Genomic DNA, 42,877 nt, shown 5'->3' on the forward strand with positions numbered 1-42,877 from the left:
GGGCGCGCTGTCATCCCTGACCTTGGTCCCGATCGTCAAAATTCTCGTGGTGTGCCGTCCTGATCGGGCGGCGCTCCGTCGTGTCTGAAATCCAACAATAACAACGAGGGGTCGATGAGCAACAGCAACAATAAGGCGCGCCGCGCGAGCGGAGCCAGTGCCTTCTCGCGTCGTCTGCTTTGCGGCGCCTCGCTGGCGGCGCTGATCGCCCTCGGCGCACCGTCGATCGCCCGAGCGCAGGACCAGGATCGTTACTGGGACGCCAACGGGACCAATCCCGGCAGCGGCGGCAACGGCACCTGGGACACCAGCTCGCCGGTCTGGAGCCAGGCAAATAGCGATGTGCTCGGTCCCTATCAAACGTGGGACAATGCCGCGCTGGACAATGCCATTTTCGGCATCACCGCGACCGGCACAACGACGACAGCAGGCTCGGTCACCCTCACCGCGCCGATCACCGTCCACAACATGACGTTTCAGACCGTCAACGGCTGGGTGCTGGGCGGCAGCACGCTGACACTTGCCGGCACTGCCCCCACGCTGACGATCAACGGCGACACCACCATCAATTCGATTCTTGCCGGAACGGCGGGCCTGACCAAGCTTGGATCGCGGACCTTGACGCTGACCGGCGCCAACACATTCAGCGGCGGGATCACTCTCGGCGGCGGCGCGCTGCGGGCCTCGACCGACGCCTCACTCGGTGCGCTCAGCAATAACATCGCGGTGACGGCCAGTTCAACCTTGCAGATCAATTCCGACGCGACGGCACGCACCGTTAACATCGGCACCGGGGCGACGCTGACGCTGATGGGAAGCGGTGTCGGGTCGGCTCTGCTCACTGGCGCTGGCGGCATTTCCGTTGGAACGACGGGTCCCGTCCGTCTGACCAACGACGCCAGCACTTATACCGGATCGACGCGATTCAACGGCTGTAACGGGGTGTGCTCCACCTATTTCTCGTCGATCGGCAATCTCGGCGAGGCAAGTTCGCTGGGCGCGCCGACGGACGCGATTTCGGGTACCATCCTGTTCGCCCAAACCAGCCAATATTCCGACAGTGTCATCTATACCGGCGACGGCGACAGTTCCAACCGCAACTGGACCCTTCAGGGGAGCACGGCGATCATCCGCAACCAGGGTTCGGGAACCCTGACGATCACCGGCAACGTCACCACCAATGGTGGCGCCAACTACAGCGCCGAAAGCGCGGACTTCCAGTTGCTGGGGACGCTGAGCGGCGCCAACTACAGCTTCGGCGGCCTGGCTGGCCGGACGATCACGCTGGGCGGCGCCAACGACTATACCGGCAGCAGCTCGATCGGTGCGATCACGGTCAAGGCGCCGGTGCTGGCGGATGCCGGGGTCGTCAGTTCGCTGGGCGCGGGCACCAGCGCTATCGCGCTCTCCAGCAACGGCGCGCTGAGCTATACCGGCGCCGGCGCGAGCAGCAACCGTTCCTGGGTCATTGCCAACACTTCGGGCACCATTTCCAACGATGGCACCGGCGCCCTGAACCTGAGCGGTGCTGTCGCGCTGGGCACCGCCGCCACCGACAACTTCACGCTGGGCGGCAGCTTTGCCGGCACGAACACCCTGTCGGGCGTCATTTCGGGCACCGGCAATATTGTCAGCAGCGGCAGTGGCACCTGGATATTGGGCGGCGCCAACAGCTTCAGCGGCAATGTGGTCGTCAATAGCGGCACGTTGCAGGCCGGGAGTGCCACCGCATTCGGCGCCACCAAGAGCGTGACCGTCAATGGCGGCATCCTGGACCTGAACGATTTCAGCTTCTGGACGCCGACCTTGAATGGCACCGGCGGCAGTATCGCGCTGGGCGCGAGCGGGACACTGACCGTCAACGGCACGGTGGCCAGCAGCTATGCCGGCACGATCACCGGCGGCGGCGGGCTGTTGAAGATGGGCAACGGCACGCTGACGCTGACCGGCGCCAGCAGCTACACCGGTGCAACGACCATTGTCGGCGGCGCTCTGGCGCTCGATTTCTCCGGCGTGGGCGGTCCGGCGAGTAACATCCTTTCCAGCGCATCGACGCTCAACTTGTCGGGCGGCACGTTGCGCGCGATCGGCGCGGCCGGGGAAGCGAACAGCCAGAGCCTCAGCGCCATCAATGTCATGGCGGGCAGCAACACCCTGCGCGCGGACTCGGGTGCGGGTGGCAGCCTCTCGCTCAATCTCGGCGCGATCAACCGTAGCGGCGGCCTCGTCAATTTCATCGTGCCGACCAGCGGCGCGATCACGACAAGCCATGCCGACGGCCTGCTTGGCGGATGGGCCACGGTCAATAGCTCGGACTATGCGAAGGTTCTGGGTGGCACCATCACGGCGTTCGCCGAAAGCGACTATGCCTCCAAGGACGATGCGGCCACCTGGATCGATGGCGATATCGTCACGGATACCGAGGGCGCTGCCGATACGCCGTTCTTCGGCACGGTGACCACCGGCCGGCAACTGGGCGGCCTGCGCTACACCGCGGCGGCGGACTCGACGGTGACCATCGCTGCGGGGCAGACGCTCGGCATCGACGGTACGATCATCGCCGCCCCTTCGGTCGGCAATTTCAACCAGACGATCACCGGCGGCTCGCTGACCGGCGGCGCCGGCGGCGGCACCTTGGGCGTGCAGCAGAACGGTGGCGGCATCTTCACCATCGCCTCGACCATCATCGACAACGGTGGCGCGACCGGCTTCGTGAAGGGCGGCAGCGGCGCGGTTCGGCTGGCCGGCGCCAACGGCTATACCGGCGGCACGACGCTGAGCGGCGGCCGGCTGGAAGTGAACAGCCTTGCCAATGGCGGCGTCGCCAGCAGCATCGGCGCGTCCTCCGGCGCGTCGTCCAACCTCGTGCTGGAAGGCGGCACGCTCGCTTATGTCGGCGGGACGGATGTCGTGTCGGATCGCGGCTTCACGCTGGTCAATGGCGGCGCCGGCGCGCCCACCATCGAAGTCAATACAGGGCGGAGCGTCGAATTCTCCGGGCAGGTGACAAGCCCCGATGACGCCGGGCTTACCAAGACCGGCTGGGGCACGCTTGTCCTTTCCAATCCCAACAACGACTATGTCGGCGTGACGACGATCAGCGGCTCGGGCGCCGGCGGCGCCAGCACGCTGTCCGTCGGCACACTGGCCAATGGCGGCGGTGCGAGTGGTATCGGCGCCGCCGGCGCGGACTCCGCCAACCTCATTCTCGATGCCGGCGGGCGCCTCCAATATACGGGCGGCAATGTCGCCATCGATCGCGGCTTCAGCCTGACCAACGGCGGCGGCCGCATCGATGTCAGCCAGGCGACGACCACGCTGACCGTCAGCGGCGCCGCGATCGGCACCGGCCAGTTCATCAAGGATGGTGACGGCACGCTGATCCTGTCCGGCACCAACAGCTATACCGGCGGCACGCATCTGACCGCGGGCACGCTCCGCGCCGGCTCCACCCAGGCTTTCGGAGGCAATGCGGCAGGCACGGGCGCGGGCGCGATGACCGTCGACGCCGGTGCGACCCTGGATCTTGCCGGCAAGAGCAATTTCGTGGGCGGCCTCAATGGCGGCGGGAACGTGCTGCTGGGCGCGGCCACGCTCAACATCAACAGCAGCGGCACCTTCACGGGCACGATCAGCGGCAGCGGCGGCATTGGCGTGACACGCTTCACCCAGGTCATGACCGGCTGCAACAACAGCTATACCGGTGTGACCACCGTCGTTTCCGGGCTGAGCACCGATTGCTTGGCCAATGGCGGGCAGGTGAGCGGCATCGGGGCTGCCAGCGCCGCCCCGACCAGTCTTGTCCTGAATGGCGGCTCGCTGAACTATACCGGCGCCTCCGTCAGCATCGATCGGGGCTTCGCCACCACATCCGGGCAGATCAACGTCACCAATGCGGCGACGACGCTGACACTGACCGGCACCACGACGGGCGGTTCGTTCACCAAGGAAGGCGCGGGCACGCTCGTGCTGTCGGGCACCACCACCCGCAACAGTACAACCCAGGTCAACAACGGGATTCTGCGCGCCGGAACGATCAATGCGTTCGGCACCGGCGGCGCCAGCTTCGCCAACGCTGCGGGCGCGGTGCTCGATCTCAATGGGTTCGACACGACCATTGGCTTCCTGAACGGCGGCGGCGCGGCCGGCGGCAATGTCACGCTGGGCGGTGCGACCCTGACGGTCGGCGCCAGCAACGGCAATTACGCCGGCGCAATCAGCGGCACCGGCAATCTCATCAAGACCAGCGGAGGTAACCAGACGCTGGCGAACTGCGCCAACAGCTATGACGGCATCACGACCGTGGCGGGCGGCGTGCTGGGCGTGAACTGCCTGACCGCCGGCGGCGTCAACAGCTCGATCGGTACCTCGAGCAGCGATGCGGGCAATCTGGTCATCAACGGCGGCACGCTGCGCTATCTGGGGACGGGCGACAGCACCGACCGGCAGTTCACGCTCGGTACGGGCGGCGGCAGGATCGATGCGTCGGGCACGGGCACCCTAGCCTTCACCAGCACCGCGGCCGTCACGCTCGCGGGCGCCGGCAATCGCACGCTGACGCTGGGCGGCACCAACACCGGCGACAACATCCTGGCGGCGCAGGTCACCAATCCCGGCACGGGCACGACCTCGCTGACCAAGACCGATGCCGGCACCTGGCGGCTGACCAACCAGGCCAGCAACTATACCGGCGTGACGACGATTAGCGGCGGCGTGCTGAGCGTCGATAAGCTCTCCGATGGCGGCGTCGCCAGCAGCATCGGCATGTCCTCCAACGCTGCCGCGAACCTGGTGATCGGATCGGGCGGCACGCTGCGCTATACCGGCACGGGCGATACGACCGACCGGCAGTTCACGCTGGGCGTGGGCACGACCGCGATCGAGTCCTCGGGCAGCGGCGCGGTGGTGTTCAACAATACCGGCGCGGTGTCCTATTCCGGAAACGGCGCGCGCGTGGTGTCGCTGGGCGGCACCAACGCCGGCGACAACGTCATGGGGGCCAGCATCGGCAACCAGAATGCCACGGTGCTGACCTCGCTTGCCAAGAACGATGCGGGGCTCTGGATCCTGACAGGCGACAACAGCTATACCGGCGTCACCAACATCAACGCTGGTACGTTGATCCTGGGCAATGGCGGCACCACCGGGTCGATCGTCAGCGGTACGGTCAATGATTTCGGTGTGCTGGGCTTCAACCGGTCCGACAGCTACACCTATGCCGGCGTCATCCAGGGCACCGGCGCCGTCAGCCAGTCCGGCGCGGGCACGACCATCCTGACCGGCGACAGCAGTTATACGGGCGGCACGACGATCACGGCCGGCACGCTCCAGCTCGGCAATGGCGGCACCACCGGCTCGATCGTCGGCGATGTGGCGAATAACGGCGCGTTCGTGTTCAACCGGTCGAACGACCTGACCTTTGCAGGCGTGATCTCGGGCACGGGCGTGGTCCGGCAGGACGGGACCGGCACGACCATCCTGTCCGGCACGAATAGCTATGCCGGCGGCACCATCATCAATGCCGGCACAATCCAGGTCTCGGCCGACGCCAATCTCGGCGCGGCCAGCGGCGGCCTGACCTTCAACGGCGCGACGCTGCGCAGCACGGCGAATATTGCCAGTAGCCGCAATGCGTCCCTCGTCGACGATGGCACGATCCTGACCGACGCCGGCACCAGCTTCGACCTGAGCGGCGTCGTGTCCGGCGCCGGCGGGCTGACCAAGGCGGGGGCGGGCACGCTGACCCTGACGGCGGCCGACACCTATACGGGCGGCACCACGATCACGGCCGGCACGCTCCAGATCGGTAACGGCGGCACGACCGGCTCGATCGTCGGCAATGTCGCGAATGCCGGCGCGCTGGTGTTCAACAGGTCTGACGAGATCGGCTTCGCCGGCGTCATTTCCGGCAGCGGCTCGGTGACCCAGGCGGGCACCGGCACGACCATCCTGACCGGCGCCAACAACTATCTGGGCGCAACCAACGTCAATGCGGGGACGCTGCGGATCAATGGCGATCAGTCGGCCGCGACCGGCCTGGTCACGGTCGCGAACGGCGCGACCCTGGGTGGTTCGGGGATCATCGGCGGCAGCGTCCTCGTCCAGAATGGCGGCACGCTGGCGCCGGGCAACAGCCCCGGCACGCTGACCATCGACAGCAACCTGACGCTGTCGGCGGGATCGGTCCTGAACTTCGAGTTCGGCGAGGCCAATGTCGCGGGCGGAGCGCTCAACGACCTCATCAATGTCGGCGGCAATCTGGTGCTGGACGGCACCATCAATGTCAGCGTGCCCACCGGCGGCACGTTCGGCGCCGGCATCTACCGCGTGTTCAACTATGGCGGCACGCTGACCGATAACGGGCTCGATCTCGGGACCATGCCCGGCGGCAGCCTCGTCGCCGTGCAGACCTCGGTCGCGGGGCAGGTCAACCTGGTGAACTCGGCGGGGCTCTCGCTCAGCTTCTGGGATGGCGATGCCGGTCCCAAGGTGAACAGCGTGGTCGACGGCGGCAACGGCACCTGGCACCTGGGCGGCACCGACAATAACTGGACCGACATGGCCGGCGGCACCAACGCCGCCTATGCCGACGGGACCATGGCGATCTTCGCCGGCGCGGCCGGCACGGTCGCGGTGGACAATGGCGGCGGTGCGGTGACGGCCTCCGGCCTGCAGTTCGCCACGAGTGGCTATCTCGTCCAGGGCGATCCGCTGACGCTGGTGGGGCCGAGCGCGGCGATCCGCGTGGGCGACGGCACGGCGGCGAGCGCGGGCTACACCGCCACCATCGCCTCCGAACTGACCGGCACCAGCGCGCTCGACAAGACCGATCTCGGCAAGCTCATCCTGACCGGCACGAACAGCTATGCGGGTGGCACGACGATCTCGGACGGCACGCTGCAAATCGGCAACGGCGGCACGAGCGGCTCGATCCCGGGCGACGTCGTCGATAACGGGACGCTGGCGTTCAACCGCTCGAACGATGTGACCTTCGCCGGCCTCGTCTCCGGCACTGGCGCGCTCGTGAAGCAGGGCGCCGGCGTCCTTACCCTCACGGGCGCCAACAGCTATGCGGGCGGCACGACGATCGATGCCGGCACGCTGCGTATCTCCAGCGACGCCAATCTCGGCGCCGCCACCGGCGGCCTGACCTTCAACGGCGGCACGCTGAACACCACGGCCGACATCACCAGCAGCCGCGATGTGGTGCTGGTGGGTGCCGGCACGATCCAGACCGGTGCGACCACGACCTTCACGCTGGGCGGCACGATCTCCGGCACGGGCAGTCTCGCCAAGACCGATCTGGGCACGCTGATCCTGACCGGGGACAACAGCTATACGGGCGGGACGACGATCACCTCGGGCAGGCTGCAACTCGGTAATGGCGGCACGACCGGCTCGATCGCCGGTAACGTGACGAACAACGCCACGCTGATCTTCAATCGCTCGAACGCCATGACGCTGGCCGGTGCGATCACGGGCGCAGGCGCCCTCGAGCAGGCCGGCTCCGGCACCACGACCCTGACCGGCACGAGCGGCTATACCGGCCAGACCCGCGTCAATAACGGCGAATTGCTTGTCGAGGGCAGCGGCAAGATCACCGGCACCACCAACTTCCGCGTTGCCGATGTTGCGGGGCAATCGGCGACGATGACGGTGACCGGCCCGGACGCGCAGGTCGTCTCCACAGGCAACAGCTCCGTCGGCAGCAGTGGCACCGGCATTCTGAACATCGAGAATGGTGGACGCGTCGCCAGCGCTGCCATTGGGATCGGCAATAGTGTAAACGGCAACGGAACGGTCAACGTCCGCGGTGTGGGCTCCAGCCTCGGCACCACCGATACCGCACAAGTGTTGGTAATCGGCGTTGCCGGGACGGGCGCGCTCAACGTCCTTGACGGCGGCACAGTCCAGGCGGCGAGTTCGGCGCGGATCGGTGCCTTGGGTTCGGCTCAGGGCGCCGTGACCGTCTCGGGGGCCGGATCGCGGTTCGAAACGGCGACCGGACTCACGCTCGCAAACACGGCTTCAACGACGGGCGTGCTGACTGTCGCGAATGGCGGCGCGGCCGTGGTCGGCAGCGGCACGCTGACGATGGGACCGGGCAATGCGGCGCTCAACATCGGCGGTGCGGAAGGGGCCGCCGCGACGGGGGCGGGCACGTTGACTGCCGCCAATGTCGTCACGAGCGCGAACGGCCGCGTCAACTTCAACCACACCGACGCCGGCTATACCTTCGCGTCGCTGATCTCGGGCACCGGCAAGGTGGACCAGAACGGTCCAGGCACCACGATCCTGACCGGCACGAACAGCTATACCGGCGGCACGACGATCAACGCCGGCACGCTGCAGATTTCGGCTGATACCAATCTGGGCGATGCCGCAGGCGGGATCACCTTCACCGGCGGCACGCTGCGCACCACGGCCGATATCACCAGCGCGCGCACTGTGGCGCTAGCGGGCGCCGGCACGGTGTTTACCGATGCGGGTACGACCTTCGAGCTTGACGGCACGATCTCGGGCGTGGGGGCGCTCACCAAGGCGGGTAACGGCACGTTCCTGCTGACGGCGGACAACAGTTATGCGGGTGGTACGACGATCTCGGGCGGCACGTTGCAGCTCGGCGATGGCGGCACGAGTGGTTCGATCCTGGGCAATGTTGCGAACAACGGCACGCTGGTGTTCGACCGTTCCGACACGCTCAACCTTGCGGGGGTCATTTCCGACACCGGCGCGGTCGTCCAGGCCGGCACCGGCACCACGATCCTGACCGGCACGAACAGCTATGCCGGCGGCACGACGATCAGCGCGGGAACGCTTCAGCTTGGTGACGGCGGCACCAGCGGTTCGATCCTGGGCGATGTGACCGATAACGCCACGCTGGCGTTCAACCGTTCCGACGACCTGACCTTTGCCAACCTCGTCTCCGGCACGGGGGCGCTGGTGAAGCAGGGCAGCGGCGCTCTCACCCTCACGGGCGCCAACAGCTACCTGGGCACGACGAGTGTCGATGCCGGAACGCTGCTGATCAATGGCGACCAGTCGACAGCGACCGGCGCTACCACCGTGAACAGCGGTGCGATGTTGGGCGGCGCGGGGATCATCGGCGGCAACGTCACCGTTGCGAGCGGCGCCAGCCTCAACCCCGGCCTTGCCGATGCGACGCCGGGCGTGCTCGCGATCAACGGCAATCTGTCGCTCGCGGGCGGCGCCACGCTCAACTATGATTTCGGCCAGGCGAATACCGTCGGCGGCGCACTCAACGATCTGATCACCGTGGGCGGCAACCTCACGCTGGGCGGCACCATCAACGTCAACGCGAGTGCCGGGGGTAGCTTCGGCCCCGGCATCTATCGCGTCATCAACTACACCGGCGCATTGACCAACAATAGTCTCGCCATCGGCACCATTCCTCCGGGTACCAATTTCTACGTGCAGACCTCGGTCGCCAATCAGGTGAACCTGATCAACACCGATGGCCTGGCGCTGCGCTTCTGGGACGGCGTCGCGGGCGGCCGCAACGACGGCATCATCACCGGCGGCAACGGCATCTGGCAGGGCACCGGCGGCAACGACAACTGGACGCTGGATGACGGTTCGATCAACGCGCCGTTCCTCGATAGCGCGTTCGCGGTCTTCCAGGGCATGAGCGGCCTTGTCACGGTCGATGGCACCCAAGGGCCGATCAATGTCGCAGGCATGCAGTTCGCGACCGGCGGCTACGACATCGTCGGCGACGCCATCAATCTTACGGGCACACAGGCGATCATCCGCATCGGCGACGGCACGGCGGCGAGTGCCGGCTATGTCGCGACCATCGGCGCGGCGCTGACGGGTGGCGCGCAGCTGGTCAAGACCGACGCTGGCACGCTGATCTTGGGCGGCACCAACAGCTATACCGGCGGCACGACGATCGACGGCGGCACGCTGCAGATCTCGAGCGACGCCAATCTGGGCGACGCGGCCGGCGGCCTTAGCTTCAACGATGGCACGCTGCACACCACCGCCGATCTCGCTGGCACCCGCGCAGTGACGCTGAACGGCACCGGGACGATCATCAGCGACGCGGGTACGACCGCGACGCTGGGAGGGGCAATTTCCGGCGGCGGGACCCTCGTCAAGGCTGGCAGCGGCACACTGATCCTGGGCGGCGCCAGCACCTATACCGGCGGCACGACGGTCGTCGGCGGAACGGTGCAGGTGTCGAGCGACTCCAATCTGGGCGATGTGTCGGGGGTGCTGTCGCTCCAGGGCGGCACGTTGCAGGCGGGTGCCGCGTTCACCTCCGCCCGCAACATTCTCGTGGGCAGCCCGACTTCCAACAGCATTGATACCCAGACGTTCGATGTCACGCTGAGCGGAACAATCGGCGATGGACCCGGCAATGCCGCCGGCGACTTCCTCAACAAGCTGGGTTCCGGCACGCTGACGCTGACGGGCGCCAACACCTATGGCAACCGCACGATCATCGCCGGGGGCACATTGGCGCTGGCGGGCGTCGGCACGATTGGCGCTGCCAACCTGGTGATCGGCTCGGGCACGGTCTTCGATATTTCCCAGACCGACACCGGCGCGAGAGTCATCCAGTTGAACGGCGCCGCCGACGGCAGCATTGCCCTTGGTTCCAAGACGCTGACGCTCGGCTTCGGCAATTCCTTCACCGACTGGACGGGCACGATCACCGATGGCGGGATCGGCGGCGGCACGGGCGGCCGCGTCGTCATCTCGGCGCCGGGCGGCGCTGTCCGCTATTTCAACGCGACCAGCTATACCGGCGGCACCACCGTCGCGGCCGGCAGCTTCGAGCTGGTGGGCAATGGCGCGCTCTATTCGGGCGGCGCGGTGGCGGTGAATGGCGGCGCGCTGTTCAACATCACCGGCCTGACTGGCGCTGGCACGACGATCGGCGACCTGAGCGGCAGCGGCGCGGTGGCGCTCGGCGACAAGTCACTCGCGCTCGGCACCGGCAACAGCACGACCTTCTCCGGCGTGATTGCCGGCAATGACGGGTCGATCGTCAAGAACGGCACCGGCACGTTCACGCTTTCCGGTGCCAACAGCTATACCGGCACGACCACCGTCAAAGCCGGCACGCTGCTGGTCAACGGCAACCAGTCGGCGGCGACGGGCCTGACGAGTGTGCTGAACAGCGCGACGCTGGGCGGCTCGGGCACGCTCGGCGGCAACGTGACGATTGCCGACGGCGGCACGCTGGCGCCCGGCAACGGCCGGGGCACGCTGACGGTCAACGGCAATCTGGCGCTGGCGGCGGGGTCGACGCTGAACTTCGAGTTCGGCCAGGCGAACACCGTAGGCGGTGCGCTCAACGATCTGGTGAATGTCGGCGGCAACCTGGCGCTCGACGGCACGCTCAATGTCAGCGTATCGACTGGCGGCTCCTTTGGCGCCGGCATCTACCGCGTGTTCAACTATGATGGCGCCCTGACCGACAATGGGCTGACGCTCGGCACCCTGCCGGCGGGCAATGTCGTCACAGTCCAGACATCGGTCGCGGGTCAGGTCAATCTGGTGAACAGCGGCGACCTGACGCTGAACTTCTGGGACGGCGATGCCGGGCCGAAGTTCAACGCCAGCGTCGATGGCGGCAACGGCATCTGGCAGGCCATAGCGGGCGGCGACAACTGGACGGATGCGGACGGCGTGGTCAACGCCGCCTATGCGAACGGCAGCTTTGCCGTCTTCATGGGGGCGCCCGGCACGGTCGCGGTGGACAATGGCGCAGGCACTGTCAGCGCCTCGGGCATGCAGTTCGCGACCAGCGGCTATCTTATCCAGGGCGACCCGTTGACGCTCGTCGGCGCCAGCGCCGACATCCGGGTCGGCGACGGCACGACGACGGGCGCGGGCTATGTCGCGACGATCGCGTCGGTCCTGACCGGCACGGCGGCGCTCAACAAGACCGATCTCGGCACGCTGATCCTGACGGGCACCAACGGTTATACCGGGGGCACGACCGTCTCGGGCGGCACGTTGCAGCTCGGCAATGGCGGCGCGACGGGCATGATCCAGGGCGATGTGGTCGATAATGGCACGCTTGCCTTCAACCGATCGGACGATGTCGCCTTCGCCAGCCTGATCGCCGGCACCGGCGCGCTGAACCAGAACGGTCCGGGCGCGCTGACTCTGACCGGTGCGAACAGCTATGCGGGGCCGACGATCGTCAACGCCGGCACGCTGTTCGTGAATGGCGACCAGTCGGCGGCGAAGGGCCTGACGACGGTCAATGGCGGCGCCACGCTGGGCGGTATCGGCATGATCGGCGGCAACGTGACGGTGGCCGATGGCGGCGTGCTGAATCCGGGCGGCATCGATGGCCTGCCGGGCACGCTGACGATCAAGGGCGGCCTGTCGCTGGCGGCGGGATCGACGATCAATGTCGCGTTCGGCCAGGCCGGCACGGTCGGCGGTCCGCTCAACGATCTGGTCGATGTCGGCGGTAATCTGACGCTCGATGGTATGCTGAACGTCGGCGTGCCGACTGGCGGCGCGTTCGATCCGGGCATCTACCGTGTGTTCAACTATGGCGGCACGCTCACCGACAACGGCTTGGCCCTTGGCACCCTGCCGGCGGGGAACGCGGTCACGGTCCAAACTTCGGTCGCGGGCCAGGTCAATCTGGTGAACAGCGGCAACCTGACGCTCAACTTCTGGGATGGAGATGCCGGGCCGAAGTTCAATGCCACCGTGGACGGCGGTAACGGCATCTGGCACGTCGCAGCCACCGGCGACAACTGGACGGATGCGAACGGCGCCGTCAATGCCGCCTATGCGAATGGCGCTTTCGCGGTGTTTGCCGGCCAGCCGGGCACTGTCACGATCGACAACAGCCAGGGCGATGTCAGCGCGGCCGGACTGCAATTCGCGGTCGATGGTTACACCATCCAGGGCGACACGCTGGCGCTCGTCGGGCCGCAATCGACCATCCGCGTCGGCGACGGTACGGCGGCCGGCAGCGCCTATACCGCCACGATCAATGCGGCGCTGACGGGTGCGACGCAACTGGTGAAGACAGATGCCGGCACCCTGAAGCTGGGCGGCATCAACAGCTACACCGGCGGCACGGCGATCAACGGCGGCACGATTGCCGTTTCGGCGGACGCCAATCTGGGCGATGCCGCGGGCGGCATCAGCGTCGACGGTGGCACGCTCAAGACCACGGCCAGCTTCACCAGCAATCGCGATTTCACGCTTGCCGGTGACGGCACGATCCTGACCGGTCAGGATACGACCTTCACGCTGGGCGGCATTCTGTCGGGTCCCGGCATCCTGACCAAGGACGGCGCTGGCACGCTGGCTGTCACCGGCGACAATAGCGGCTATGTCGCTGAGACCCGTGTCGCGCTCGGCACGCTGGCGGTCGATGGCGCGCTGGGCGGCAATGTCGATGTTACAGCGGCGGCGCGGTTGGAGGGTGTCGGCCGGGTCGGCGGCATCAGCAACGGCGGCGTGGTGGCGCCGGGCCGGGGCGGGTTCGGTACGCTGACCGTCACCGGCAACTATGTCGGCAATGGCGGCACACTGGAGATCGAGACCGCGCTGGGCGACGACGCCTCGCCGACCGACCGGTTGGTGGTGAATGGCGCGACCTCGGGCACAACCGGTGTCACAATCATCAACCGCAACGGCCTGGGTGCCCAGACGGTGGAGGGCATCAAGATCATCGACATCGCGGGCGCATCCAACGGCACTTTCACGCTGAACGGCGACTATCAGTTCCAAGGCGCGCCAGCGGTGGTGGCGGGTGCCTATGCCTATCGCCTCTACAAGAACGGCGTCACCGACCCCAATGACGGTGACTGGTATCTGCGTTCGGCGCTGACCAACCCGACGACGACCCCGATCGATCCCGACCAGCCGGTCGTGCCGCCGCCGCCGCTCTATCAGCCGGGCGTGCCGGTCTATGAAGGCTATGCGCAGACGCTGCTGGCGCTGACCGGCCTGCCGACGTTGCAGGAGCGCGTAGGCAACCGTTCCTGGGCCGGCACGCCGACCCAGGCTGGCACGGGCATCTGGGGCCGGATGGAGGGCGCGCGCCAGCGCCCGCAGCCGGTCTTCTCGACCAGCCATACCGACAAGAACATCGACAGCTGGCAGATGCAGATCGGCGTCGACCACGCCTTCGCCCAGCGGAGCGACGGCGCGGCGCTGATCGGCGGCCTCACGGCGCAATATGGCAAGGCCAATACCTCCGTCACCTCGCTGTTCGGCAATGGCGCGATCGGTGCCAAGGGCTATGGCGTCGGCGCGACGCTGACCTGGTATGGTCCCGACGGCTTCTATGCCGACGGCCAGGCGCAGGTCTCCTGGTTCACGAGCGACCTCAAGTCGAACGTGCTCGGCACGCTCGCCAGCGGCAATGACGGCATGGGCGAGGTATTCAGCCTGGAAGTGGGCAAGCGCGCGCCGATCGGCGGCAAGCTGAGCGTGACGCCGCAGATCCAGATGGCCTATGCCCATGTCAGCTTCGATCGCTTCACCGATCCCATGGGGGCGGTGGTGTCGGCGGACCAGGGCCGCAGCTTGAAAACGCGCTGGGGCCTGTCGATCGATCATCAGAACAGCTGGAGCACCGGCTCGGGCGGCAACCGCAGCAGCCATGCCTATGCGATTGTGAACCTCAACTATGAATGGCTACCCGACAGCGGCGTCAAGGTGTCCGGCACCCCCATCGTCAACCGCGAGCGGGCCCTGTGGGGCGAGTTGGGGCTGGGCGGCAGCTATAGCTGGAACGACCGGATCACGCTCTATGCCCAGGCGGCGGCCGATACGGCGGTTGCCGATTTCGGTAACGGATATAGCGTGAAGGGGACGGCTGGGATCAGAATACGATTCTAGGCGGATCGGGCGCGCTGTCGCGGTCTATGCACATCTTGCCAGTCCGACTGCGTGCTAGCGAAGCTGACCGGCCACGCGCTCCCAAAATAGCGTAGTACCTTCCGGTCGGATTCTCGAGGAGAACCCCATGATCTCGTCACCATCCTATCGTCCCACCTTGATCGTGCATCGTACCGGTTGTGCGGCCTTGGCCACTGCCTGTTCACAGGCAGCGATGGCGTCACGATTGTCATGCAGCATCTTGGCGGCGGTAGTGATCGCTGTCCACGCATCGGGATCGCTTGCGCGCATCATCCGGGTTCCCGCATCCCAAAGCGTCGGCTCGCCGATGATGTGAGCCGCCATGCTCTCCGGCATATGCCAGCTTGTCGGTAAGGCACGCAGGACGACGCCGGGGAGGATCGACCACAGCAGGCATCCGGCCGCTAGTCCGCCGCCGCCTGCCCATATCAGGCACCTGCGCTGCTCGCCTGTCACACGGACGGCCTCGACGAATCCGTGGATGATCCGCGCCGCCTCCTGATGCCCCTCCCGCGCTTCCCGGAGCGTCGCCTTGTCGGCCGCGCGGGATTTCTCGGCGGCCGCATCCATCCGCGCCGCCAGCCCTTCTGGGGTCAACTGCATGGCCGGCTTCTCGGCAATGACCGCCAGTCCTTGCGCGACGGCGGCGAGGCGCGTGTTCATCTGGCCGAGCGTCGCGCTGTAGTCGGGAATGTCGATGCTCGCGCGCTCCGCCGCCAGATGCTCGACCGCGTGCGCCATCATCGCGATCCGGCGGTCCAGCCGCGCGAACGCCTGCCCGGCGGATTCCTTCTGTAGCTCGGGTTTATTCAACAGCGATTGCTCGTCATCCATGTCTCATGCTCCTTGCTAGTGGCTGATCCCCAGGCTCCGGCCATGATCGAAGGGGATGCTATCGGCGAGGTCGCGCGACAGGCTGCGGCCCATGCTTTCGCCGATCTCAAGGCCAAGCTCGCGGCTGCGCAGCCCCAGCACGGATTCAAGCTGGGCGTCGCGCTCAAGGCTTTTCGCCATGTCGGCCATGTGCTGCGCGGTGGTCTTCGCGCCTCTGAAATTGCCGTCGCGCACCAACTCGGCGTGCTGCTCACGCAATTGCTGCCATCCTTCGACAAAGCGGTCGGCGCGCTGGAGGGGGTCTATGCGGATTTCAGCTTCGGCCTGCATGGCGCGCACGGCGTCATGACTGCTCCCTTGCGCCGCTTCGCGGATTAACTCCGGCTCGCCCCGGAACGCGCTGCCCAAGTCCGTGGAGCCTTGGGGCCGGATCGCGTCCAATGCTTGCCCAGCCCGATCCAGCGCCTCGCGCTGATGGGGCATGGGGTCGATACCTTGCGCGCGGGTCTGCCGGATAGCGTCCAGCGCCTTGGCGTAGCGTTCGACCGCCCCGCGCAAGCCCCCGGCGCGGATCGGCTGCGGGTCATGCTCGCGCTGCTGCTGGCGGGCCGGGTCGCGCTCGGCCTTGGGCATAGCGCCGCTGAGGTCGAGACCGTCGAACATACCGCGCCGGGGTTCGGGCGCGGGCGCTGCCTCGCGATCCTGACCGGGCAGCGAGAGGCGCAGCCCGTCGAAGATCCCGCGCGCCTTCTCCGCCCCGGCGCGGGCAATCTCCATGACACGCTCGCCAAAGCTGATGCCGTGCCGCTCCGCGAACTGCCGCGCCGGGTCGCGGGCAGGCTCGACTTGGCGGTAGTCGCTCACCATGTCCTTCGTGCGCTCGCGGGACAGGGTGCGAACAAGGCGGGCGTCGTCCTTGAAGTCGTCGCGGCCATAGTGGAGCGCCATGCCTTCGCGGTGGCGCGTCATGCCGACATAGGAGCCGTGCCGGTCCATCCCCGGCGTGGCGAGCATATGCGAGCGGTCCACGCTCATGCCCTGCGCCTTGTGGATCGTGGCGGCATAGCCATGATCCACATGGGCATAGTCCTTCGTATCGAACGCGACGCTGCGCCCGTCATCGGTGCGGACGGTCATGCCCTGCTGATTCACGTTCTCGACGGTGCCTAACGTGCCGTTCTTCACCTCAAGGCTACGCTCGTTGCGAAGGAACATGATGCGGTCGCCTGATGCGAAGGCGCGTGCGCCGCGCTCTGTCTTTACGCGAATATCATCGCCAAGCTCGTCCGCCGCCCGCATCCGGTCGCGCGCCGCCTCGTTGAGTTCGCGCACCTCGTCATTGGTATGGGTGAGGATGATCCGCGTTTGATCGGGCGCGGCGGTGCGCTCGCGGTCCCAGCGCTCGACCAGCTCGCTGCGCGCCTGCTCCCGCGTGTCGGCGGCGTGGACCATGCCATGGTTGGCATAGGCCCGGATCGCCTCGCCGGTGCGGCCGGTGGCAAGATGCCGGGTCGCGTCCTGCTGCCAGCCCTCATTCTGGCGACGAACCTCCGTGATCTCGACGCCGCCGTGCCGTTCGTGGATCGCGCGGAACGCCGCGCCCGCCTCGATGGCCTGCAACTGCTGCGGGTCGCCTACCAGCACGACCTTTGCGCCGGCGTCGGCGGCATGGGACAGCACGCGCTCCATCTGGCGCGTGCCGACCATGCCCGCCTCGTCGATCACCAGCACATCACGCGAAGTCAGTAGGTCGCGCCCCTGCGACCAGCCATGTTCCATGCTGGCGATGGTGCGCGACGCAATGCCCGAACCGTTCTCCAACCCTTCCGCCGCGATGCCTGACAGCGCCGCCCCGCGCACCTCGAATCCGCTGCGCTCCCATGCTTCCCGCGCAACCCCAAGCATCGCGCTCTTGCCGGTTCCGGCGTAACCGACGACGACGCTAAGCCCGCGCTCGGCCGTCACATGCTCGAACGCGGCGCGCTGCTCGCCGGTCAACTCCAACCCGCGCCCGTCCGCGCTGGTCAAAGCTGCTTCGCGCGCCTTCTCGTCCACGCGGTGCCGCTCGCGCTCGGCCATCAATTCCGATGCGCGCTGCAACCTCTGTTCCGTCTCGATCATCTCGCGCGACGTGAACCGATCATCGCCGCGCCCGTCCTTGCCCAAAGCGATCAAGTCGGGCGAAGCGCGAACGGCGCTCATGACGCGGTCGAACTGCTCCTTGCCGTCCGTGTGGCGGTGCACGAACATCGCCATGTCGCGGCGGGTGAACGTCGCCTGATGGTGGGTGATGGCGTCCAGCGCGATACGCGGCTCCGCGATGATGCGTTCGCCGTTGCGCTGCGCGGTGGCGCGGTGATTCTCGATGCACTCCGACTCAAGCCCGCGTTCGCCCATGCGCTGCGCGGCGGGGCCGATCTTGTCTTGTGGCTCAAGCCCGATGCCCTGCGCTTCCAAGGATCGGTGATCTATGCGGGCATCAATATCCAGTTCGGCAAGCCGGGTGTTGACGTGATCCGCCCACCGCTCGCGCCATTGCTCGACAAGCTCGGTCCTGTTCCAGTCGCGTTCCTTCGCGCCGAAACCATCCTTGCCCACCCCGCGCATGGTGAGCATGACATGGGCATGGGGTTTGGGCTGGCCGTCCGCGCCAATGTCCCAATGCACATTCAGGTCGGCAATCATGCCGCGTTCGACAAACTCCTGACTTACGAAATCGCGGGCAAGCGCGATGCCCTGTTGCTGATTCATCTCGCGCGGAATGGAGAACTCGACCTCGCGGGCTAGCTGCGCGTCCTTGCGCTTCTCGGTCGCCTCGACCTCGTTCCAAAGCGTTTCCCGATCCGCCAAGCGTTCGGGCGCACCGTCGGGCAGCATGATTTCGCTATGCTCGACGCCCGACTTGGCGTGAAAATCATGGTCGCGGTCCAGCCGCTCGTCATGCAGGCGCTCGCCCGCCCGATAGGCGGCGGCTGCAACGGCGCTGCGCCCTTGCGCGCGACCGATGACCTGAACGGAGAAGTGGTAGATCGCCATAGCGACATACCATCTACTGCCTTAAGCGCACGTCGGCACGACGTATAAGCGCGCCCTTCTCGAAATTTTCTCGGACGGGACTAGGCGGTGTCAGACTGTCACGGCGACTCTGCTGCGCTGTGGGTAGTATCATCTTATCATGATCGCATCGTCACTCAATGGAGACTTTGCGATGCGTAAACCCCGCGATTTTGATTCGGAACTCAAAGCCCTTGCCGACAAGGCCAAGGCGCTCAAGGAACGGCGTGTGCGACAGCTTGGCGAACTGGTGACGGCTTGCGGAGCCGATGCGCTCGATGCCGATCTGCTGGCCGGGGCGCTTCTTCATGCCGCGACGGTGAAGGATGCCGCCACAAAGGAGGGCTGGCGCAAGGCAGGTTCGGCCTTCTTTCACGGCAAGGGCGGCAAGCCTGCGGGCGGACCTGTTGGCCAACAGAGCGGCACTCTCCCGCTCGACGGCGGCGCGGCATCGGCTTGAGGCACGAAAGGCGCGAACCGACATGCGGGACTGGGCCGTCAAACGCCGTGAACGCACGCGGCATCTCATTGAACTCGGCGGCCTCGTCATCAAGGCGGGACTGGCTGAACTGACCGACGATGACCGCGCCACGCTTTACGGCGCGTTCCTCACGGTCGCGGACAGGTTGCGCGGCGACGAACGGGGAAACGCGCTTGCCCTCTGGCAGCGCAAGGGCAAGCGCGCATTCGAGGCGGAGCAGGGCGGAATAGACGGCTGATGCTATCGGCTGGGTTGCTGGGAATGTTCCTTGTTGCGCTTGTCCGCAACATAGCTTTGCCCGTTCTCGACGCGCGCTATGTCGAACAGCCCCGTGGCTTCGAACAGCGCCGTGAAGTTCCTGACGCCGTAGTTACGCGGATCGATCGGAGCCTGCCTTCGCGCGGCGAGTCCCGCCGCCGACATAGCCGCCCAGCCATCTTCTCGGGCTGTGGCCTCGACTGCCCCCCGTAATATGGTCACGAGTTTGGTGTCTTGTGACAGCGGCTTTCCCGCTGGTTTCGCGACGGGCGCTGGCTTTGCCTTGTCTCCCGCTTTTGCCTTGGCTTTGGGCTTTGTCGCCGGTTCCATGGGTGCGGCCGCTACCAGCGGTTCGTCCAATGTGTCGAGATAGAGGAAGGCCGTGCAGGCGTTGACGAACGGCGCGGGCGTCTTGCGCTCGCCAAAGCCGTAGACCTCATGCCCATTGGCCTTGAGTTGCATCACAAGCGGCGTGAAGTCCGCATCGCTCGATGCGAGGCAGAAGGCGTCGGGCTTCTGGGTATAGAGCAATTCCATAGCGTCGATCACCAGCGCAATGTCGGTGGCGTTCTTGCCGCTCGAATAGCTGAACTGCTGAATGGGCCGGATCGCGAAATCGTGCAGCTTGTCCTTCCAGTTCTTGAGGCCCGCGCTGGCCCAATCACCATAAGCGCGGCGAATGTTGGCCGTGCCATATTTGGAAAGCTCCGCCAGCATTTCGGCGATCTTGCTGTGCGGCACATTGTCCGCGTCGATCAGCAGCGCAATCCTGCGATCCGCTGTGCTGCGCGTCCGATCCTCTAATTCCACTTTATCCCCCCAAAGCGCGATGGCGATATTCTTGCGTACCGGCATCCCGAATGCCACCTGAATCGCGCAGACGAATGCCGCCTATTGCGGCACCTCCATCGTCACGCTGCCGCCAGGTAGCGCCTGATACTCGATCGTCGCCACGATGGGCGGGCGGCTCTTGTCGCAGTAGCGCACAGTGATGATGCCCTCCCGGATCGCGGGACACAGGCCGGAGCCATAGAGAATGTCCGCCAGCGCATCGAAGGTGGTCGCCTTCGCGCGATAGGCTCCGGTCCATCGCACCGCCCAAATGTCATCGTTGGCCTTGACCCGGTAGCCAGCCCTCTGCGCAACGTCCATGACCGCGCCAAGCACGGTGTCCGCGCGCACGTCGAAGTCCAGCACGGCGGACAGGTCTGCGGGTTTGGAACGGACGGCCTGCGCGGACTTCATCCGCCATAGCGTTGCCTCTGCGCCAGCCATGAAAAGGCACAGGCCGATCATCGCCAAGGGCAAATGGTCAACCCCGCGCTTGAGCCCGTCCGACCGCCAGAAACGGCGAACCGGAATGAGCGGATTCCACCGGCTCCGTGGCGGGGCGACATGTCTCACGATCCGCCATGTGCGTTGCAGCATGTTCGCACTGTGAGCAGGTCGGGACGGAGCTATCGCCGTCGTCGGCTCCGCTGGTGGCGGAAGCATTGGGGCTGGCAGGCTTGCGGCAAGCGACGCCTGATGGTCGGCAACGGCGCACGCCGCACGGTCGGCCAGTATCTCCACCCGCGCGAACGCCCACGCCAGTTCCTCTCCCGAAATGCGGTAGGATCGCCCATAGCGCGCCTCGACATAGGCGCGGCGGATGCAGCCGAATGCGCGACGTTCGAACCGGCTTTCTCGCGGCCATGCCGAACACAGGCGCGGGTCCAGTGCTTCCGCCGCCTCGCGCAGTTCATCCAGCGCATGGGTGCGCGGCGCGTGCAGGCTGATCGAGTGCAACACGGCCAGATAGAAATGCTCGCACGCCTGATGCAGCATCAGCGCCGCCATCGGTGCATCGCCCCGCTTTCGATAAAAAGCCGCGCCCGCCAGAAAATCCGTTCCGCGCTTATGCCACTGGATGAACTCCGCGACGCCCCGGATAGCCCGTTCCCGCACCGGAAGGCGGCGCGGCTCTTGCAGCCGCAAGCCTTCCATCTGGTAGAGCGCGATGCCCTGTTCGGCGATCGTGACGAAATAGGGATTGCCCTCGACAAGAGCACCGTTGATCCGCTCAAGGCTTTCTACGGACAGCCGCACCGGGCGGGCGATCTCGCCATGCTCCCATGCGCGGCGAAGCCGGTCGCGCACCAGCCGCCAGTCGCGGTCGCTGCGGGCGAGGCGGGGATCGTTGACGATCGCCAGCAGCCGGAATGCTTCCCCCGGCGCGACCTCTGCCCAATCCTTTTCTGCATGGGGACCGTGCAGGATCAGGGTGAGGATGCGGCCCGCCCGGAAATGTTCGGAGCATCGGCCCTTGGTCGTTTCCTCGAACGTCTCGAACAGGATCGTGGTGATATGAAGAAGCTCATCCCGGATTGGGGTGGGCAGATGATCGGCGTTGGTACGCAGCATCATGACTGCGCCTACTGTGGGCCGCGCTGGCAACCCTTCGGGCGTGGGTGGCCGGTCACGTCATGGACGCGGTCCACCAAGGCACGCACAAGAGGCGTGATCGTGGCCGGGATGAAGCCACCCGTCTGGGGCCGGTCTTCCTCCCAATCGTCATAGTGATAGCCCCACTTCCAGTAGGGCGAGAGAACCACCGCCAGCCGCGCCATGTCCGGGCAGTCATGGCCGAAGCCGCATGCATTGGCGTAGGCCAGCGCCTTGGCGATGTCCTGCTTGATGTGCTGGGCGTTCCATTCATCGGCAAAGCCCACGTCCAGCAGATAGGCGCATAGCGCCTGCTGACAGACGAAGCCTGCGTAATGCAGGGCTGGGTTGGAAAACCGGCTTTCGTGGAAAGGAACGACTTCCGTTAGCGACCAGCGCCGTTCCGCATTGTGATAGCGGAAGCGGCTGATGCTCCGCCCCTCTTTCGTGCGCGCAATGGTCGCGGGTTCGTCCTCATAGCGTTGGTGAAGCGACGCCAGCGCACCGCTCCAGGGTGAGGTGATCATCGGCATGGCGACCGACGCGACGGTCATACCGCGCAGCAAAGCGCGACGGGATGTAACGATTCTCGAATCGCTCGCTCGGAAGCTTGTCATCAGCCTGCCTTCCTTCAGCCATTCCAAGACGGAATGCCCGCCCGGAATCGATAACCGGCACCGCTTATAGCCCGAAAGGCAAGAAATATGCAATAAGAGGTGCCGGTTACTCCGCTTCAGGTTGAACAGGTGTCATGCACGGCTACGACGACAATATGGGAAGACCACCGCTCAACTTGAAATCAACCAATGTCCGTTTGCCCGAAGGTCTGGGCGATCGGATTGACAAACTGGTCGGGCGTCAGCGGCGCGCTGCCTTCATACGGGAAGTGCTTGAACGCGAAGTGGAGCGTTTGGAGGTCGAACAGGGTAAAGTCGGATAACGCCGAAATACCGCTGACGGAACCCCCTAATGATGAGGTTGTCGGATGCCACGCCAATCCGACAGTGTTTCTCAGGCAGTCGGGCAGCAAAAATAACTGTATAATGCCGTGGTCAGCGGAAACCCTTGGATTTGCGTCGCCCTTCCTGACGGGATCATGTGTTTTCCGACAGAGTGTTAATGTCAACAACCCGTCCTCCATTATCTTCTGTTATAAGCCGGACTGTAATATTTATGGGGGTGGCGAGTATGCCGGTAAAATCGCTGGGCGATATTTTTGGAACCTCACTTCATCGCGCCATATTGAAAGCAAGAGGCTACACCAAGGTAGGACGGACTTTTCGATGTGAGCGGCAAGATTTTACCGAGATGCTTATGATTCAGGGTAGCTCTTGGAACTCTGGGGTAGAACCATGGGAGTTCTACATTGATGTTTTGGTAGCCTTTCCAGACATTCCCTTGAGGCCGACGATACGGGGGGCGAACTATCACGCCAAAGGACGCATTGATGCCATTGTGGCAGATGCCCCTCCCAGCTTCCAATTGAGGGCTAATGATCTAGATCGCTTGGTTGTTGAAGTTGGGCAGCTTGCAACGGAGGCTTCCATTCGTTTGCCTGAACTGCTGCGACCAATCCAAGCTCGCGCACGTCAGGGGCTTTTTTCTCCTATTCCTCTGCCGGATTCGTGGCTTTGATGGTCAGGTTGTCCGAAAATCAGGTGAATTGCAGCACGTCGCTTCAGGCGACAGCCTGCAACCCCTTGCGCTGGATGATCGACAGCAGGCGCAGGGCAGGGCCACCGGGCCGCTTCACGCCACGCTCCCAATCGGACACGAGATTGCGCGAGACATTGAGATAGGCGGCGAACACCGGCTGCGAGACATGCTCGCGCTCGCGGATCGCCCGGATTTCATCACCTGCCAGCGCCGGGGCCGGGGCGAGGCACGCCTCGTCAAAGGTCCGCAGCGTCGCGCGCGACACCACGCCCGCGTCATGCGCGTCACTCATCATCTCATGGATCGCGCCTGCGATCTCGCTGCGATAGCCCTTATCCTTCATCACCGTTCCCATCGTCTATCTCTACCAGCGTTCCCGACGCCATCAGCCGGTCCAGTTCCTCACCGCTCCATTCCAGCGCCTCGCTCGCGGCCTTGCGGAGCAAGGCCAGGTCGACCTTTGATATGTTCGCCTGCGCATTCTTGGCGAACCCAAAAGCGAAAATCGCTCTGTCACCCTGCCTGAACAGGATCAGCGTGCGATAGCCGCCTGACTTGCCTTGCCCGGTGCGCGCGACGCGCTGCTTGATAACGCCGCCGCCAAGGTCGGCATCCACCAGACCGCTTTCCGCGCGCTCCACCGCCTTGCGAAGCGAAGCGTCCGCAATCCGCTTCCTTGCGCGCGAAGCGCTCGAACCATCCATTTTTGAAGATGCGCGAAATGGCGGTTCTCCTGCTTCTGTCACTGCATATAACACTTAGCGTTATAGTTCAACGCGGATGGGACGGGGCGATACGGTATCGGCTTCCTTGACAACGAACAGGTAGCGAGTGAGCATGAGTTCCTGCTTCACGACGCTTGCGGCGGTGGTCCTTTCAAAGGAGCATCCTATGACAGACTCGGCCTAGCGCCTTTTGGCTGCCCCCCGGAAAGGGGCGGCTGCGAAGGCTGCGCATGGGATTTTGGCACAGAGTGGGAAAAAATCTGCACTGATCGAGGTCAGTGAAAAGCCTATGCCAAGTTCCGCCGTTTTCCGCCGCTGACCGCCGATTGCCGCCAGCGTCCACCGTAACCTCAAAGCGGGACAGCCTGCGCGCCCGGAAGGCTCTTGTCCGGGACGGTAAGGCATCCAATGCTCGTGGCCGGGGGCGCGTGCAACATCCTGAATTGAAGAGATTGCCCCATGAATAGCCCTGACCGTATCATAAGACTGAAAACCGTTCTCGCCCGCACCGGGCTTTCCCGCACGACGCTCTATCGCAAGATGGGCGAAGGCACTTTTCCCCGCCAAGTGAAGATCAGCGTCCACGGCGCGGGCTGGCGCGAGTCCGCTATTAACCGCTGGATTGCCGATCCGGTAAGCTACCGGGAGGAGTTGGGCGTTTGATCCTGTCGCCGTGCCTTCGTCTCTTGTGGGCGAGGGCACGGCGATGTTGACAGCTTGCAATCAGGCGGCTTGGCTTTTCACCTTCCCGAATTTGCCGGTCACGACCTTCTGCCCATCGCGCAGGAAATCGAGATGGTCGGACCAGTGCTGCATCATGCGCACGCGCTCATCCCAATACTCGCCGCGTGTATAGGCGCGGCGCACGGCGTTGTTGTCGCAGTGGGCAAGCTGGCGCTCGATCGCGTCGGGATGCCATAGGCCCATCTCGTTGAGCAAAGTCGCCGCCATTGCCCGAAAGCCGTGGCCGGTCATTTCATCCTGCGCGAAGCCCATGCGCCGCAGGGCGGCGTTGATGGTGTTCTCCGACATGGGCCGGTCAACGGAACGCAGCGACGGGAACAGGAAGCGGCTATAATCCGCATCATGCTCGATGGTTTCGAGGATCGCGAGCGCCTGCCGGGATAGGGGGATGGTGTGGGCGCGGCGCATCTTCGTCTTGTGTGCCGGGACCGTCCACAGCGCCTTGTCGAAATCGAAGTCGGCCCATTCGGCATGGCGTAGCTCGCCGGGGCGAACGAACACATGGGGGAGCAATTGCAGCGCCGCCTTGGTGTTGGCGAAGCCCTCGAACGCCTCGATGGCCCGCAAGAGGCCACCTGCATTGTCGGCGCTGGTGATAGCGGCCCTGTGGACGGGTTGGGGCGCGATCAGTGCCCCGCGCAAGTCGGCGGCCACGTCACGTTCTGCGCGGGCGGTAGCGATGGCATAGCGGAATATCTGGCTGCATGTGCTGCGCAGCCGCTTGGCTGTCTCATACTTGCCCTTGCCCTCCATCTTGCGCAGCATGGTCAAAACCTCCTGCGCGGTGATGGCGGTGATAGGTCGCTTGCCCAGCGACGCATTGATGAACGCCAGCAGCCAGCGCAGTTTCTTCATCGTGACGGCGGAGCGGCCTTCGCGTTCGACCTTCACCAGCCATTCGTCGGCCACGGCCTTGAAGCTGTTGGACGCCGCCACGGTCGCGGCGATGCGATCCATCTTGATCTTCTCGGCGGGGTCATCCCCCTTCGCCAGAACCTTGCGGGCGGCGTCGCGTTGCTCGCGGGCGTCGGCAAGGCCGGTGTCGGGATAGACCCCGAAAGCCAGCGTCTTCTGCTTGCCCAGATGGCGGTAGTTCATCCGCCAGTAGCGCCCGCCATTCGGCGTCACATAAAGGAACAGGCCATCGCTATCGGTGAGCTTGTAGGGCTTGGCTTTGCTCTTGGCGTTTTTGATCGCAGCGGCGGTAAGCGCCATGATGGTATCTCCTTTTGGGGGAGGGCCGCGCTACCATCAGACATACCATCAATATGCTGGTATCCGGTGGTCCAAGACCGCTCCGTATGGGATACCTATACCACGAAAAACCGCAGAAATCCGCCGTTCCCGGCACCTTCTGATACTCTCTGGGAGAGTATTTTGGTGACCCCTACGGGAATCGAACCCGTGTTTCAGCCGTGAAAGGGCCGCGTCCTAGACCGCTAGACGAAGGGGCCACGGGCGGCGCCACGGATGGGCGTCGCCAGAAGCGAAGGCGGCCTTAGGGGGTTCGATTGGTGGGGTCAACCCTCTTTGCAGTCTTCGGTGACGGGCGCGTGCGTATGTCGAGTCAATCTGCCCAGGCGGCGTCCTCCACATGCAGTTCGGCGGCGGGGCGCGGGCCCCAGTCATCGATCTTCGCGCGGCCCGCCAGCCACAGCCGCCGGTCGCGCGATGCGCCGAGCAGGGCCTGGCCTAGCGGGCTTTCCGCCTGCCGGAAGGCGACCGTCTTGATCGATCGGCCATCGTCGCCGGCCACGATCGCGCGGACATGGCCCGTGCCCACGATGTCGGCGCGGATCAGGCGCACGGGGCCGGTGGCGATCCGCGGCGCGGGCCATCCCATGCCATAGGGGCCGCCCGCCTCGATGGCGGCGACGAAATCGGGGTTGACGCCGCCGGGGCTCAATACGGCGTCGATCAGCAGGGCGCGCTCGCCTGAAGCGCGCGCGACGTCGGCGGCAAGACGGCTGTCGAGAAATTCGGCGAGGGCATCGACCCCGCCCGCAGCGACGGTAAGGCCGGCCGCCATCGCATGGCCGCCGCCCGCGACCAGCAGGCCGCTGTCCTTCGCCGTGAGCACCGCCGCGCCCAGATCGACCCCGGCGATCGACCGGCCGGAGCCCTTGCCGACGCCCGCCTCGTCCAGCGCGACGACGATGACCGGGCGGCCCAGCTTTTCCTTCAGGCGGCCGGCAACGATGCCGATGACGCCGGGGTGCCAGCCTTGCCCGGCGACCAGCGCGACGGCGCGGTTATGCTGTGCCTCTGCAAGCTTTTCGGCTTCTTCCTGCACCTGCGCCTCGATGGCGCGGCGTTCCTCGTTCAGGCGGTCGAGTTCGGCGGAAATGGCGGCCGCTTCCTGCGGGTCTTCCGTCGTGAGCAGGCGCACGCCAAGATCGGACCGGCCAACGCGTCCGCCCGCATTGATGCGTGGCCCAAGCGCGAAGCCCAGATCATGGCACAACGGCGCGCGGTTGAGGCGGCTGGCGGTGATGAGCGCGGCAAGGCCGATATTGCGCCGCCCGGCCATCACCTTGAGCCCCTGCGCCACGAAGGCCCGGTTGAGCCCGCGCAGCTGCGCGACATCGGCCACGGTGCCGAGCGCCACCAGATCGAGCAGGTCCATCAGCCGGGGCTCGGCGCGGCTTGCAAACCAGCCGCGTGCGCGCAACGTGCGCAGCAAGGCCGCGCCCAGCAGGAAGGCGACACCGACGGCGGCGAGGTGGCCATGGGCCGCGCCCTCGTCGCTCTCGTCCAGCCGGTTGGGGTTCACCAGCGCGAAGGCGGCGGGGAGGGCGGCGGCGCATTTATGATGATCGACCACCACTACGTCCACGCCCGCGTCGCGCGCCATCGCCAGCGCCTCGAATGCCTGCGCGCCGCAGTCCACGGTGACGATCAGCGTTGCCCCCTGCGCGCCCAGCCGCACCAGCGCCTCGCCCGACGGGCCATAGCCTTCCATCAGCCGGTCGGGGATATAGCTGCCCGCAGCCAGGCCAAGGTCGCGCAGCAGGCGGACAAGCAGCGCCGCGCTGGTCGCGCCGTCCACGTCATAATCGCCGAAGATCGTCACCTGCTCGCCGGCCTGCACAGCATCGGCCAGCCGCTCGGCCGCGCGGTCCATGTCGCGGAACAGGCTGGGATCGGGCATGAAGGCGCGGATGGTGGGGTTGCGATGCTGCTCCACCGCGTCGCGCGGGCAGCCGCGGCTGAGCAGCAATTGCGTCACCAGATCGTCGGGCTGGAAGCCGGGATCGCGCCCGTCCGTTCCGGTGCCGCGCCAGTGCCAGGGTTGGCCCAATATGGATCGGGCGATGTCGAGCGCGGGTTTCATGCCGCCCTCCCTAGCGTGTGGGCAGGGCGGCGTCACCCTTATCCGCAAATGCGCCGGCATCCGCAAATATGCCGGGCGATGCGCCGATAGATGTCGGGCACGCGCTTGCAATATCGGGACTGCCCCTTACTTCTCTGCCAACGACAGGGGCATATTTTTCCTATGGCATCCATCATCGATATTTCGGGGCTGACCAAGCGTTATGCCTCCGGTTTTTCCGCGCTGAAGGGCATCGACCTGCAGATCGAGGAGGGCGAGATCTTCGCGCTGCTTGGCCCCAATGGCGCGGGCAAGACGACGCTGATCTCCATCGTCTGCGGCAATGTGCGGGCGAGCGACGGCACGGTGACGGTCGCCGGGCATGACATCGTGCGCGACTATCGCGGCGCGCGCAGCGCCATCGGCCTGGTGCCGCAGGAACTGCACACCGATGCGTTCGAGCGGGTGATCGACACGGTGCGCTTCAGCCGCGGCCTGTTCGGCAAGCCGCGCAACGATGCGCTGATCGAGAAGATCCTGCGCGACCTGTCGCTGTGGGACAAGCGCAACAGCAAGATGCTGGAGCTGTCGGGCGGCATGAAGCGCCGGGTGATGATCGCCAAGGCGCTTTCCCACGAGCCGCGCGTGCTCTTCCTGGACGAGCCGACCGCGGGCGTCGACGTGGAGCTGCGCCGCGACATGTGGGGGCTGGTGCGCCAGCTGCGCGAGACCGGCGTCACCATCATCCTCACCACCCATTATATCGAGGAGGCCGAGGAGATGGCCGACCGGGTGGGCGTGATCAACAAGGGCGAGATCATGCTGGTCGAGGACAAGACCGCGCTGATGCAGAAGCTCGGCAAGAAGACGCTGACGGTGTTCCTCACCGAGCCGCTGGCCGCGCTGCCGCCCGCGCTTGCCGACTGGCAGCTGACGTTGAAGGCGGACGGTAACGAGATCGAATATCTGTTCGACACACGGGCGGAGCGCACAGGCGTCGCGTCGCTGCTCCGCACGCTGGGCGACCTTGGCATCGGCTACAAGGATCTCGACACCCGGCAAAGCTCGCTGGAGGATATTTTCGTCAGCCTTGTCCACCAGCAGCCGGAGGTCGCGGCATGACCCTCAATCTCCACGCCATCAAGGCGATCTATTTCTTCGAACTGCATCGTTTCGCCCGCACGCTGCTCACCGGGCTCGCCGTGCCGGTCATCACCACCTCGCTCTATTTCGTCGTGTTCGGCGGGGCGATCGGGTCGCGGATGACGCAGATCAACGGCATCCCCTATGGCGCCTATATCGTGCCGGGGCTCATCATGCTGTCGATGTTCACCGAAAGCATCTTCAACGCGAGCTTCGGCATCTACATGCCCAAATTCACCGGCACCATCTATGAGCTGCTCTCCGCCCCCGTCTCCGCCGTGGAAACGGTGATCGCCTATGTGGGCGCGGCGGCGACCAAGTCGATGACGGTGGGGCTGATCATCTTCGCCACCGCCCATCTGTTCGTGGACCTGGAGGTGCAGCGGCCGGTTGCGATGTTCGCCTTCATGGCGCTGATCGCGATCAGCTTCTGCCTGTTCGGCTTCATCCTCGGCATCTGGGCACAGAGCTTCGAGCAGTTGCAGGTGATCCCGCTGCTGGTGGTGATGCCCATGACCTTCCTGGGCGGCGCCTTCTATTCCATCCACATGTTGGCGGAACCATGGCGCACGATCACCCTGTTCAACCCGATCGTGTATCTCATCAGCGGCTTCCGCTGGACCTTCTTCGGCAAGGGCGACGTAGGTATCGGCTTCTCGATGGCGTTCATCGCCGGGATGATCGCGCTGTGCCTGTGCGTGATTGGCTGGATGTTCCGCAGCGGCTACCGGCTGAAGAAATAGGCCGCGCGTGCCGTGGTGTTCCTGCGCAGGCAGGAGCCCAGGATACTGGACGCGGCGTTGCGTGTCGGGCCCTGGGCTCCTGCCTGCGCAGGAGCACGGCAGGGGGGGGGCTTACAGCGGCTTGGCGTAGATCTGGTAGACCTTGTTCACATGGCTGTTGATCGCTTCCGCGATCGCGACCATCCCCTGATTATCCTCCAATATCCAGCCGATCTCGCCGCGTGTCGCGCCATATTTGGTGATGGCGTCGCGGCGGATGAACTCGATCATCATGAAGGCGAGCTGGCTGGCGAGGCGTGAGGACTGCAGCTTCTGCACCACGCCCATCAACGGCACGCGCATGGTGCGCACCTGTGGCTTGCGCAGCCACCAGAGCAGCTTCGCCCAGCCGAAGGGGAGGAGGTTGCCGTTCAGCGGCTTGATCGCTTCGTTGAGGTCGGGCAGGGTCATCATGAAGGCGACGGGTTCGCCGTCCACCTCCGCGATGCGGATCAGGTCTTCGAACACGATGGGTTTCAGCTTCTTGCCGGTAAAGGCGATCTCCGTGTCGGTGATCGGCACGAAGCCCCAGTTCTTGCCCCAGGCGTCGTTCAGGATCGCCATGATGATGGCGGCTTCGGACTCGAATTTCGCCTTGTCGACCTTGCGGATGACGATGCGCGGGTTCTTCTCGCCCGACTGGACGATGCGCTGGATCAGCGGCGGGAAATCCTGGGTGATGTCCAGCTCATAGGTGTTGAGCTGCTTCACCGGTTCATATCCGGCGGCCTCGATCCATGGCTGATAGGCGGCGCTGTTATGCCCCATCATCACCGTGGGCGGATGATCGTGGCCCTTGATGAGCAGGCCGGGCTCTTCCCAGACGGAGAGGGAGAGGGGGCCGAGCGCCCGCGTCATGCCCTTGCCGCGCAGCCACTCTTCGGCGGCGGCGATCAGCGCGGCGGCGGTTTCCGCATCCTTCGCCTCGAACATGCCGAAATTGCCGGTGCCCGGCCCCATGCCCTGTTCCGGCGTGATGGTCAGCGCCAGCCGGTCGATATGGGCGGAAATGCGGCCGGTGATCTCGCCGCCGCGCCGGGCGAGGAAATATTGCGCCTCGGCATGGTCGAAAAACGGGTTCTTGCCCGGCGTGATCAGCGCGTGCGCCTCCCCCTTCAGCGGCGCGACCCAGTTGGGATCGTTCGCATAAATGGTCCAGGGCAGTGCGACAAAGGCCTTGATGTCGGCCTTGCCGGAAACGGGGGAGATTACTACGTCAGTCTGGGCCACGGCGCTGCCTTTGCGGAAGGGGTAGCGTAGCACTGCGTGGCTCGCGCATATTTTGTCAAGCGCGGCAACAAGGGATTTTCCGGATGATGCCTGTGTCAACTTGCTGCCACACTCTGCGCGCAATTGCCGCTTAGGAAAGGCCCCATGACAGCTCATAAGACGATTATCGCACCCGCCGCCGCGCGGGCGCCGATCCCGGACGATGCCGCGATGCTGCGCGCCGCCGCCGACCTGACGCGCGATCTCTCCGTCGCCAATCCGGCGATCTACTGGCCCGATTTCCTGGCGTCGACGCTGCTGGGCTATGGCGCCCTGGCGACCGCGATCCTGGCGCAGAATGTGGCGCTGGCAATCGGGGCCGGGCTGGTCGCCATGCTGGCGCTGTATCGCGCCTCCGGCTTCATCCATGAGCTGACGCATATCCGCAAGGGCGCGCTGCCGGGCTTCCGCTTCACCTGGAACCTGCTGGTCGGCATTCCGCTGATGATCCCGTCCTTCCTATATGAAGGCGTGCATACGCAGCATCATGCCCGCACCCGCTATGGCACGGCGAACGACCCGGAATATCTGCCGCTGGCGCTGATGAAGCCGTGGACGCTGCCGCTGTTCATCGTGGCCGCGGCGCTGGCGCCCATCGGCCTCATCCTGCGCTTCGGCGTGCTGACGCCGCTCTGCCTTGTCGTCCCCCCGCTGCGCCGTGTCGTGCGCGAGCAATATTCGGCGCTTTCGATCAACCCCGCCTATCGCCGTCGCGCGCCCGAAGGCGAATTCAAGCGGCAGTGGTTCTGGCAGGAGGCGGGCGCGTGCCTGTTCGCCCTCGCGCTGGTCGGCAGCGTCGCGCTTGTCGGCTGGAAGCCGCTGCTCGTCTATATGGCGGTGCATTCGGGCATGACCGTACTCAACCAATTGCGCACGCTGGTCGCCCATCTGTGGGAGAATGAGGGCGAGGCGATGACGGTGACGGCGCAATATCTGGATTCGGTGAACGTCCCGCCGCCCGCGCTGCTCGCGCCGCTGTGGGCGCCGGTGGGCCTGCGCTACCATGCGCTGCACCACCTGCTGCCCAGCGTGCCCTATCATGCGCTGGGCAAGGCGCATCGCCGCATGGTGGCGGTGCTGGGCGAACAGTCCACCTATCAGCGCGGCAATTATGCGGGCATGCTGCCGTTGATCGGCAAGATCGCGCAGAGCACGATGCGGGCGCGCTAGCGCGCCAGTCCTGTCGGATCATCTGTTGAACCGGGAAAAGGGGCGCGCGGGGAAACCCGGCGCCCTTTTCCCTGGCCTATTCCTCGGTGCGCATCAGCACCGTCTCGCCCACCAGCAGGAACAGCAGGAACGGCGCCCATGCGGCCATCAGCGGCGGATAGGCGCCCAGATTGCCCATGGCGAGGGCGAAATTGTCCGCCACGAAATAGGCAAAGCCCAGCGCCATGCCGATCACCGCACGGATGAACAGGCGGCCCGATCGCGCCAGGCCAAAGGCCGCGACCGACCCCAGCAACGGCATCAGTATCGAAGACAGCGGCCCGGAGAATTTGTGCAGCAGGCTTGCCTCCAGCGAGGCGGTGGGCCGGCCGGCATCCTTGAGGTCGGCAATCGCCTGCCGCAGCGGCTGCACCGACAGGCCGTCCGCATTCACCTTCGACAGGGTGAACTGGTCCGCGCGCACGCCGTCGCCCAGATGCACCGTGCCCAGCATGCGGGAGGTGCCGCGCGCCACATCGAATTGCTGCGCCTCCTCCAATATCCAGCCCTTGCCGGCCTTGCGGTCGAAGCTGCCGCGCGGGGCGCGGATGATGGTGATCAGGCTGTCGTTGATGCGGCGGAAAATCTCGATGTTGCGCAGCAGCGTGCCCTGGCCGTAGCCGGCGACGAAACCGGCGGTGATGAGGTCGCCGCCTTCGCGGACCCAGATGTTGGTCTTGACCCCGGTCTCGCGCGGGACGGGGCCGTAATCCACCGCCTCCCACAGGTCGAGCGCGGCGGTGGAGCGGGCCACCACCCGTTCGTTGAAGGCAAAGCTCAGCCCCGCAATGCCGATGGCCGCCACGATCAGCGGCGCCAGGATCTGGTGCGCGGACAGCCCGGCCGATTTCATCGCGATCACTTCGCTGTTCTGGTTCAGCGTCGCCAGCGTGATGATGGTGCCGAGCAGCACCGAAAAGGGCAGGAAGCGGGCAATGATCTGCGGCACGCGCAGCGCCACATAGTGGAGCAGTTCCGCATTGCCATTGCCCGGATGGGCCAGGATATCCCCGGTCTGGCCGAGCAGGTCCAGCGTCTGGAGCACCAGCACCAGCAGCGCGAGCACGGCGAAGCTGCGCACGAGGAACAGCCTGGCCATGTAGAAGGCCATGGTGCGGGACGGGAAGAATTGCAGCATCATTCGGGGGCCGGCTCCCTGTGCATCTTGCGCCGGCCGAAACGGATCATGCGGGCGAGCCATTTGCCGAATTTGGCGAAGGCGAATTCCAGGGCGGCGATGGGCTGGCCGCCGGCGCGCTGCGCGAGGACATGATACATCCACAGGATGAGCCCGGCGAACAGCAGGAAGGGCACCCAGAGCGCGAACAGCGGGTCGATCTTGCCCAGCGCGCCCACCGCTTCGGCATATTCGTTGACCTTGTGATAGGTGACGATGAAGATGATCGAGAGGAACACGCCCAGCGCGGAAGTGGAGCGCTTGGGCGGCACGGCAAAGGCGAGCGCGGCCATCGGCAGCAGCAGCATCATCGCCACCTCCACCATGCGGAAATGGAAATTGGCGCGCACTTCGTTGCGCAGCGTGGCGCTGGATGTCTCCGCATGCCCCACGCGCACCAGCTCGGGCAGCGTCAGTTCGCGGTCGGCATCGCCCCGGCCGCGGAAATTCTCGATCTTCGGCAGGTCGATGGGCAGGTCGTGGCTGGAGAAGCTGAGGATGCGCGGCGTGCGATATCCCGGTGCGTCATGGACGAGCACGCCATTTTTCAGGCGGAAGATGATGGTGTCCGGATCGTCGGTGGCCATGAAGGTGCCCTGCGCCGCCGTCACCGCCAGCGTCTGCCCTTCATTACCCTTCGCGCGCACGAAGATGCCGTGCAGGTTGCGCCCGCCATCCTCGCTCTCCTCGATGCGGATGGTCATGCGCTTGCCCAGGGTGGTGAATTCGCCGACCTTGATCGAGGCGCCCAGCGCGCCCGAGCGGAGCTCGAATCGCAGCCGTTCATAGGCGAAGCGGGAATAGGGCTGGGCAAAGCCGACGATCGCCAGGTTGATCGCCGCAAGGCCGATGGCATACATATAGGGTACGCGCAGCAACCGGCCGTAGGAGAGGCCGACGGCACGGAATACGTCCAGTTCCGAGGATGTCGCGAGCTTGCGGAAGGCGAGCAGGATGCCCAGCATCAGCCCGATCGGGATGCCCAGCGACAGATATTCCGGGATCATGCTGGCCAGCATCCGCCAGACCACGCTGACCGGGCCGCCCTCCTGCACGACGAAGTCGAACAGCCTCAACATCTTGTCGAGCACGAACAGCATCGATGCCAGGACAAGCGTGCCCAGGAGCGGAACGGCGATCAAGCGCGCGATATATCGGTCAGTGGCGCTCAGCATTTTCAATATGTGGTCGTTCCATCACCATGTTTTGGCCGCAAACGGTGCCCATATCAATCCTGCGGGGCGAACAGGGGCTTCGTCCGCCGGCCTTGGCGTCCGGCGGGCTATAGCTGCCAGGAGAGTGTTGGTCATGTTGAAAATTCCGGCCGTGTCGATGGGTGCCCTTGCGGCGCTGATCGTTGCGGCGACTCCGGCCACCGCAGGCGCCGCGCTTGGCCCCCAGGCCGCGGCATGCGACCGCAATGGCGCTGCCGTGCTGGTCCATGTCGACGGCTTCAAGGCGCGCACGGGCATCCTGCGCGTGCAGCTTTACGCCGCCAATGAGCGGACCTTCCTTGAAAAGCGCCAGTATCTGGAACGCATCGAAGTGCCCGTGACCCGTTCGGGCGCGATGGACGTGTGCGTGTCCGTGCCCAGGCCCGGCAATTACGCGCTTTATGTGCGCCATGATGTGGACGGCAGTGGCAAGAGCGACCGCAGCGATGGCGGCGGCTTTTCGGGCAACCCCTCCGTCAGCCTTTCGGACCTGGTGTTCAAGCGCAAGCCGGCGCTGTCGAAGACCCAGTTCGCGGTGGGCGATTCGACGCGCCGCGTCGATGTTGTGCTCAACTATGTGCAGGGCTTGAGCTTCAAGCCCCTGCGCGGCTGAGAAAGAGGAGGATCGGTTAGACATCATGGTATTGGTCGCGCTGCTGTCCAACCCCAGGTCGACGGGCAACCGGCAGACGCTTCCGCGTGTCCGCAGCTTTTGCGCCAACCACCCCGACATCTTTCATTATGAAGTCGAGCATGTCGACCAGATCGGCCGCGCGCTGCAGACCTTTGCCCGGATCGAACCGGCCGTCATCGTCATCAACGGGGGCGACGGCACGGTGCAGGCCGCGCTGACCGAATTGTATCAGGGCGAGCATTTCAAGGGCAAGGTGCCGCCCATCGCGGTGCTGCCCAATGGCAAGACCAACCTGATCGCGCTCGACCTTGGCATTCATGGCGACCCGATCAAGGCACTGGAGCGGATCGTCGACATCGCCAAGACCGGGGTCGAGGATCATGTCGTCGCGCGCGAGCTGATCGCGCTGACGGATGGCCGCGCCGAAAGCCGGCCGGTGCTGGGCATGTTCCTGGGCGGGGCCGGCCTGGCCGACTACATCCTCTATTGCCGCAACAAGATCTATCCGCTGGGCCTGTCGAACGGGCTCAGCCATTTCCTGACGGCCATCGCTGTGCTGGTGTCGCTGATCTTCGGCCTGCGCGCCTCGTTCATGCCGCCGCGGGCGCGACCGGTCAGCATCTCCCTCATTCGCGACGGGCAGCTTGTCGGGAAGTTCGCGGTGCTGATCGTCACCACCCTGGAAAAGCTGCTGCTGGGCGCGCGGCCCGGTGCCTCGGGCGGAGGGCTGGGCAGCCTGAAGCTGATGGCGGTCGACCATAATGTCGGGTCGTTGTTGCGGCTGGCGGCCTTTGGCCTGATGAAGCGCAACGGACCGCGCCGGATGCAGGGCATCCATCTGGAACGCGGCGACATGATCCGTATCGAGGGCGATCGCAGCAACGTCATCCTGGATGGCGAACTGTTCGAGGCGAGCGAGGGGCGGCCGATCGTGCTGCGCTCCACCGCGCCCGTGCCTTTCCTGCGGCTCGCGGCCTGAGGCGGTCGGCGATCCGGCTGCATTTGCCGCGCGCGCGGGCAAGGCATGTCTTTGCGCTGGCCCTGCCCTGTATCGCGGCCCTGTCGGCACCGGTCGGCGCCCAGTCATCGACGGCGCTGGCGCTGGAAAAGGCGCACATGATGACATCGCTGGACCGTTGCGGCACATCCTCCGGTGGTCGTGATGATGCGGAGGTCATGGTGTGCGGGCGCAGGCGCGCGCCCGACCGGTATCGCCTGCCGCTGCCCGTGGAACGACAGCCATTCTCGGGTGGCCAGCATCATCCGGGCGAAGCGCCAAGGGCGACGGCGGAAGCCGATCCGTTGGCGCGCTGCGGCATCTTCCAGGGCCAGAGGCGATGCCGCAAGGCCGAGGCGCGGCAATATGGCTATGGCGGCGGGAATGATCCGCTGAGCGCCGCCTTCAAGCTGGGCACGCTGCTGCTGGACCCGGACGCGGATGTCGCGCCTGTCGTGGCCGTCCCGAAGGCCGCGGTCCGATTGCCGCGATAGGCTGTCCGCCATGCCGCATGACGTGATCGTTCCGCGATCCTCGCCATAACCGGATTTCCATTCTAGAGCATTTTCAAGTCAGGTGGAGTCCCCTGACGACTCGGAAAAATGCAGAAAATAAAAGACAAACAGAGCATTGCCATGGCCACTTCCCTTGCCGATCTCGTCGCCGCCGAACTGGCCGAGCCTGCCGATCCACGCGCGGTCGCCATGGCGGCGGCCATCGCCGCGCACTATCCCGGAGCGGCGCGGGCCGTGCTGTTCTACGGTTCCTGCCTGCGGGAGAAGAATCTCGACGGGCTGATGCTCGATTTCTACCTGATCGTGTCCGACTATCGCGCTGCCTATGGCAAAGGCTGGCTGGCGACCGCGAACAGGCTGATCCCGCCCAATGTCTTTCCCTTCGCGCATGAAGGGCTCGCGGCGAAATATGCGGTGCTCAGCGAGGCCGACTTTGCGCGCCTGTGCGGGCCGGACGCGGACAATGTCTCCGTCTGGGCGCGTTTCGCGCAGCCCACGCGCCTGCTCTGGTGGTCTGACGAAAGCGCGCGCGCCAGGGCGGTCGCGGCGGTATCTCATGCGGCGCCCACATTGTTCGCCCTGACATTGCCGATGCTGCCTGCCGGGCAGGACGTGACGCCGATCGCTGTCTGGAAGGCCGGGTTCACGCTGACCTACAATGCCGAGCTGCGTGCGGAAAAGACCGGGCGCTCGGTCTCCATCGTCGATTCCGATCCGGCACGCTATGCGCGCATCGGCATGGCCACGCTTGCAGCATTGGCCGGGCAGGCGGGCGTCGATCCCCATGGCACGGTGCCCAATGCGGCCTCGCCTGCGTCGATGGCGCGCCGCTGGCGGGCCTTGCAGCGGCGGGGGAAGCGGTTGTCCGTCCTGCGCCTGGCCAAGGCCAGCTTCACATTCGCGGGTGGCATCGATTATCTGGCGTGGAAGATCAATCGCCATGCGGGGACGGCCATCGTCATCCGCCCCTGGCAGCGGCGCTGGCCGCTGATCGCCGCGCTTACTCTGCTGCCGCGCTTGTTTGCGAGCCGTGCGGTGCGCTGATCGCCTGAGAAATGGCGGCGGCCAGCGCGCCCAGCGTATAGGGTTTGCGCAGCACGATATGTCCTTCGAACAGGCTGCTGTCGCTGCTGTCGCCGGTATAGCCGGTGACGAACAGCACCGGAATGGCGCCATGGGCGGAACCGAGCTGCCGGATCATTTCCGGCCCGGTCATGTCTGGCATCATGACGTCACTGATGATGAGGCCGACGTCGCGGTGGCGCTTCAGCATGGCCGCTGCCTTGGCCGGATGATCGCAGGCCACCGGCAGATGGCCAAGCTCCTCGATCGCGGCGATCGTCTGCGTCAGCACCCGTGGGTCGTCCTCCACGATCAGGATGCGCGTGGGCGGCAGGGCAATGTCGTCGCGCGCCGCGCGCCGCGACTGGGCGGCATTGTCCAGCGTGCCCACCACCACCCGGCGCGGCAGGTAGAGGTGGACGCGCGTGCCCTTTTCCGGCGTCGATTCCATGCGGATCTCGCCATTGCACTGGCGCACGAAACCGAAAATCTGGCTGAGGCCCAGGCCAGTGCCCTTGCCCACGGGCTTTGTCGTGAAAAAGGGTTCGAAGACGCGTTCGAGCACCTCGGGCGTCATGCCGCAGCCGGTATCCTCCACGGTCAGCCGGACATGATCGCCCGCCGAACATTCGCCCACCTCGCCGGCGGCCAGCGTGACCTGCCTGGTGGCGATGGTCAGCGTGCCGCGCCCGTCCATCGCGTCGCGCGCATTGACTGCAAGGTTGAGCAGCGCATTTTCCAGCTGGTGCCGGTCGGCAAAGATCGCCCATCCCTTCGCCTGCAGGTCGAGCGCCACCTTGATCTGATCGCCGATGGTGCGGTCGATCAGGTCGGTCATGCCCGTCACCAGCGCATCGGCGTCCAGCGCGGAGGGCAGGATCGGTTCCGCGCGCGCAAAGGCGAGCAGCCGGCGGGTGAGCGTGGAGGCGCGATTGGCGCCCTCCATGGCGTTGTCCAGGTGCCGCTCGGCCAGTTGGGGTTCCTGGTGGATCTTGCGCTTGGCCAGTTCCAGCCCGCCGACCACCACCGCCAGCATGTTGTTGAAGTCATGCGCGATGCCGCCGGTGAGCTGCCCCACGGCCTCCATCTTCTGCATCTGGCGCAGGCTTTCCTCGGCGGCGGCGCGCTCCGTCGCCTCTTCCTTCAGGCGCGCGTTCGCGGTGCTCAGTTCGCTGGTCCGCCGGGCGACGGCGTCTTCCAGGTCGTCGGCCCGCGCCGCTTCCGCCTCGGCCAGCGTCCGCGCCCGGCGCCGGTCGGCCATTGCGGTGATGGCCACCCAGGCGGCGAACAGGGCCGATACCAGCAGGGCCAGCCCCACAAGGCTGTATGTGTCGGAAAAACGCTTGGTGCGCGCGCCGGCCTGGTTGACGGCGTCGCTGCGTTCCCGCAGGCGCGCCTGCTCCGCCTTGATGATGCGATCGAGCAGCAAGTCGATGCGTTTGAGGTTTTCCGCCTGGCCCGCCTGGTGGAACTGGGCGAGCGCTGCCATCTTCTGGTCATAGGTGGTGCGCAGGCCGATTTCGGTCAGCAATGCGCCGCGGTCCTTGTAGGCGGCCTTCAGGCCGGTGATCGAGGCGCGTTGCCAGGGGGATGTGCGGGTGGCGAAGGCGAGCGCCTTCAACTCCTCGCCGGCGTCCCGCCACTGTTCCTGGAACAGGCGGCCGGTATCGGCATCCATGCCGATGACATAGCGCGACAGGGTCGATTCCGCCCGCGCCATGCTGGCGTCCAGCCGGCGGACGAGGGTGATGACTTCATAGCTGTGGCGCTGTTCGTCCAGCGCGGTGTCGCGGTCGGTCGCGGCCCTGCTGGCGTAGAAGAGCAGCGCCGCGAGCGCACAGACAAGCATCGCGCCGACCAATACTGGGAGCGTGATGCGTAAGCGGACACGCCACCATTGTGGCTCTTCCACCGATATGGATGCGACTTCCATCCGCGCGACCCTAATCCACAACCGGAATCAGGGAAAGCGGATTTGATGCGCCGCTCTGCCCTGTTTTCACGTCAAGACGTTTGGGCGGCCAAAACCCGCCCCGGATGCCAGTGTCGGGCGCCGGACTTGGCGGCTCCTCAGGCGAGGGCGCCGGTCGCCTTGCCCGCAGCCGCGAACATGCCGAGGATCTGCGTCACCTGATCGCTGCTATGTTCCGCGCAGAGCGAGCAGCGCAGCAGGAAGGTGCCGGCGGGCGTCGCCGGCGGGCGCGCCATGTTCACATACAGGCCCAGTTCCAGCAGCGCCTGCCACATCGCGACGGCCTGGGTCTGGTCGGTCAGGATGACGGCGATGATGGCGGACTGCGGCGTCTTCGTGCCCAGCGTGAAGCCCATGTCCGTCAGCCCCTTGTGCAGGCGGCGGCTGTTCTCCCAAAGATGCGCGCGCTTGTCGCCCGCATGCATCAGCTTGCGGATGGAGGCGGCGGCGGTCGCCACGACGCTGGGCGGCAGCGATGCGGTGAACACATAGGGCCGGCAGACGAGGCGCAGCACTTCGAACTTCGGGTGGTTCGACACGCAGAAGCCGCCGACCGTGCCGACCGACTTGGAGAAGGTGCCGACGACGAAATCGACATCCGCCTCGACGCCCTGCTCCTCATAGACGCCGCGGCCATTGGGACCGAAAAAGCCCATGCCATGGGCTTCGTCCACCAGGATCATGCAATTGGGGTGCCTGCGTATGGCGGCCACCATCTCGGGCAGCGGCGCAATGTCGCCCAGCATCGAATAGACGCCTTCCAGCACGACCAGCTTCTGCGCATCGGCGGGCAGGCGGCCCAGGCGCTTGTCCAGATCCTCGACGCTATTGTGTCGGAAACGGACGATTTCGGCGTTGCCCAGGGCGCAGCCGTCATAGATCGACGCATGGCTGTCCGCATCCAGCACCACATAGTCGCCCTTGCCGGCGAGCGTGGAGATCATGCCCAGATTGGCCTGATAGCCGGTCGAAAAGACCATGGCATGATCGGTGCCGTAAAAATCCTTCAGCGCGTCCTCACAGGCCTTGTGGCCCTGATAGGTGCCGTTCAGCACGCGGCTGCCGGTGGTGCCGGCGCCGAATTCGTCCAGCGCCTGCTTGCCCGCCGCGACCACGTCCGGGTCGAAAGTCATGCCCATATAGTTGTAGGTGCCGAGCAGGATCGTCTCCTTGCCCTTGATGACGGCCAGCGTCGGCGACTTCACCTCGTCCATGACGATGGAAAAGGGGTCGCGCACGCCCGTCGCCAGCAGCGCCTCGCGCTCTGCGATCAGGGCGTCGAACTTGGAGAACAGGTCGGTCGTCGCGGCGGGGGCGTCGTCGGCTGCTGCGGCCCGGGGCGTGATGGAGCTATGTGCGGCGTCGTTCATGTGCATCAATCCGTTCGGTTCAATCCTCCGCCGGTGGCGCCTGCAAGAGAAGCCCTATCGTCCTTCTCTGCGCTGCCCGCCGAACGGGGGTGGGAAGAGGGGGCGGTCAGCCCTTCAGCTTGGCGACGGCATCGACCAGCTGGCCGATGGTCTCGATCTCCGCCTGCATGTTCATGGTGATGATGATATCGAATTCATCCTCGATCGCCGCGACGAAATCCATGACGGTCAGGCTGTCCCACTCCAGATCGCCGGCGAAAGTGGTCGCCTCGCTCAGCGGGGCCTCCTTCTTGTTGAACGGCGCGATCTGCGCCGCCACGCTGTCGAATATCTGCTGGCGATCCGTCATGGTCTGCTTTCTTGCGAAAAGGGTGCGCGGGTCTGTGCCCAATCTGTGCCCTTTGGCAAGGGAATAAGGCGGCAATCGGGCATCATCTTGCCGTAATGTGCAGATGGTGCGATGCATCGGCCATGATGGACCGGCCACAGCCTGCAACAGATCCTGCAACAGATCCTGCGGGGGAGCATGGGGGAGAGCGCGCAAAGGCCGTGGCGGGCCGCCCGCTGGTGCCCAATGCGGTGCATCTGGTGCGCACGTCCATGGCCAGCAATCTGCAACTGAGCCAGATGGCCGACCAGAAAGCGAACATGGTGATGGGCGCGGCCTTCCTGGTCTTCACCCTGTCCGTCGGGCAGCTGCGCACGGGCACGATGCTGCTGCCGGTGGCGATCCTGGCGGCGGGCGCCTTCGTCGCGGCGGTGTTCGCCATCCTCTCCGCCATGCCCAAGGTCACGCATATCGACGGGCCGATCGGCGAGGATGCCAACATCATGTTCTTCGGCATCTTCACCAGCCTGTCGGAAGACGCGTTCATCGACCGGATGATCGACCGGCTGGACGATGACGAGACGCTCTACCGCACGATGCTGCGCGACATCTACCAGAACGGGCAGGTGCTCCAGCGCAAGAAATACCGCTTCCTCGGGTTTGCCTATCGCGCCTTCCTGACCGGCCTCTGCCTCAGCTTCATCGCCTTTCTGGGGGAATGGGCGATGGGGCGGATGGTTTAAGGGTTGTGGGGATTTAGGATTCCCATTTTGTTGGAGTTGTGATTCACACTCCGGATGTAACGCTTTGTATTGACGGACGCCCAATGGGCGAAGATG

Annotated in this window: 29 protein-coding genes and 1 tRNA gene; 13 read left to right on the forward strand and 17 right to left on the reverse strand. The window is 65.5% G+C overall.

Annotated features, from left to right (window positions below; translation table 11 throughout):
- Positions 1-114: 114 nt before the first annotated feature.
- The gene (locus WFP78_RS18630) at positions 115-14,856 is read left to right on the forward strand and encodes an autotransporter-associated beta strand repeat-containing protein (RefSeq protein WP_039578508.1); all 14,742 of its coding nucleotides are present in this window, start codon (positions 115-117) and stop codon (positions 14,854-14,856) included.
- Between the two features lie 144 nt (positions 14,857-15,000).
- Here the strand turns inward: WFP78_RS18630 and WFP78_RS18635 are convergent, their stop codons facing one another.
- On the reverse strand, positions 15,001-15,711 hold the full coding sequence (locus tag WFP78_RS18635; protein WP_039578512.1) for a DUF6118 family protein: 711 nt from the start codon (positions 15,709-15,711) through the stop codon (positions 15,001-15,003).
- A 15-nt stretch (positions 15,712-15,726) separates the two neighbouring features.
- A complete protein-coding gene (traA, locus tag WFP78_RS18640) occupies positions 15,727-18,747 on the reverse strand; it encodes a Ti-type conjugative transfer relaxase TraA (protein WP_039578516.1) in 3,021 nt (1,006 codons plus the stop codon).
- 172 nt (positions 18,748-18,919) lie between these two features.
- Between traA and traD the strand changes: the two genes are divergently transcribed.
- A complete protein-coding gene (traD, locus tag WFP78_RS18645) occupies positions 18,920-19,225 on the forward strand; it encodes a conjugal transfer protein TraD (RefSeq protein WP_039581926.1) in 306 nt (101 codons plus the stop codon).
- A gap of 22 nt (positions 19,226-19,247) precedes the next feature.
- Entirely contained in the window at positions 19,248-19,484 is a 237-nt protein-coding gene (locus WFP78_RS18650) for a conjugal transfer protein TraD (RefSeq protein WP_039578519.1), read from the forward strand.
- Positions 19,485-19,486: 2 nt separating this feature from the next.
- Here WFP78_RS18650 and WFP78_RS18655 read toward each other — a convergent pair whose 3' ends face one another.
- The 4 genes from WFP78_RS18655 to WFP78_RS18670 all read right to left on the reverse strand — a co-directional run bounded on the left by WFP78_RS18655 (position 19,487) and on the right by WFP78_RS18670 (position 23,054).
- The gene (locus tag WFP78_RS18655) at positions 19,487-20,314 is read right to left on the reverse strand and encodes an NYN domain-containing protein (RefSeq protein WP_039581929.1); all 828 of its coding nucleotides are present in this window, start codon (positions 20,312-20,314) and stop codon (positions 19,487-19,489) included.
- Between the two features lie 81 nt (positions 20,315-20,395).
- Positions 20,396-21,910, reverse strand: a complete 1,515-nt coding sequence (locus WFP78_RS18660; RefSeq protein ID WP_039578523.1) for a HEPN domain-containing protein — start codon at positions 21,908-21,910, stop codon at positions 20,396-20,398.
- Positions 21,911-21,918: 8 nt separating this feature from the next.
- Positions 21,919-22,545, reverse strand: coding sequence for a hypothetical protein (locus WFP78_RS18665; protein WP_039581932.1), 627 nt, complete (start codon positions 22,543-22,545; stop codon positions 21,919-21,921).
- Between the two features lie 182 nt (positions 22,546-22,727).
- Positions 22,728-23,054, reverse strand: a complete 327-nt coding sequence (locus tag WFP78_RS18670; protein ID WP_160292453.1) for a hypothetical protein — start codon at positions 23,052-23,054, stop codon at positions 22,728-22,730.
- Between WFP78_RS18670 and WFP78_RS18675 the strand changes: the two genes are divergently transcribed.
- Positions 23,048-23,563, forward strand: a complete 516-nt coding sequence (locus WFP78_RS18675) for a DUF4304 domain-containing protein (protein WP_081997468.1) — start codon at positions 23,048-23,050, stop codon at positions 23,561-23,563. The genes WFP78_RS18670 and WFP78_RS18675 overlap by 7 nt on opposite strands.
- 43 nt (positions 23,564-23,606) lie before the next feature.
- Here WFP78_RS18675 and WFP78_RS18680 read toward each other — a convergent pair whose 3' ends face one another.
- Both WFP78_RS18680 and WFP78_RS18685 read right to left on the reverse strand, forming a co-directional pair.
- Positions 23,607-23,927, reverse strand: a complete 321-nt coding sequence (locus tag WFP78_RS18680) for a helix-turn-helix domain-containing protein (protein ID WP_009820704.1) — start codon at positions 23,925-23,927, stop codon at positions 23,607-23,609.
- Positions 23,917-24,288: a type II toxin-antitoxin system RelE/ParE family toxin gene (locus tag WFP78_RS18685; RefSeq protein WP_228383728.1), complete on the reverse strand. Its 372-nt coding sequence runs from the start codon at positions 24,286-24,288 to the stop codon at positions 23,917-23,919. The genes WFP78_RS18680 and WFP78_RS18685 overlap by 11 nt, the downstream gene beginning before the upstream one ends.
- A 480-nt stretch (positions 24,289-24,768) precedes the next feature.
- Here WFP78_RS18685 and WFP78_RS18690 point away from each other — a divergent pair, with 480 nt between their 5' ends.
- Positions 24,769-24,972: a helix-turn-helix transcriptional regulator gene (locus WFP78_RS18690; RefSeq protein ID WP_037521612.1), complete on the forward strand. Its 204-nt coding sequence runs from the start codon at positions 24,769-24,771 to the stop codon at positions 24,970-24,972.
- A 60-nt stretch (positions 24,973-25,032) separates the two neighbouring features.
- On the opposite strand, the gene WFP78_RS18695 is transcribed toward WFP78_RS18690, so the two are convergent.
- The 3 genes from WFP78_RS18695 to recJ form a co-directional block, all read right to left on the reverse strand.
- Complete coding sequence (locus tag WFP78_RS18695; RefSeq protein WP_039578538.1) at positions 25,033-26,268, reverse strand: tyrosine-type recombinase/integrase; 1,236 nt, start codon at positions 26,266-26,268, stop codon at positions 25,033-25,035.
- 163 nt (positions 26,269-26,431) lie between these two features.
- Positions 26,432-26,507: transfer RNA gene (locus WFP78_RS18700), tRNA-Glu, on the reverse strand.
- Positions 26,508-26,620: 113 nt separating this feature from the next.
- Positions 26,621-28,387, reverse strand: a complete 1,767-nt coding sequence (gene recJ / locus WFP78_RS18705; protein ID WP_336965722.1) for a single-stranded-DNA-specific exonuclease RecJ — start codon at positions 28,385-28,387, stop codon at positions 26,621-26,623.
- Between the two features lie 162 nt (positions 28,388-28,549).
- Here recJ and WFP78_RS18710 point away from each other — a divergent pair, with 162 nt between their 5' ends.
- Both WFP78_RS18710 and WFP78_RS18715 read left to right on the forward strand, forming a co-directional pair.
- Positions 28,550-29,488, forward strand: a complete 939-nt coding sequence (locus WFP78_RS18710) for an ABC transporter ATP-binding protein (RefSeq protein ID WP_336965723.1) — start codon at positions 28,550-28,552, stop codon at positions 29,486-29,488.
- Positions 29,485-30,252 carry an ABC transporter permease gene (locus WFP78_RS18715; RefSeq protein WP_336965724.1) on the forward strand — a complete coding sequence of 256 codons (768 nt, stop codon included), beginning with the start codon at positions 29,485-29,487 and terminating at the stop codon, positions 30,250-30,252. The genes WFP78_RS18710 and WFP78_RS18715 overlap by 4 nt, the downstream gene beginning before the upstream one ends.
- 111 nt (positions 30,253-30,363) lie before the next feature.
- On the opposite strand, the gene WFP78_RS18720 is transcribed toward WFP78_RS18715, so the two are convergent.
- A complete protein-coding gene (locus WFP78_RS18720; RefSeq protein WP_336965726.1) occupies positions 30,364-31,521 on the reverse strand; it encodes an N-acetyltransferase in 1,158 nt (385 codons plus the stop codon).
- 144 nt (positions 31,522-31,665) lie between these two features.
- On the opposite strand from WFP78_RS18720, the gene WFP78_RS18725 reads away from it, so the two are divergent.
- Positions 31,666-32,730 (forward strand): fatty acid desaturase family protein, encoded by a 1,065-nt coding sequence (locus WFP78_RS18725; RefSeq protein WP_336965728.1) that lies wholly within the window; start codon positions 31,666-31,668, stop codon positions 32,728-32,730.
- Positions 32,731-32,806: 76 nt separating this feature from the next.
- Here the strand turns inward: WFP78_RS18725 and lptG are convergent, their stop codons facing one another.
- Positions 32,807-33,910, reverse strand: a complete 1,104-nt coding sequence (gene lptG / locus WFP78_RS18730; RefSeq protein ID WP_336965730.1) for an LPS export ABC transporter permease LptG — start codon at positions 33,908-33,910, stop codon at positions 32,807-32,809.
- The gene (gene lptF / locus WFP78_RS18735; protein ID WP_336965732.1) at positions 33,907-35,121 is read right to left on the reverse strand and encodes an LPS export ABC transporter permease LptF; all 1,215 of its coding nucleotides are present in this window, start codon (positions 35,119-35,121) and stop codon (positions 33,907-33,909) included. The genes lptG and lptF overlap by 4 nt, the downstream gene beginning before the upstream one ends.
- Positions 35,122-35,254: 133 nt before the next feature.
- Here lptF and WFP78_RS18740 point away from each other — a divergent pair, with 133 nt between their 5' ends.
- The 4 genes from WFP78_RS18740 to WFP78_RS18755 all read left to right on the forward strand — a co-directional run bounded on the left by WFP78_RS18740 (position 35,255) and on the right by WFP78_RS18755 (position 38,350).
- Positions 35,255-35,773, forward strand: coding sequence for a DUF2141 domain-containing protein (locus WFP78_RS18740; RefSeq protein ID WP_336965733.1), 519 nt, complete (start codon positions 35,255-35,257; stop codon positions 35,771-35,773).
- A gap of 25 nt (positions 35,774-35,798) precedes the next feature.
- The gene (locus WFP78_RS18745) at positions 35,799-36,773 is read left to right on the forward strand and encodes an acylglycerol kinase family protein (RefSeq protein WP_336965735.1); all 975 of its coding nucleotides are present in this window, start codon (positions 35,799-35,801) and stop codon (positions 36,771-36,773) included.
- Between the two features lie 23 nt (positions 36,774-36,796).
- Positions 36,797-37,285 carry a hypothetical protein gene (locus WFP78_RS18750; RefSeq protein WP_336965736.1) on the forward strand — a complete coding sequence of 163 codons (489 nt, stop codon included), beginning with the start codon at positions 36,797-36,799 and terminating at the stop codon, positions 37,283-37,285.
- A gap of 141 nt (positions 37,286-37,426) precedes the next feature.
- Positions 37,427-38,350 carry a hypothetical protein gene (locus tag WFP78_RS18755; protein WP_336965737.1) on the forward strand — a complete coding sequence of 308 codons (924 nt, stop codon included), beginning with the start codon at positions 37,427-37,429 and terminating at the stop codon, positions 38,348-38,350.
- On the opposite strand, the gene WFP78_RS18760 is transcribed toward WFP78_RS18755, so the two are convergent.
- From WFP78_RS18760 to WFP78_RS18770, 3 genes are all read right to left on the reverse strand, one after another.
- On the reverse strand, positions 38,307-40,301 hold the full coding sequence (locus WFP78_RS18760; protein WP_336965739.1) for an ATP-binding protein: 1,995 nt from the start codon (positions 40,299-40,301) through the stop codon (positions 38,307-38,309). The genes WFP78_RS18755 and WFP78_RS18760 overlap by 44 nt on opposite strands.
- 137 nt (positions 40,302-40,438) lie before the next feature.
- Positions 40,439-41,710, reverse strand: a complete 1,272-nt coding sequence (spt, locus tag WFP78_RS18765) for a serine palmitoyltransferase (protein WP_336965741.1) — start codon at positions 41,708-41,710, stop codon at positions 40,439-40,441.
- Between the two features lie 106 nt (positions 41,711-41,816).
- A complete protein-coding gene (locus WFP78_RS18770) occupies positions 41,817-42,059 on the reverse strand; it encodes an acyl carrier protein (RefSeq protein ID WP_336965743.1) in 243 nt (80 codons plus the stop codon).
- 200 nt (positions 42,060-42,259) lie between these two features.
- Between WFP78_RS18770 and WFP78_RS18775 the strand changes: the two genes are divergently transcribed.
- Complete coding sequence (locus WFP78_RS18775; protein ID WP_336965745.1) at positions 42,260-42,781, forward strand: Pycsar system effector family protein; 522 nt, start codon at positions 42,260-42,262, stop codon at positions 42,779-42,781.
- Positions 42,782-42,877 lie beyond the last annotated feature (96 nt).

It is taken from the genome of Sphingobium aquiterrae (genome assembly GCF_037154135.1).
GTDB lineage: Bacteria > Pseudomonadota > Alphaproteobacteria > Sphingomonadales > Sphingomonadaceae > Sphingobium > Sphingobium aquiterrae.

Coding starts and splice junctions, on each gene's coding strand:
- WFP78_RS18630 (WP_039578508.1), top strand. CDS start 115: ATGAGCAACAGCAACAATAAGGCGCGCCGCGCGAGCGGAGCCAGTGCC.
- WFP78_RS18635 (WP_039578512.1), bottom strand. CDS start 15,711: ATGGATGACGAGCAATCGCTGTTGAATAAACCCGAGCTACAGAAGGAA.
- traA (WP_039578516.1), bottom strand. CDS start 18,747: ATGGCGATCTACCACTTCTCCGTTCAGGTCATCGGTCGCGCGCAAGGG.
- traD (WP_039581926.1), top strand. CDS start 18,920: ATGCGTAAACCCCGCGATTTTGATTCGGAACTCAAAGCCCTTGCCGAC.
- WFP78_RS18650 (WP_039578519.1), top strand. CDS start 19,248: ATGCGGGACTGGGCCGTCAAACGCCGTGAACGCACGCGGCATCTCATT.
- WFP78_RS18660 (WP_039578523.1), bottom strand. CDS start 21,910: ATGATGCTGCGTACCAACGCCGATCATCTGCCCACCCCAATCCGGGAT.
- WFP78_RS18665 (WP_039581932.1), bottom strand. CDS start 22,545: ATGACAAGCTTCCGAGCGAGCGATTCGAGAATCGTTACATCCCGTCGC.
- WFP78_RS18675 (WP_081997468.1), top strand. CDS start 23,048: ATGTCAACAACCCGTCCTCCATTATCTTCTGTTATAAGCCGGACTGTA.
- WFP78_RS18680 (WP_009820704.1), bottom strand. CDS start 23,927: ATGAAGGATAAGGGCTATCGCAGCGAGATCGCAGGCGCGATCCATGAG.
- WFP78_RS18685 (WP_228383728.1), bottom strand. CDS start 24,288: ATGGATGGTTCGAGCGCTTCGCGCGCAAGGAAGCGGATTGCGGACGCT.
- WFP78_RS18690 (WP_037521612.1), top strand. CDS start 24,769: ATGAATAGCCCTGACCGTATCATAAGACTGAAAACCGTTCTCGCCCGC.
- WFP78_RS18695 (WP_039578538.1), bottom strand. CDS start 26,268: ATGGCGCTTACCGCCGCTGCGATCAAAAACGCCAAGAGCAAAGCCAAG.
- recJ (WP_336965722.1), bottom strand. CDS start 28,387: ATGAAACCCGCGCTCGACATCGCCCGATCCATATTGGGCCAACCCTGG.
- WFP78_RS18710 (WP_336965723.1), top strand. CDS start 28,550: ATGGCATCCATCATCGATATTTCGGGGCTGACCAAGCGTTATGCCTCC.
- WFP78_RS18715 (WP_336965724.1), top strand. CDS start 29,485: ATGACCCTCAATCTCCACGCCATCAAGGCGATCTATTTCTTCGAACTG.
- WFP78_RS18725 (WP_336965728.1), top strand. CDS start 31,666: ATGACAGCTCATAAGACGATTATCGCACCCGCCGCCGCGCGGGCGCCG.
- lptG (WP_336965730.1), bottom strand. CDS start 33,910: ATGATGCTGCAATTCTTCCCGTCCCGCACCATGGCCTTCTACATGGCC.
- lptF (WP_336965732.1), bottom strand. CDS start 35,121: ATGCTGAGCGCCACTGACCGATATATCGCGCGCTTGATCGCCGTTCCG.
- WFP78_RS18740 (WP_336965733.1), top strand. CDS start 35,255: ATGTTGAAAATTCCGGCCGTGTCGATGGGTGCCCTTGCGGCGCTGATC.
- WFP78_RS18745 (WP_336965735.1), top strand. CDS start 35,799: ATGGTATTGGTCGCGCTGCTGTCCAACCCCAGGTCGACGGGCAACCGG.
- WFP78_RS18755 (WP_336965737.1), top strand. CDS start 37,427: ATGGCCACTTCCCTTGCCGATCTCGTCGCCGCCGAACTGGCCGAGCCT.
- WFP78_RS18760 (WP_336965739.1), bottom strand. CDS start 40,301: ATGGAAGTCGCATCCATATCGGTGGAAGAGCCACAATGGTGGCGTGTC.
- spt (WP_336965741.1), bottom strand. CDS start 41,710: ATGAACGACGCCGCACATAGCTCCATCACGCCCCGGGCCGCAGCAGCC.
- WFP78_RS18770 (WP_336965743.1), bottom strand. CDS start 42,059: ATGACGGATCGCCAGCAGATATTCGACAGCGTGGCGGCGCAGATCGCG.